56 protein-coding genes and 1 pseudogene (2 of these 57 only partly in view) are annotated in these 54,778 nt (G+C 71.6%); 38 read left to right on the forward strand and 19 right to left on the reverse strand.

The features are described from left to right. Positions 1–320, reverse strand: the 5' portion of a protein-coding gene (gene idi, locus M4D53_RS00850) for an isopentenyl-diphosphate Delta-isomerase (RefSeq protein ID WP_187662053.1). Its footprint begins 202 nt before the window's first position; 320 of the gene's 522 nt are visible here — the first part of the coding sequence; it begins with the start codon at positions 318–320; the stop codon falls past the left edge of the window. A gap of 75 nt (positions 321–395) precedes the next feature. Between idi and M4D53_RS00855 the strand changes: the two genes are divergently transcribed. Next, a complete protein-coding gene (locus M4D53_RS00855; RefSeq protein WP_187662052.1) occupies positions 396–1,028 on the forward strand; it encodes a MarR family winged helix-turn-helix transcriptional regulator in 633 nt (210 codons plus the stop codon). A 17-nt stretch (positions 1,029–1,045) separates the two neighbouring features. Here the strand turns inward: M4D53_RS00855 and M4D53_RS00860 are convergent, their stop codons facing one another. Both M4D53_RS00860 and M4D53_RS00865 read right to left on the reverse strand, forming a co-directional pair. Beyond that, positions 1,046–1,408: a histone-like nucleoid-structuring protein Lsr2 gene (locus M4D53_RS00860; protein WP_187662051.1), complete on the reverse strand. Its 363-nt coding sequence runs from the start codon at positions 1,406–1,408 to the stop codon at positions 1,046–1,048. An 89-nt stretch (positions 1,409–1,497) separates the two neighbouring features. Further along, positions 1,498–2,358, reverse strand: a complete 861-nt coding sequence (locus M4D53_RS00865) for a LuxR C-terminal-related transcriptional regulator (protein WP_187662050.1) — start codon at positions 2,356–2,358, stop codon at positions 1,498–1,500. 109 nt (positions 2,359–2,467) lie between these two features. Between M4D53_RS00865 and M4D53_RS00870 the strand changes: the two genes are divergently transcribed. Continuing rightward, complete coding sequence (locus tag M4D53_RS00870; protein WP_060921784.1) at positions 2,468–2,815, forward strand: DUF485 domain-containing protein; 348 nt, start codon at positions 2,468–2,470, stop codon at positions 2,813–2,815. Next, positions 2,812–4,449 carry a monocarboxylic acid transporter gene (locus M4D53_RS00875; protein WP_259951439.1) on the forward strand — a complete coding sequence of 546 codons (1,638 nt, stop codon included), beginning with the start codon at positions 2,812–2,814 and terminating at the stop codon, positions 4,447–4,449. Before M4D53_RS00870 ends, M4D53_RS00875 begins: the two co-directional genes overlap by 4 nt. 26 nt (positions 4,450–4,475) lie before the next feature. Here M4D53_RS00875 and M4D53_RS00880 read toward each other — a convergent pair whose 3' ends face one another. Further along, positions 4,476–4,988 (reverse strand): methylated-DNA--[protein]-cysteine S-methyltransferase, encoded by a 513-nt coding sequence (locus M4D53_RS00880; protein WP_187662048.1) that lies wholly within the window; start codon positions 4,986–4,988, stop codon positions 4,476–4,478. Between the two features lie 227 nt (positions 4,989–5,215). Between M4D53_RS00880 and M4D53_RS00885 the strand changes: the two genes are divergently transcribed. Continuing rightward, positions 5,216–8,896, forward strand: coding sequence for an AAA family ATPase (locus tag M4D53_RS00885; RefSeq protein WP_259951440.1), 3,681 nt, complete (start codon positions 5,216–5,218; stop codon positions 8,894–8,896). Then, a complete protein-coding gene (locus tag M4D53_RS00890; RefSeq protein ID WP_259951441.1) occupies positions 8,889–9,086 on the forward strand; it encodes a hypothetical protein in 198 nt (65 codons plus the stop codon). The genes M4D53_RS00885 and M4D53_RS00890 overlap by 8 nt, the downstream gene beginning before the upstream one ends. Before the next feature lie 71 nt (positions 9,087–9,157). Here M4D53_RS00890 and mscL read toward each other — a convergent pair whose 3' ends face one another. The 3 genes from mscL to M4D53_RS00905 are packed head-to-tail and all read right to left on the reverse strand — an operon-like array spanning position 9,158 to position 10,498. Next, positions 9,158–9,589 carry a large conductance mechanosensitive channel protein MscL gene (mscL, locus tag M4D53_RS00895; RefSeq protein WP_259951442.1) on the reverse strand — a complete coding sequence of 144 codons (432 nt, stop codon included), beginning with the start codon at positions 9,587–9,589 and terminating at the stop codon, positions 9,158–9,160. Between the two features lie 24 nt (positions 9,590–9,613). Then, positions 9,614–9,886, reverse strand: a complete 273-nt coding sequence (locus tag M4D53_RS00900; RefSeq protein ID WP_025105556.1) for an FmdB family zinc ribbon protein — start codon at positions 9,884–9,886, stop codon at positions 9,614–9,616. 15 nt (positions 9,887–9,901) lie between these two features. Beyond that, on the reverse strand, positions 9,902–10,498 hold the full coding sequence (locus M4D53_RS00905; protein WP_187662044.1) for a 5-formyltetrahydrofolate cyclo-ligase: 597 nt from the start codon (positions 10,496–10,498) through the stop codon (positions 9,902–9,904). A 40-nt stretch (positions 10,499–10,538) separates the two neighbouring features. On the opposite strand from M4D53_RS00905, the gene galU reads away from it, so the two are divergent. The 4 genes from galU (at position 10,539) to M4D53_RS00925 (ending at position 13,425) form a co-directional block, all read left to right on the forward strand. Then, positions 10,539–11,426 carry a UTP--glucose-1-phosphate uridylyltransferase GalU gene (gene galU, locus M4D53_RS00910; RefSeq protein WP_187662043.1) on the forward strand — a complete coding sequence of 296 codons (888 nt, stop codon included), beginning with the start codon at positions 10,539–10,541 and terminating at the stop codon, positions 11,424–11,426. Between the two features lie 45 nt (positions 11,427–11,471). After that, positions 11,472–12,083, forward strand: coding sequence for a GNAT family N-acetyltransferase (locus tag M4D53_RS00915; RefSeq protein ID WP_187664199.1), 612 nt, complete (start codon positions 11,472–11,474; stop codon positions 12,081–12,083). Positions 12,084–12,164: 81 nt separating this feature from the next. Continuing rightward, positions 12,165–13,019, forward strand: a complete 855-nt coding sequence (locus M4D53_RS00920; RefSeq protein ID WP_259951443.1) for a hypothetical protein — start codon at positions 12,165–12,167, stop codon at positions 13,017–13,019. A gap of 94 nt (positions 13,020–13,113) precedes the next feature. Continuing rightward, complete coding sequence (locus M4D53_RS00925; protein WP_259951444.1) at positions 13,114–13,425, forward strand: DUF7882 family protein; 312 nt, start codon at positions 13,114–13,116, stop codon at positions 13,423–13,425. Positions 13,426–13,434: 9 nt separating this feature from the next. Here M4D53_RS00925 and M4D53_RS00930 read toward each other — a convergent pair whose 3' ends face one another. Further along, positions 13,435–14,046, reverse strand: a complete 612-nt coding sequence (locus M4D53_RS00930; protein WP_259951445.1) for a flavodoxin family protein — start codon at positions 14,044–14,046, stop codon at positions 13,435–13,437. Between the two features lie 88 nt (positions 14,047–14,134). On the opposite strand from M4D53_RS00930, the gene M4D53_RS00935 reads away from it, so the two are divergent. Beyond that, positions 14,135–14,341: a hypothetical protein gene (locus M4D53_RS00935; protein WP_025105563.1), complete on the forward strand. Its 207-nt coding sequence runs from the start codon at positions 14,135–14,137 to the stop codon at positions 14,339–14,341. A 24-nt stretch (positions 14,342–14,365) separates the two neighbouring features. On the opposite strand, the gene M4D53_RS00940 is transcribed toward M4D53_RS00935, so the two are convergent. The 3 genes from M4D53_RS00940 to M4D53_RS00950 are packed head-to-tail and all read right to left on the reverse strand — an operon-like array spanning position 14,366 to position 15,795. Then, the gene (locus tag M4D53_RS00940; protein WP_259951446.1) at positions 14,366–14,968 is read right to left on the reverse strand and encodes a GNAT family N-acetyltransferase; all 603 of its coding nucleotides are present in this window, start codon (positions 14,966–14,968) and stop codon (positions 14,366–14,368) included. 38 nt (positions 14,969–15,006) lie between these two features. After that, the gene (locus M4D53_RS00945) at positions 15,007–15,399 is read right to left on the reverse strand and encodes an ImmA/IrrE family metallo-endopeptidase (RefSeq protein WP_259951447.1); all 393 of its coding nucleotides are present in this window, start codon (positions 15,397–15,399) and stop codon (positions 15,007–15,009) included. A gap of 24 nt (positions 15,400–15,423) precedes the next feature. Further along, complete coding sequence (locus tag M4D53_RS00950; RefSeq protein WP_232089061.1) at positions 15,424–15,795, reverse strand: helix-turn-helix domain-containing protein; 372 nt, start codon at positions 15,793–15,795, stop codon at positions 15,424–15,426. 94 nt (positions 15,796–15,889) lie between these two features. On the opposite strand from M4D53_RS00950, the gene M4D53_RS00955 reads away from it, so the two are divergent. The 6 genes from M4D53_RS00955 to M4D53_RS00980 are packed head-to-tail and all read left to right on the forward strand — an operon-like array spanning position 15,890 to position 19,865. Continuing rightward, the gene (locus M4D53_RS00955) at positions 15,890–16,108 is read left to right on the forward strand and encodes a helix-turn-helix domain-containing protein (protein ID WP_259951448.1); all 219 of its coding nucleotides are present in this window, start codon (positions 15,890–15,892) and stop codon (positions 16,106–16,108) included. Positions 16,109–16,161: 53 nt separating this feature from the next. Next, a complete protein-coding gene (locus M4D53_RS00960; RefSeq protein ID WP_259951449.1) occupies positions 16,162–17,091 on the forward strand; it encodes an aldo/keto reductase in 930 nt (309 codons plus the stop codon). Positions 17,092–17,130: 39 nt separating this feature from the next. Then, a complete protein-coding gene (locus M4D53_RS00965) occupies positions 17,131–17,517 on the forward strand; it encodes a PLDc N-terminal domain-containing protein (RefSeq protein ID WP_259951450.1) in 387 nt (128 codons plus the stop codon). 34 nt (positions 17,518–17,551) lie between these two features. Next, the gene (locus M4D53_RS00970) at positions 17,552–18,496 is read left to right on the forward strand and encodes a DUF1214 domain-containing protein (protein WP_259951451.1); all 945 of its coding nucleotides are present in this window, start codon (positions 17,552–17,554) and stop codon (positions 18,494–18,496) included. Positions 18,497–18,529: 33 nt separating this feature from the next. Then, positions 18,530–19,072, forward strand: a complete 543-nt coding sequence (locus M4D53_RS00975; protein WP_259951452.1) for a VOC family protein — start codon at positions 18,530–18,532, stop codon at positions 19,070–19,072. After that, positions 19,062–19,865, forward strand: coding sequence for a MerR family transcriptional regulator (locus M4D53_RS00980; RefSeq protein ID WP_259951453.1), 804 nt, complete (start codon positions 19,062–19,064; stop codon positions 19,863–19,865). Before M4D53_RS00975 ends, M4D53_RS00980 begins: the two co-directional genes overlap by 11 nt. 20 nt (positions 19,866–19,885) lie before the next feature. Here M4D53_RS00980 and M4D53_RS00985 read toward each other — a convergent pair whose 3' ends face one another. From M4D53_RS00985 to M4D53_RS00995, 3 genes are read right to left on the reverse strand one after another with little or no spacing between them, the layout of a single operon-like run. Continuing rightward, positions 19,886–20,872 carry an epimerase gene (locus M4D53_RS00985; protein WP_259951454.1) on the reverse strand — a complete coding sequence of 329 codons (987 nt, stop codon included), beginning with the start codon at positions 20,870–20,872 and terminating at the stop codon, positions 19,886–19,888. Next, the gene (locus M4D53_RS00990; RefSeq protein ID WP_259951455.1) at positions 20,869–21,501 is read right to left on the reverse strand and encodes a DUF4166 domain-containing protein; all 633 of its coding nucleotides are present in this window, start codon (positions 21,499–21,501) and stop codon (positions 20,869–20,871) included. Before M4D53_RS00990 ends, M4D53_RS00985 begins: the two co-directional genes overlap by 4 nt. 9 nt (positions 21,502–21,510) lie before the next feature. After that, positions 21,511–22,152 (reverse strand): TetR/AcrR family transcriptional regulator, encoded by a 642-nt coding sequence (locus M4D53_RS00995; RefSeq protein WP_259951456.1) that lies wholly within the window; start codon positions 22,150–22,152, stop codon positions 21,511–21,513. 104 nt (positions 22,153–22,256) lie between these two features. On the opposite strand from M4D53_RS00995, the gene M4D53_RS01000 reads away from it, so the two are divergent. Together M4D53_RS01000 and M4D53_RS01005 are read left to right on the forward strand one after the other, a co-directional pair. After that, positions 22,257–23,063 (forward strand): sugar phosphate isomerase/epimerase family protein, encoded by an 807-nt coding sequence (locus M4D53_RS01000; protein ID WP_259951457.1) that lies wholly within the window; start codon positions 22,257–22,259, stop codon positions 23,061–23,063. Then, positions 23,063–24,199, forward strand: a complete 1,137-nt coding sequence (locus tag M4D53_RS01005; RefSeq protein ID WP_187662027.1) for a Gfo/Idh/MocA family protein — start codon at positions 23,063–23,065, stop codon at positions 24,197–24,199. Before M4D53_RS01000 ends, M4D53_RS01005 begins: the two co-directional genes overlap by 1 nt. On the opposite strand, the gene M4D53_RS01010 is transcribed toward M4D53_RS01005, so the two are convergent. Then, the gene (locus M4D53_RS01010; RefSeq protein WP_259951460.1) at positions 24,151–25,368 is read right to left on the reverse strand and encodes an ROK family transcriptional regulator; all 1,218 of its coding nucleotides are present in this window, start codon (positions 25,366–25,368) and stop codon (positions 24,151–24,153) included. The two genes, M4D53_RS01005 and M4D53_RS01010, sit on opposite strands and share 49 nt — an antisense overlap. 115 nt (positions 25,369–25,483) lie before the next feature. Between M4D53_RS01010 and M4D53_RS01015 the strand changes: the two genes are divergently transcribed. The 7 genes from M4D53_RS01015 (at position 25,484) to M4D53_RS01045 (ending at position 33,478) form a co-directional block, all read left to right on the forward strand. Next, the gene (locus tag M4D53_RS01015; RefSeq protein ID WP_187662026.1) at positions 25,484–26,593 is read left to right on the forward strand and encodes a Gfo/Idh/MocA family protein; all 1,110 of its coding nucleotides are present in this window, start codon (positions 25,484–25,486) and stop codon (positions 26,591–26,593) included. After that, the gene (locus tag M4D53_RS01020) at positions 26,590–28,110 is read left to right on the forward strand and encodes a sugar ABC transporter ATP-binding protein (protein WP_259951462.1); all 1,521 of its coding nucleotides are present in this window, start codon (positions 26,590–26,592) and stop codon (positions 28,108–28,110) included. The genes M4D53_RS01015 and M4D53_RS01020 overlap by 4 nt, the downstream gene beginning before the upstream one ends. Next, positions 28,107–29,243, forward strand: a complete 1,137-nt coding sequence (locus tag M4D53_RS01025) for an ABC transporter permease (protein WP_259951463.1) — start codon at positions 28,107–28,109, stop codon at positions 29,241–29,243. The genes M4D53_RS01020 and M4D53_RS01025 overlap by 4 nt, the downstream gene beginning before the upstream one ends. Then, the gene (locus M4D53_RS01030) at positions 29,240–30,289 is read left to right on the forward strand and encodes an ABC transporter permease (RefSeq protein WP_232089058.1); all 1,050 of its coding nucleotides are present in this window, start codon (positions 29,240–29,242) and stop codon (positions 30,287–30,289) included. The genes M4D53_RS01025 and M4D53_RS01030 overlap by 4 nt, the downstream gene beginning before the upstream one ends. Before the next feature lie 14 nt (positions 30,290–30,303). Then, positions 30,304–31,500 carry a substrate-binding domain-containing protein gene (locus M4D53_RS01035; protein WP_370428426.1) on the forward strand — a complete coding sequence of 399 codons (1,197 nt, stop codon included), beginning with the start codon at positions 30,304–30,306 and terminating at the stop codon, positions 31,498–31,500. Positions 31,501–31,578: 78 nt separating this feature from the next. Next, a complete protein-coding gene (locus M4D53_RS01040) occupies positions 31,579–32,430 on the forward strand; it encodes a sugar phosphate isomerase/epimerase family protein (RefSeq protein WP_259951467.1) in 852 nt (283 codons plus the stop codon). 40 nt (positions 32,431–32,470) lie between these two features. Further along, complete coding sequence (locus tag M4D53_RS01045; protein ID WP_259951469.1) at positions 32,471–33,478, forward strand: sugar phosphate isomerase/epimerase family protein; 1,008 nt, start codon at positions 32,471–32,473, stop codon at positions 33,476–33,478. A gap of 25 nt (positions 33,479–33,503) precedes the next feature. Here the strand turns inward: M4D53_RS01045 and M4D53_RS01050 are convergent, their stop codons facing one another. Both M4D53_RS01050 and M4D53_RS01055 read right to left on the reverse strand, forming a co-directional pair. Further along, complete coding sequence (locus M4D53_RS01050) at positions 33,504–34,484, reverse strand: NYN domain-containing protein (RefSeq protein ID WP_259951470.1); 981 nt, start codon at positions 34,482–34,484, stop codon at positions 33,504–33,506. Then, the gene (locus tag M4D53_RS01055) at positions 34,477–35,472 is read right to left on the reverse strand and encodes a Gfo/Idh/MocA family protein (RefSeq protein WP_259951471.1); all 996 of its coding nucleotides are present in this window, start codon (positions 35,470–35,472) and stop codon (positions 34,477–34,479) included. The genes M4D53_RS01050 and M4D53_RS01055 overlap by 8 nt, the downstream gene beginning before the upstream one ends. Positions 35,473–35,575: 103 nt before the next feature. Here M4D53_RS01055 and M4D53_RS01060 point away from each other — a divergent pair, with 103 nt between their 5' ends. The 8 genes from M4D53_RS01060 (at position 35,576) to M4D53_RS01095 (ending at position 44,558) form a co-directional block, all read left to right on the forward strand. Then, a complete protein-coding gene (locus tag M4D53_RS01060) occupies positions 35,576–36,970 on the forward strand; it encodes an NtaA/DmoA family FMN-dependent monooxygenase (protein ID WP_259951472.1) in 1,395 nt (464 codons plus the stop codon). Between the two features lie 131 nt (positions 36,971–37,101). Continuing rightward, a complete protein-coding gene (locus tag M4D53_RS01065) occupies positions 37,102–38,736 on the forward strand; it encodes a TIGR04028 family ABC transporter substrate-binding protein (protein WP_259951473.1) in 1,635 nt (544 codons plus the stop codon). Between the two features lie 16 nt (positions 38,737–38,752). Continuing rightward, entirely contained in the window at positions 38,753–39,733 is a 981-nt protein-coding gene (locus M4D53_RS01070) for an ABC transporter permease (RefSeq protein ID WP_187662016.1), read from the forward strand. Then, positions 39,730–40,623 (forward strand): ABC transporter permease, encoded by an 894-nt coding sequence (locus tag M4D53_RS01075; protein WP_259951474.1) that lies wholly within the window; start codon positions 39,730–39,732, stop codon positions 40,621–40,623. The genes M4D53_RS01070 and M4D53_RS01075 overlap by 4 nt, the downstream gene beginning before the upstream one ends. Then, on the forward strand, positions 40,620–42,248 hold the full coding sequence (locus tag M4D53_RS01080; protein WP_259951475.1) for a dipeptide ABC transporter ATP-binding protein: 1,629 nt from the start codon (positions 40,620–40,622) through the stop codon (positions 42,246–42,248). Before M4D53_RS01075 ends, M4D53_RS01080 begins: the two co-directional genes overlap by 4 nt. Next, positions 42,245–43,315 (forward strand): putative FMN-dependent luciferase-like monooxygenase, encoded by a 1,071-nt coding sequence (locus tag M4D53_RS01085; protein ID WP_259951476.1) that lies wholly within the window; start codon positions 42,245–42,247, stop codon positions 43,313–43,315. Before M4D53_RS01080 ends, M4D53_RS01085 begins: the two co-directional genes overlap by 4 nt. After that, complete coding sequence (locus M4D53_RS01090; RefSeq protein WP_259951477.1) at positions 43,312–43,953, forward strand: CMD domain protein; 642 nt, start codon at positions 43,312–43,314, stop codon at positions 43,951–43,953. Before M4D53_RS01085 ends, M4D53_RS01090 begins: the two co-directional genes overlap by 4 nt. Next, positions 43,950–44,558, forward strand: coding sequence for an alkylhydroperoxidase domain protein (locus M4D53_RS01095; RefSeq protein WP_259951479.1), 609 nt, complete (start codon positions 43,950–43,952; stop codon positions 44,556–44,558). The genes M4D53_RS01090 and M4D53_RS01095 overlap by 4 nt, the downstream gene beginning before the upstream one ends. A 10-nt stretch (positions 44,559–44,568) precedes the next feature. Here M4D53_RS01095 and M4D53_RS01100 read toward each other — a convergent pair whose 3' ends face one another. Further along, a complete protein-coding gene (locus tag M4D53_RS01100) occupies positions 44,569–45,513 on the reverse strand; it encodes a quinone oxidoreductase family protein (protein WP_259951481.1) in 945 nt (314 codons plus the stop codon). Positions 45,514–45,536: 23 nt separating this feature from the next. Further along, positions 45,537–49,547 (reverse strand): ATP-dependent RNA helicase HrpA, encoded by a 4,011-nt coding sequence (hrpA, locus tag M4D53_RS01105; protein WP_259951482.1) that lies wholly within the window; start codon positions 49,545–49,547, stop codon positions 45,537–45,539. A 66-nt stretch (positions 49,548–49,613) separates the two neighbouring features. Between hrpA and M4D53_RS01110 the strand changes: the two genes are divergently transcribed. The 5 genes and pseudogenes from M4D53_RS01110 to hisC form a co-directional block, all read left to right on the forward strand. Then, entirely contained in the window at positions 49,614–50,858 is a 1,245-nt protein-coding gene (locus tag M4D53_RS01110) for a heparan-alpha-glucosaminide N-acetyltransferase domain-containing protein (RefSeq protein ID WP_259951483.1), read from the forward strand. Positions 50,859–50,913: 55 nt separating this feature from the next. Continuing rightward, on the forward strand, positions 50,914–51,750 hold the full coding sequence (locus M4D53_RS01115) for an aldo/keto reductase (RefSeq protein ID WP_259951484.1): 837 nt from the start codon (positions 50,914–50,916) through the stop codon (positions 51,748–51,750). Between the two features lie 165 nt (positions 51,751–51,915). Next, entirely contained in the window at positions 51,916–52,485 is a 570-nt protein-coding gene (msuE, locus tag M4D53_RS01120; RefSeq protein ID WP_259951485.1) for an FMN reductase, read from the forward strand. A gap of 73 nt (positions 52,486–52,558) precedes the next feature. Beyond that, positions 52,559–54,361: a thioredoxin domain-containing protein gene (locus M4D53_RS01125; RefSeq protein ID WP_259951486.1), complete on the forward strand. Its 1,803-nt coding sequence runs from the start codon at positions 52,559–52,561 to the stop codon at positions 54,359–54,361. A gap of 165 nt (positions 54,362–54,526) precedes the next feature. Then, a pseudogene (gene hisC / locus M4D53_RS01130) lies at positions 54,527–54,778 on the forward strand (histidinol-phosphate transaminase); it runs 815 nt beyond the window's last position.

The following is a 54,778-nucleotide window of genomic DNA, read 5'->3' on the forward strand; positions in this document are numbered from 1 at the left end:
GCGTCCACGGCGCGGTAGCGGTAGTCGGGGAGAGCGAGGCGGATCTCGGTCACCTGGATCCCCAGTTCGTCGGAGCCGCGCCGTCGCACCGCATCGGCCATGTCCTCGCCGGGCTGCGGGTGCCCGCAGAAGCTGTTGGTCCAGACCCCGGGCCAGGTGCGCTTGCCGAGCGCGCGACGCGTGACGAGGAGGCGTCCCTCTCGATCCTGCACATAGCAGGAGAAGGCGAGGTGGAGAGGAGTGTCGGTCGTGTGGACTTCGCTCTTGGGCAGGATGCCGACGGCAGTCCCGTCTTCGGCGAGGAGCGTGACGTTGTCCATGGCGTCCTCTCGTCGTTTAGCTAACCTGGCGAAATATCAACTTAGCATGAAGCTGTTCGTGTGTAACATGATCGCATGCCCTCCGAGCCCCGCACCACCCCGGTCGCCCACGCGACGGCGGCGGCGGAGCGGGACGAACTCGCTCAGGGGTCCATCTACGACGTCGACGCCAGCGACCCGCGCAGTACGCTCGTCGATCGTTCGGGCGTCGCCCCGGAGGATCTGCGTCAGATCGGACGCCTCATGGAGGCGCTCGGCGGGCTGCGCGAGGCTGAGCAGCGTCTCTCGCAGGCGTCCCGGCGCTACATGCAGCTGAACGAAACCGACATGCGCGCGCTGCACTACCTGATCGTGTGCGACAACCGAACGGTCGTGGCGACGCCCAGCGGGATCGCCCACCATCTCGGGGTCTCCACCGCCGCGACGACGAAGTTGCTCGACCGGCTGGAGAAGGGTGGGCACATCCGGCGCTCGCCGCATCCCACCGACCGACGAGCCCTCGCGATCACCATCACCCCCGAGACCAGGCACGCCGCGATGGAGACGGTCGGGCGGCAGCAGGCCAAGCGCTTCTACGCGGCGGCGCGTCTGTCGGCTGCGGAGCGAGAGGTCGTGATCCGCTTCCTCCTGGACATGACGGAGGAGATCACCCTCCGCGATGAGGCGTGGGCGCTCGAGGGTGCGAAAGAAGATCCCGCCCGACCGTGAGGTGGGGCGGGACCGGGTCAATGCGCGGCGCGGTAGGCCTCGAGGATGGGAGCCGGTACGCGACCCCGCTCCGAGAGCGTGTAGCCGTTCTCCTTCGCCCAGGCGCGGATCGCGGCGACCTCCGGGTTGCGTGAGGGCCGCTTCCGCGACGAGGACGAGGACGAGGACCGTCCTCCGCTTGACGCCGCTCCCGATCCGGCCCGACGCCCGGCCGTGATGTAGGGCTCGAGTGCCTGTCGCAATTCCTCTGCGTGCGCGGAATTCAGATCGATCTCGTAGGAGGTGCCGTTCAGCGAGAAATGCACGGTCTCGCCTTCCCCGACCTCCAGGACGGTGCCGTCGATGTCGTCGACCAGCTGGTGCACAATTCGTCTCGCCATGGGGCCGACTTTATCGCGGGTGCGGGAATGCGCACAACAAAGGCCGTTTCGTCATGGCGAACAATGACGCAGCCGCCGAGAATGTCGATTCAGGGGAGAAGGCCGGCGCGACGCGCTTTGGTCACGGCGGCATGCCGCGTCGACGCATCCAATTTCGACATCGCGGTGCCGAGATAGGCCTTGACCGTCCCTTCCCGCAGACCGAGGTGCGCGGCGATCTCCGCATTCGTCGATCCCAGGGCGGCGCAGGCCAGGACATCCGTCTCGCGCGGGGAGAGGTGGACGACGGGGAGCGGGCCGGTCGTGGTCGTCGGCAGGTCGTCTCCGGCGAGGGTCAGCAGTCGGCGCTCGACCTGCGCCAGCCGCGCGCGGATGCCGGCGTCGTCGACGGTCGCGGCGATGCTGCGGAGCTCGGCGAAGCTCTCCCGCAGCTCCTCGCGCTGTGCCGGCGCGACCGCTGCGGGTGTCGGCGATGCGGCGCGGAGGCGCCGCTGCACCTCGTCGCGGATGCGCAGCTCGTCCGCGACGGACTGGGCGACCTGCATGGCCGGGGCCGTGGTCACGCCGCCGATCCTCTCCTCCGCCCACGCGCCGGCATAGAGCACGCCGCGAGGGCGGCCCTGGACGACGATCGGCAGGGCGAGCAGGGTCCGCAGGCCTTCGCCGAGGACGAAGACGTCGTAGTCGTGGGTGATCTGGCGGGAGGAGCCGTAGTCGCTCGTCATCCGCGGACGCAGCTCCATCATGGCCCGCCCGCCGAGACCGCGCTCGGGGCGTACGCGGAGACCGTCGAGAGCGCGTGTGCGGGCTCCGACGATGCTCGTGACGCTCACGACGCCCTCTTCGATCAGCCCACCGAACGCCACCGGGAAGCGCGTGCGCCGCGCCAGCTCGCGCACCGCGTTGGCGACGAGCTCCGCCTCGGGTTCGACGGTGATCGGAGAGCTCACGAATACCTACTTTCGGGGGTGACGGCGGTGTTCCCCGTTTCGTAGCGTCGACCCTACCACTCGGGCGGCGACGGCCGCGCGTGCAGCGGACATGTGGCAAGGAGGCCCCATGAGCGAACAGGTTCCGACCCCTCAGAACGGTGCGATCGATTACGTCGCCGTCGAGCAATCCCCTCGATTCCTGCGGTTGAAACGGACGCAGCGGTCGTTCATCTTCCCCCTCGCCGCGTTCTTCCTGGTGTGGTATTTCGTCTACGTGCTGCTGGCCGCATTCGCCCGCGATTTCATGGCGCAGCGCGTATGGGGGGATATCACCGTCGGGCTGCTTTTCGGGCTCGGGCAGTTCGTGACGACGTTCGCCATCACGATGGCATATGTCGCGTTCGCCAACAGGAAACTCGATCCGTTGGCGTCGGAGATCCGTGAAGAACTCGAGAAGGCGCAGGCCGACGCATGAGCATCATCCGCACGGCCACCGAGGATGTCGCGCTCGACATCAACCCGGTGTTCAACATCTCGATCTTCCTGGCCTTCGTCGCGGTGACATTGTTCATCGTCATCCGCGCCAGCAGGAACAACAAGACCGCCGCCGATTATTACGCGGCGGGGAGGTCCTTCACCGGACCTCAGAACGGATTCGCGATCGCGGGCGACTATCTGTCCGCCGCATCCTTCCTGGGCATCTGCGGTGCCATCGCGATCAACGGCTACGACGGATTCCTGTACTCCATCGGCTTCCTCGTCGCCTGGCTGGTCGCCCTGCTGCTGGTGGCCGAACTCATGCGCAACACGGGCAAGTTCACCATGGCGGATGTGCTCTCGTTCCGGTTGCAGCAGCGGCCGGTGCGGATGGCGGCGGCGATCACCACGCTCGCGGTGTGCTTCTTCTACCTCCTCGCGCAGATGGCCGGGGCAGGCGGTCTCGTGTCGCTGCTCCTGGGGATCGACGGGAGGGTCGGGCAGTCGGTCGTCATCGCCGTCGTCGGCATCCTCATGATCGTCTACGTGCTGATCGGCGGTATGAAGGGCACCACCTGGGTGCAGATCGTCAAGGCGGTGCTGCTCATCGGCGGCGCCCTCGCGATGACCATCTGGGTCCTCGCGATCAACGGCTTCAGCCTGAACACCCTGCTGGAGGCCGCCGTGGCGAACTCCGACAAGGGGGAGGCGGTGCTGGCGCCCGGCCTGCAGTACGGCGCGAACCCGTGGGACTTCCTCTCGCTGGGGATGGCCCTGGTGCTCGGCACCGCGGGCCTGCCGCACGTGCTGATGCGCTTCTACACCGTGCCGACGGCCAAGGAGGCGCGGCGTTCGGTGGTGTGGGCGATCTGGCTGATCGGCGGCTTCTACCTGCTGACGCTCGTGCTCGGCTACGGCGCCGGCGCGCTCGTCGGCGCCGACGTGATCGCGGCGGCACCCGGGGGCGTGAACTCCGCGGCTCCGCTGCTGGCGCTCAAGCTCGGCGGTCCGGTGCTCCTCGGGTTCATCTCCGCGGTAGCGTTCGCCACGATCCTCGCCGTCGTCGCGGGACTCACGATCACCGCGGCGGCGTCGTTCGCCCACGACATCTACGCGAACGTCATCCAGAAGGGACGCAAGGACGCGGAGGGGAAGCCCGTCGAGCCCGATCCCAACGGCGAGGTGCGGGTCGCCCGTCGGACGGTGATCGTCATCGGCATCCTCGCGATCGTCGGCGGCATCGGGGCGCAGGGGCAGAACATCGCGTTCCTCGTGGCCCTCGCGTTCGCCGTGGCGGCGTCCGCCAACCTGCCGACGATCCTCTACTCGCTGTTCTGGCGCCGATTCACGACGCGCGGTGCGGTGTGGAGCATGTACGGCGGGCTCGGCTCGGCGATCATCCTCATCATCCTGTCGCCCGTGTTCTCCGGCACGCCCACCTCGATGATCCCCGGCATCGACATCGCGATCTGGCCGCTGAACAACCCGGGCATCGTCTCGATCCCGCTCGGGTTCGCGCTCGGCTGGCTCGGGACGATCACCAGCACCCGGCGGGAGTCGCCTCAGCTGGCGGCAGAGATGGAGGTGCGCTCTCTCACCGGCTTCGGGGCGGAGAAGGCCGTCGATCACTGACGCGTCACCCCTCGGGTGCGGGGGACTCACCGGGACTCGAGGTCCAGCAGGAACCTCTTCCGTTCCGGGTGGCCGCCGTAGTGCCCTGCGGAGCCGTCGGACCGCACCACCCGGTGCACGGGCACGATGAGGGAGAACGGTGTGAGCCGACAGGCGGTGCCGACGGCCCTGGCCGCTCCGGGGTGGCCGGCGAGGACCGCGACCTCCCCGTAGCTCAGTGTCTGTCCCCACGGGATCTCGCAGACGGTGCGCAGCGCCGCCCGGTGGAAGCCGTCCACGAGGCGCCAGTCGAGAGCGACATGCTCGTCGAAGCGCACGGGCTCTCCGTCGAAGTACGCCTCCAGGAGCGGGACGAGCTCGTCGGCAGCTCCGGGCACGGGCTCCGGGACGGCGCCGAGCTGCCGAGACACGCCCTCCAGCAGCCAGGGCACCTGCGGATCCGCGGACTCGGACAGATCGAAGCGCACGATGCCGTCGTCGGAGAAGACCGCGAGGGCGTCGCCGAAGGGCGTCGGAGCGAAGTCGTAGCGGAAGGTCATGTCCCCATCCTGACCGTCCGGGTCGACAGCGGAGAACCGGTCGCCGGGTCCGTCGCGCGTTCCGTGGACAACGAGAGCGCACGACCATGCGGGCAGGAGTAGTCCGAGCGAGTGCCGCACCGGCGGTTTTTCACCGGAAACCCGCCGGGGATACCGATCTCCGGCGGTGTCGCGCCTAGGGTGTCAGTGTGTGGCGACGGGAAAGCAGGTCTGCGAACAACACGGCGGTGGACAACGCTGTGTCCCTCGGCGACCTGCGCGACTCGTCCACCGGCGTCGGCATCGCGCACGCCGCGGAGGCGGAGCGCACGCGGCTGCGGGCGGAGGCGGCTGATCTGGGTGGACCCTCGCCGTTGAGCAGCTTCCGCGACGGCCCGGAGTCGGGCATCGACATCTCCAAGGCGCACCCCGGCAGCCTCCCGCAGTTCATCACCGGCAAGTCCACGCTCCTGTCCAATCTCTTCCGCGATGAGGTGGGTCTGCGCACCGCGCGGCTCGCCGCCGAGCGCATCACGGCCAAGAACACCGAGCTGCGCACCGTCCGCGGCATCGAAGCGGTCCACCTCGCCGTCGGCGTCGCACGGTGGCGCATCGGCGGGGCGACCTTCGCCGCCCCCGTCCTGCTGCGGCCGCTCGCGATCCGCCGCCATCACACCGATTTCGAGCTCAAGCTGCAGGGGGCGTTCGAGGTGAACCCGGAGCTCGTGCGGGTCGCCCGCGAGCACTTCGGGCTGACCCTCGATGCGTCAGCGCTCGCCGCACTCGCGTACGACGGCGGCATCTTCAAGCCCCAGCCCGTGATCGACAGCCTGCGCGCGCTGACCCGATCCATCGAGACGTTCTCCGTCGAACCGCGACTCGTCGTCTCCACCTTCGCCGACGTCGCCGGCGCCATGGCCCAGGACGGCGGCAGCCTCGATCATCCCGTCCTCAACGCGCTCGGCGGCCACGTCGGCGATCGTGAGCAGGTCACGGCACCCCGCGCCGTCCCGCACCACGTCGGGCCCGACGACCGTGCGCCCGCCTCGGACAACCTGCTGCTCGATGCGGATGCGGAGCAGGAGGCCGTGCTGGCCCGCATCGCCGCCGGGCACTCCCTCACCGTGGCGACCCTTCCGGGCACCGGAGGGACGCAGACCGTCATCAACGCGCTCGGGGAGCTGGTCCGCGCCGGGAAGAAGGTCCTCGTCGTCTCGGCCCGGCGGTCCACGCTCGACGGTGTTCGTCATCGCCTCGCCGGTATCGGGCTGGACAGCCTCGCGGTGTCGCCGGGGAGCCTGCGCCGCGATCTCGTCCGCGCGATCGGACGCAACGAGAAGGCGACGGCTCCGAAGGTCAGCGAGGTCGACGACGCGCTGGTGCGGCTGCGCACGGTGCTGCGCGACTACCGCGACGCGCTGACCGTCCCCGTCCCCGGTCTCGACGCCTCCGTGCTGGATGCGACCCGACACCTCACCCGGCTCGCCTCGCTTCCCGTCCCCCCGTCGACGACAGCGCGGTTGAGCGTGGATGCGCTGCGCAGGCTGGCAAGGGACCGCACGGACGCGGCCGCGGCGCTGGCGCAGGCCGCGCGCCTCGGAGAGTTCCGCGTCGGGCCGAACGACTCGCCCTGGTACGGCGTCACCTTCGGCAGCACCGAGGCGGCCCGCGCCGCGCACGAGCTCGCCGGACGCCTGCACGCCGACAGCGTGCCCGCCCTGCTCGAGCGCGGGTACGAGCTCATCGCGCAGACGCACATGCGGCCCTTCTCGACGATCGACGAACTCGGCGAGTACCTCGGGCTGCTGGAGGGCATCCGCGACACGCTCGACCGCTTCAGTCCCACCGTGTTCGAGCGGCCGCTCGGGGAGCTCATCCAGGCCCACGGTTCGCGACGGGACGCGCCAGGGATGTCGGGGGCCAATCGTCGTCGGCTTCGTCGCCTGGCCAAGGAATACGTCCGCCCGGGCGTGCACGTGACGGAGATGCACGAGGCGCTGCTGCGCATCCAGACCCAGCGCACCCAGTGGCAGCGGTACGTGGAGGCGGGCGTCGCTCCGGAGATCCCGCTCGGTCTGGCCGATGTGTCCGCCGCATGGCAGCGGGTCGAAGCGGAGTTGGCGGAGCTCGATGCCGCCCTCGGCCGCCGCGAGCCTCTCTCGTCCCTGCCGGTCGCACGGCTCGTGCGCATGCTCGCCGGCCTCGCCGCGAAGTCGGACGTCTTCGAGAACCTCGTCGAGCGGGCCCAGCTGCGCGACAAGCTCGCCCTCCTCGGCCTGGAGCCGCTGCTGACCGAGCTCTCGGTGCGGCACGTCTCCGAGGCGCGGGTGGGGGAGGAGCTCGAGTACGCCTGGTGGCAGTCCCTCCTGGAGCGCGCACTGCAGGACAACCGGGCGCTGCTCGGCGCGAACACCGCCGTGGTCGACCGCCTCGAGCGCGATTTCCGGCTGGTGGACGAGGCCCATGCGGCCATGGCAGGGCCGCTGCTCGCGTGGCAGCTCGCGAACCAGTGGCGCATCGCCATCGTCGACGAGCCCGAGCAGTCGCAGAACCTCCGCCGCGCCCTGACCCAGTCCGCGACGACGGCCGCGGAGGTCGTCAGCGCCGCGCCGACCCTCGTCGACGTGCTGGCTCCGGTCTGGATCTCGTCGCCCTATCTGGTCCCGGAGATCCCGGATGCGGTGGAGTTCGACACCGTGCTCCTCGTCGACGCCGCGGCCATCAACCTCGCCGAGGCGGCGCCGGCCATCCGCCGCGCCCGTCAGGTCGTGGCGTTCGGCGATCCGGTCACGCAGCGTCCCTCTCCCTTCCGCATCGCGGTCGACCCCGCCGAGGAGTGGGAGGAGGAGGTCCCGTTCGATGACGTCTCGGTCTTCGAGCGCCTGTCCGAGCTGTTCCCGGTGATGACCCTGACTCGCAGCTACCGGGCCGGCGGCGAGGATCTCGCGGAGCTCATCAACGACGCGTTCTACGGCGGCGAGATCGTCTCCCTCCCGTGGGCCGGTTCGTACCTGGGGCGCGGCAGCCTCACCGTCGACTACGTCGAAGGCGGTACCGGCGCGCCCGACCCCGTCTCGGGGGCCGTCGAGAGCCCGGACGCCGAGGTCGCCCGCGTCGTCACCCTCGTCGTCGAGCATGCGGTGCACCGCCCGACCGAATCGCTCATGGTCGTCACCGCCAGCACCCGCCATGCCGAGCGCGTGCGCGCCGCCGTGACCGCCGCCTTCGCGGGACGCTCCGACGTCGCCGACTTCGTCGCCCGCGACACCGCGGAGCCGTTCGCGGTACTCACCCTCGAGGAGTCCGTCGCGGAGAGCCGCGACCGTGTCATCTTCTCCCTCGGCTTCGGGCTCACGAAGCACGGCCGTGTCCTCAGCGACTTCGGCGATCTGTCGACGCCCGACGGCGAGCGGCTCCTGACCGTCGGGATGACCCGCGCACGGCGCTCGATGGTCATCGTCTCGTCCATCCGCCCCTCGGCGTTCGACGACGGGCGCCTCGAGCACGGCGCGGCCACGCTCATGTCGATCCTCGGCGGTCTCGCGGCCCGTGCCCGCGACGCGCGACTGGAGGACCTGGCCGACCCGCTCACCCTCGCACTGGCCAGGGAGCTCCGGCGTCTCGGGGCTTCCGTCGACGTCGACTATCGGGGACTCCTGCCGCTCGTGGCGCAGCACAACGGCAAGGCGGTCGTGATCGAGTCCGATCCGGAGTCCCGGGGAGAATCCCTGCGCGAGACGCTGCGGCTGCGCCCTCATGTGCTCCGTCGCCTCGGCTGGCACTACGTCCGCGTGCACGCGTTCGACCTCTACAGCGACCCGCGCACCGTGGCGTCCCGGATCGCGACGGTGCTCGGCATCTCGGAGACGGCCCCGCGCGCGGAGAACGACACGCAGCCCCTCGATCTCGGCGATCACCGGAATGACTGAGGGCCGGGACGAGCCGCGGCAGCGGGTCGTCCGGGTGCCGGGCTCCCGGCGGGCGCGGCTGACGCCGGTCGATGGCAGCGATCCGGCACCGGAGGTCGCGGAGGGCGGCGCGCCGCAGCGGTCGGCGCCCGGCGACCGGAAGGGTCCCAACGACGACCAGCTCCTCCGCGACGTGCCCCCGCATTACTGACGCGTCCGCCCCCGGAAAAAGGAAGACCCACGGCCCTCCGAGGAGAGCCGTGGGTCGTGAGGGCGGTGCGGTCAGACGCCGCGCGGGCCCTGCTGGGTCTTGAGCAGATCGCGGATCTCGACGAGCAGCTCCGCCTCGGTCGCGGCGGCCGGCTCCTCCTCCGGCTCCTCGGCCGGCGTGCCCTTGCGCGCCTCGACGTGGGCCTTGAACGTGTTCATCGGCAGGACGAAGACGAAGTAGACCACCGCGGCGACGGCGAGGAAGCTGATGAGCGCCGAGATGAGGTCGCCGATCGGGAAGACGACCTCTTCGCCGTAGATGTTGGTGACAGGGATGCCGAACTTGCCGGCGGCATCGGCCTTGAGGAAGAGCGCGATGAGCGGGTTGATGATGCTGTTCACCACGGCCGTCACGACGGCCGTGAAGGCGGTGCCGATGACGACCGCGACGGCCAGATCGATGACGTTCCCGCGGAGCAGGAAGTCCTTGAAACCTTTGAGCATGGAAACCCCCAAGTCGACTGGGCCTCAGTTCGAGGCGGGAGTCGACGCAGCAGCCGGTTTGGCGCTCGTCGTCGAATCCGACTTCGATGATGCCGAAGCATCCTTCGAACCCCCGGATTTGGCGCGCGAGTCCGTGCGATAGAAGCCGGAGCCGTTGAAGGTCACGCCGATCGAGCCGTACTGCTTGCGCAGGGCGCCGCCGCACTCGGGGCAGACCGTGAGCGCGTCGTCGGAGAAGCTCTGGACGGCGTCGAACTGGTGCCCGCACGCGGTGCAGGCATAGGCGTAGGTGGGCATGGCGGTCCTTGCGGGTCAGCGTCGCCGGGGCGACAGATGCAGCGTCTGCGACGGGGTCACGATGCCGTCGACCGGCTGGTCGTGCACCTCACGCGGCAGTTCGTCGAGTACCTCGGAATCATAGATCACCGCGTACACCGGAGGGCATTTCTCCATGGAGCCGATGGTCTTGTCGAAGTAGCCGCGGCCCCAGCCCATCCGCATCCCCGAGCGGTCGACGGCGGCGGCGGGGACGATCATCAGGTCGACGTCGTTCACCGCGATCGGACCGAGCACCTCGCCCGTGGGCTCCGGCAGCCCGTACAGGCCCTCCGCGATCTCCTCGGTGTCGTCGGCGACGGCCCAGTCCAGCAGTCCGTCGGAGCGGGTGACCGGGAGGAGGACCCGGATCCCGCGGCGGACCGCGCGAGTCACGAACTCCCTGGTGCCCGGCTCCGTGGTGGTGGAGAGGAAGCAGGAGACGGAGCGGGCCCCGAGCTCGTCGACGAGGGCGTCGAGGCGTTCGCCGATCGCCTCGGCGGCGGCCTCGCGCTGCGGATCGGACAGCAGCTGACGCCGCTCGCGCAGCTCGGCGCGGAGGGCTCGCTTGGCGTGCTCGACGTCGTTAGCCATGGTCCGAGTCTAGGGCGGCCCCCACCGGTAGGCTGTGGGAATGGCTCACGAGAAGATCAAGGCTGTCATTCCCGCTGCCGGGCTGGGGACACGATTCCTGCCCGCGACGAAGGCGATGCCGAAGGAGATGCTCCCCGTCGTCGACAAGCCGGCGATCCAGTACGTCGTCGAGGAGGCGGCGAACGCCGGGATCGAGGACATCCTCGTGATCATCGGGCGCAACAAGAACGCCATCTCCAACCACTTCGACTCCGTGCCGGAGCTCGAGGTGAAGCTCATGGAGAAGGGCGACACCGGTCGCCTGGAGCGCGTGATGAAGTCGAGCGACCTCGCCGACATCCACTTCGTCCGCCAGGGCGAGCCCAAGGGTCTCGGCCACGCCGTGCTCCGCGCTCGGACGCACGTCGGCGACAGCTCGTTCGCGGTGCTGCTCGGTGACGACCTCATCGACGAGCGCGACCCGCTGCTCACGGAGATGATCGCGGAGCACGAGCGCACGGGTGCCGCCGTCATCGCCCTCATGGAGGTCGACCCGGACAACATCCACATGTACGGCGCCGCCGCCGTCGAGGCGATCGAGGGCTCGGACGCCGTTCGTGTCACGGGCCTCGTCGAGAAGCCCGCCAAGGAGGACGCCCCCTCCAACCTCGCGATCATCGGTCGCTACGTGCTCCCGGCGTCGGTCTTCGAGATCCTCGAGCGCACCGAACCCGGAAAGGGCGGCGAGATCCAGCTCACCGACGCGCTCCAGGAGCTGGCGACGGCGGACGGCGGACCCGGCGTGGTCGGCGTCGTCTTCGGAGGCCGCCGCTACGACACCGGTGACCGCGTGGACTACATCAAGGCGATCGTGCAGCTCGCGGCCGACCGTGACGACCTGGGCTCCGAGCTCCGCCCCTGGCTCAAGGACTTCGCGGAGCGCCTCTAGGCGCCTCGTGGTCGTCGGAGGTGCGGCGTGGAGCTGTCGACGGGGATGCGGCACGGACCGGTCGAGCTACGTCTCATCCGGACGAAGGACGCGCGGCCTCTGCAGCAGGAGCTGCTCGCCAATCGCGCGTGGCTGCAGCCGTGGGAGGCGACCATCCCGCACGGAGCGGTCTCCTTCGACATGCGGGTCAGCATCCGTCGCCTGCTCCAGCAGTATCGGGACGGCGGCGGCTACCCGTTCGTGATGGAGTACGACGGCGAGGTCGCCGGACAGCTGAACGTCTGGGGCGTCGCCCGGGGCTCGCTGTGCTCGGCGACGATCGGCTACTGGGTGAGTGAGCGGTTCGCGGGTCGGGGGATCACCCCGACCGCGGTCGCGCTCGCCACGGACGCCTGTTTCACGGAGTACGGGCTGCATCGGATGGAGATCTGCATCCGCCCCGAGAACGCCGCGAGTCTGCGGGTCGTGCAGAAGCTCGGCTTCCGATACGAGGGGCTGCGCCGCCGGTACATCCACATCGACGGGGACTGGCGTGATCACTACGCCTTCGCCCTCACGCAGGAGGAGGTTCCGCAGGGTGTCCTCGCCCGGTGGATCCACGGACAGGTGCCGCCGCAGGCGGCGACGATCCCGCCGGCGGACCGTCTCACCCTCTGACGCCCCCATCGCGGGAGGACTCGCCGCGACACGCGCCCCGACTGCACGGCGCGGCCGGTCCGCCGCCGTTACCGTTGACCTATGGACGGGCCGGTGCTGAGTGGGGGAGTGATCGTGCTCGTCGCCGTGCTCCTGTGGATGCTGTATCTCCTGCCCTCCTGGCGGGGCCGCTTCCAGTACAACGCCGCTGAGCGCAACGCCGTGCGGCTGAATCAGGCGCTGCGGATCCTCGCCGAGACGAGTGAGACTCCCGGCGAGGTGCACATGGAACTCAACGCCCGCACCGTCGTCGCGCAGCAGAAGCTCGCGAAGCGGTTGCAGGCCGAGCGGGAGGCCGCAGAGCTCGAAGCGCTCCGCCAGGAGCTCGCTGCGACCCGCGCCGATCCCGTGATCCGTCAGGCCCGCGCCCGCCGCCGCGTGCGTCTGGCGGCGACCGGCGCGCTCGTGCTCGGACTCGTCGCCGTCGGTCTCGGCATCTGGCAGCTCCTCGCCACCGGGGGCGCCGTGCTCCTCTGGAGCGGTGGAGCCACGGCGCTCGTGGCGACCATGGTCCTGCAGCGGATGGCGTCGGTCGCGCTGCGCGCCGCCCGTCGTCCGCAGGCCGCGGCGGTCGAGACCGTCGAGAGGAGAGAGGCCCCGGTCCTGCACGACCAGGGCCCCGCCACCTGGACTCCGCGTCCGCTTCCGGAGCCGATGGTGTCGGTCACAGGATCCCGCGCACAGGCGGCTCGCGCCGAGATCGATGCGCAGGAGGAGCGCCGCAAGGCCGCCCGAGTGGCCGCGCTCCGTGCCCGTGCCGAGGAGATGGCGCCGCCGGCGCCGGTCACCCTCCTGGCGGCATCGACGGAATCGCCGTACGCACGTATGGGATTCGTCGACGACGCCGAGATCGAGGAGCACGTGCGCCGGCTTCTGCAGCGCCGGGCCGCCGGTTGACGGCTGCGGTGAGCGCGGGTCTCCACCGCTGATACCGGATGCGGGAGAGTGTCGCTCCTCGCGTCAGCGCCGCTCGGGGCCGTAAAGTCGTGGGATGGGAACCATGCAGTACGGCTCCGGCAGCGAGATCCAGATCGAGGACCGCGCCCTGGCCCATCTGAAGGTCGCGATCGCGACCAAACTCCGTCGGAACGAGAGCTTCACGCTGTCCTGGAAGCACCCCGACGGGGATGTGCCGGGGCGCTCGACGATCTGGCTGCATCCGTCGATCCCGCTGCGCTTCACCTTCGGCGAGCCGGAGACGCCGGAGCTGAACGTGAAGTGGGTCCAAGCCCTCATGCTCGAGGCGAGCTCGTCGGGGGGCATCAGCCTCGTGGACGAGGTCATCGACGGCCCGGCCGACTGAGCGCCTCCGCTACTCGGCGGGGTACGCCTGTGTGGCGAGCTGCTGCGCGAGGTGCGCCGCGTTCCGGGCTGCCGTCGTGATCGCGGAGCTCACGGCCTCCGGAGTCTCGTCGAGGTCCTTGTAGTCCACGGTCTGCATGGCCTCGCCGTTCCAGTAGACCGAGGTCTGCGCGGGGATCGTGTACCCGATGTCGTTCAGCGCCTGGAAGAGGATCGCGGAGATGTGGTGAGCGCCGTCCTCGTTCCCGAGCACGCCGGCGATGGCGACCTTGTCGAACAGGATCGGGCGGCCCTGCTCGTCCGTCTCGCTGAGCTCGGCGTCGAGGCGCTCCAGCACGCGCTGGGCGACGCTCGAGTGCTGTCCCATCCACGTGGGCGTGACGAACACGAGGATGTCGGCGTCGAGGACGCGCTGTCGCAGGGTCGGCCACTGGTCGCCGTCACCCATGTCCTTCTCGACGCCGGGTCGGATGTCGACATCGACCGCTCGGACGAGGTCGCCCGTCACGCCGTGCTCGGCGAGGGCATCGAGGAGCTGACGCGCGAGCAGATCCGAGCTCGACGACGCGGGGGAGGGCTTGAGCGTGCAGGAGATCGCGACGGCGGTGAGTGGAGTGTTCATGCTCCGACCCCACCAGAGATCCGGGCGGCGGCACAGGGCCTTTCCGGGTCCGGGCTATCCTGGTAGAGCACCGACGACAGGAGATCCCGTGATCCTCAGCTTCCTCTTCTTCATGATCATGTTCCTCGGAGGCTTCTGGCTGCTGGGGATCGCGCACGAGATGCCGGACACGCTCGCCGCCCTCACCTTCGTCGGCGGCATCCTGCTCGTCTCGCTGGCCCTCGGGTTCGCGATGCGTCAGCGCGGTTCCGCCACGCGTCGCTCCAAGAACTGGACCGGCAGCCCGACCGAGTGATCGCCGCGGGGCTGTGCCCCGCGCTCACCGTCGCCGGGCGAGCCTCGCTTCGAGGTTCGCCCGCACCGCCGGCCACTCCGGCTCGATGATGGAGTACTCCACGCTGTCCCGGAGCGCGCCGTTGCGGTAGCGGCTGATGGCCCGCATCACACCGTCCTGCTTCGCGCCCAGTCGCTCGATCGCGGCGCGCGACTGGAAGTTCACCCACTGGGTCGTCAGCCCGACCCGGAAGACCCCGAGCGTCTCGAAGGCGTGGCGGAGGAGCAGCAGCTTCGATTCCGCATTGGTACCCGTGCCGTGGGCGGACGGGCGGTTCCAGGTGTATCCGATGTGCAGCCGGGGGACGTCGGCGACGATGTCGTAGTACGAGGTGAGCCCCAGCACGCGACCGGCGGCGTCGAAGGCCGTGAACGGCACCATCTCGCCGGTGGCGACGAGGCCCAGGCGCCGGTCGACCTCGGCGGCGACTCCATCGGGTGCCGGAACAGAGGTGTACCAGGCCGTCTTCCACAGGTCGCCCTCGGTGACCGCTTCGACGAGCCCGTCGACGTGCGACCGGTCGAGAGGGCGGAGCTCGACGAGCTCACCGGTGAGAGTGACGGGGGCGGGGGCGACGTGGAAGGCCATGAGGTCATTCAACCAGCGTCGGGCGCTGCGCCCGGCCCTCAGGCGGGGACGGCCAGGTGCTCCCGGCTCAGCACGCGCTGGAACGCGAGGACGATCTCGATCGTCACGTCCAGCTCGAAGGCGAGGCTGGCCAGATGTGTGCCGCGCAGCTGCTCCGCCGCCGCGTAGGCCGCCGGCGTGATCAGGCGTCGCGCGGCCCACTCGTCGGCCTGCCGCTCCTGCCGAGCGCGAAAGGCGGGGTGCCGTGTGGGCACGTGGCCGAGGTGGGCGTGACCGAGTTCGTGGGCGAGCACGCTGCGGGCGGTGCGCCTGCTCATCCCCGGAGCGAGCCGGATCGTCCGGGTGGCGGGTTGGAAGCCGCCGGGTGTGGGCCCGGGGCGCTCGACCACGCGGAGCCCGAGGTCGTCGGCCAGACGGAGGAGCTGCTGCATGGGCCTCCGTCCGGTCGGTGTCGTCTACTCGTAGAGGTCGTCGGTGTCCGTCTCGCCGGTGGATCCGGATTCGAAGGCGACCTCGCGGGCATTATCGCGTGGGGTGGCGACATCGGTGCGGCGCCGGAGGGGGGTGACGATCGCCGACGTGCCGTCGGCGGCCAGACGCTCCTCGGCCCGGGCGACGAGGATGTGCGGCTCGACTCCCAGCGTGGCGCACACCGCGTAGACGACGGGCACCGGGATCGCGCGCTTGCCGGTCACGTAGTTGTCCAGCGCGCTCCGGGCGATGCCCACGTCGCGTGCCATGGCGGCGATGCTGCTTCGTGCCGCCGCGATCTCCGCCCGCATCTGACGGCCGACCGCCTCGTTGAACTCCTCGGCTGGTGTCTTCATCCGGCTCACCTTAGCAGCGGGTCGAGAGCAGGATGCCGTCATATTGGTCCCTCGTGACCCGACGAGTGTCCGTGCGTGGCGGTACCGTAGGCGCATGGGGACAGAACTGCGTCATCTGGTGGCATCGGCGGTGGAGGCTGCGCGCCTGCACGCCGGAGTGTCGTTCATCGAGCTCTCGGAGCGGGCCAGAATCGCGCCGGCCGCGCTGACCGACCTTCTCGAAGAGCGCGCGGACTTCACGATGGAGGATCTGGCGGGGATCGCGACGGTCCTCGGCGTCCCCGTCACGCGGCTGCTTCCCTGCGCGCCGTAGACGATGTCCGCTCGCGCCTCGGACCGGGCGATGCGATGAAGTAGCGTGGGCGCATGAAGACCGTTTCCTTCGGATCGACGACCGCTCCGGCCCTGATCGCCGGGATGATGCGCATCGACAGCCTCGACGACGAGCAGATCCGCGACCTGTACGCGACCGCCCGCGACGCGGGCATCGACTTCTTCGACCACGCAGACATCTACGGCGGGCAGATGCACCGCTGCGAAGCGCGATTCGCCGATGCCCTCCAGCTCAGCGCCACGGAGCGGGACGAGGTCGTGCTGCAGACCAAGTGCGGCATCGTGCCGGCGCAGGGCATGTTCGACTTCTCCTACGACCACATCATCGCGCAGGTCGAAGGCTCGCTCGCGGCCCTCCGCACGGACCGCATCGACGTGCTCCTGCTGCACCGGCCGGACGCCCTGGTCGAGCCGGACGAGGTGGCGCGCGCCTTCGATCATCTCGAGTCCTCGGGCAAGGTGCGGGCGTTCGGGGTGTCCAACCACACGCCCTCGCAGATCGAGCTGCTGAAGACCGCGGTGGGGCAGCCCCTGGTCGCGAACCAACTGCAGCTGTCCCTCACGCACGCGCCGATCATCGCGCAGCCCGTGGCCGCGAACATGGCGGGCCACGACCAGAGCATCGGACGGGACGGCGGCGGCATCGTCGACTACTGCCGGATCCACGGCATCACCGTGCAGGCGTGGTCGCCGTACCAGAGCGGCTTCGGCGGCGGGGTCTTCCTCGGGCACCCCGACTACCCCGAGCTCAACGCCGTGATCGAGCGCCTGGCGGGGATCCACGGAGTGACGCCGACGGCGATCGCCACCGCTTGGATCACCCGTCACCCCGCCGGGATGCAGGTGGTCCTCGGGACGACGACACCGCACCGCGTCCAGGAGGCCGCGGCCGGGGCGGATGTCGTGCTCACCCGGGCCGAGTGGTACGAGCTCTTCCGCGCCGCGGGACACTTGCTGCCGTGATCCCTCCGCTCCTGCCCGCGCGTCGTCTACCCTGATCCCATGCCGTTCCTGTTCTCGCTCCTGGTCATCGCGCTGATGATCGGTGCACTGATCGACATCATCACGCGCGACGACTCGCAGGTGAAGTACCTGCCGAAGATGGTCTGGATCATCATCGTGATCCTCCTGCCGTTGATCGGCAGCGCGCTGTGGTTCGCGATCGGCCGGGAGTACGGGGAGGCCGGCGTCCCCCTCCCGCGGATGCGGCGAGCCGAGCGTCCGTCCGCCCCGACGGCCACCGTCGCACGGCCTGCGCCGTCGGTGGACACCCGTTCGACCGAGCAGCAGATCGCGGACCTCGACCGCGAGATCGAGGAGTGGCGGCTGCGCGAGGAGATCGAGAAGCGCCGTCGCGAACGCGGAGACGACGCCCTCCCGCAGTCCTAGCGATCGACCGCTCCGGGGCTGTCAGGATGCCGTCATGAGCATCCTCGTGAACGTCGACAACTTCGCCCTCGCCGAGACCCACCGCATGATGCGCGACCTCCAGAAGGAGGCCGGGGGTGTGGATCGGTTCCTGCACAACAGGGCTCCGGCCGCGATCGACCGGCAGACCGTGATCCGGCTGAACCGGGACACGCTCTACAGCTTCGCCGTCCTGGACATCAGCGAGGGAGCCGCCTTCACGATCCCGGAGCACGGCGACCGCTACCTCTCGGCGATGGTCGTCAACGAGCATCACTACGTGGATGCGATCTTCCACGAGGCGGGCGAGCACACCCTCACGACGGCGCAGTTCGGGACGCCGTACGTCGTGCTCGCCGTGCGCATCCTCGTCGACCCCACCGACCCGACCGATGTGGCGGCGGTGACCGCCCTCCAGGACCGCATCGCCCTGCGCAGCGGGGCGGCCACGCCGTTCGCCATGCCGGACTACGACACCGTCAGCCTCGACGAGACCCGCCGGGCGCTGCTCGCGTTGGCCCGGAACCTCCGGGGCTTCGACCGCATGTTCGGCAGCGCGGACGAGGTCGACCCGGTGCGGCACCTCATCGGCACGGCGGCGGGCTGGGGAGGGCTTCCTTCGTCCGAGGCGAGCTACATCGGCGTCGACCCGCGTCTGCCGGTGGGCCGGTACGAGCTCACGGTCGGCGAGGTCCCCGTCGACGGCTTCTGGTCGATCTCGGTGTACAACGCGGACGGCTTCTTCGAGCCGAACGATCGCGACGCCTACACGATCAACGACATCACCGGCGTCCGCAACGACGACGGCACGCTCACCGTCCGCTTCGGCGACCACCCGGAAGGCCTGCCGAACGTCCTGCCGATCACGGAGGGCTGGAACTACCTGGTCCGGCTCTATCGCCCCCGTCCCGAGGTGCTCGACGGCAGCTGGACGTTCCCGACGCTCCAGGAATCGGCTTGACCCTGACGCGGCGTGAGGCGCGACCGTGGAGTCATGACTGATCACTACAACGCCTTCGAGATGAGCCCGGTGCCGACGCCCGGGCCCGACACGGTCGCACCGGAGCTGTTCCGGGGCATCTACGGGATGCCCGCTTTCATCACCGTCCCCACGACGGATCTCGCCGCCTCGGTCGAGTTCTGGACGCGGGGCCTGGGGTTCTTCGAGCTCTTCGGGGTGCCGGGGCGGATCGTCCACCTCCGGCGGTGGGCCTTCCAGGACGTGCTGCTCGTGCCGGCGGAGACAGAACAGGAGGCCGTGCCGGACTTGCGGGTGAGTTTCGCGTGCGTGCTCGGCCAGATCGACCCGCTCGTCGAGGCCTGCCGGGCGTGGGATCCCGGCGCCGTCGGGGAGCCGATCGACACGCCCTGGAACACGCGGGATGTGGAGATCGTGACCCCTGAGAAGGTGCGCGTCGTCTTCACGGCGGCGAAGCCCTACGAGCCGGGGAGCGTCGAGGCGGCCACCCTCGCGCAGATGGGTATCCGTCCGCCCGCGGACCCGGCGGACAGCGGAGGAGGAGCGGATGCCGGATGACAGCGGCACCGCGGACCTGACCGTCGGTCGGGCCGCGGCGCTCGCCGGAGTGACGGTGCGGACGCTGCATCACTGGGACGACATCGGCCTGGCTCGCCCGTCCGCGCGTTCGTCGGCGGGATACAGGGTGTACACGGACGTCGATCAGGAGCGCCTGCGGCGGATCGTCGTCTATCGAGAGCTCGGTCTCGGTCTCGACGCGATCCGTCGGCTGCTGGACGATCCGGCCACGGACATCCTCACCGCGCTGCGCACGCAGCAGGGGGAACTCGCGGCCCGGATCGCACGTCTGACCGCTCTGCAGGCCGATCTGGAGCGGATGGTGTCCGCCCACGAGCGCGGTCTGATGCTGAGCGAGGGCGAACAACGCGCAGTCTTCGGGCCGGACTGGAACCCGGCCTGGCCTCTCGATGCGCGCCGTCGCTGGGGCGACACGGTGCAGTGGCAGCAGTACGCGGAGCGATCCGCCGCGCGCGATGCGGGGGAATGGCAGGCCGTCGCGGACGCGATGCGGGAGGTGGAGTCGGCCCTCGCGACGGCGATGGATGCCGGTGCGGCTCCGGGGACGGCGGACGCCGACGCGCTCGTCGAGCGGCACCGCGCGGTCTTCTCGGCCTACTTCCCGCTGACCAGGGAGATGCAGGTCATCCTCGGCCGGCTGTTCACCACGGACCCCGGCTACGCGGCGCACTACGACGGCATCCGCCCGGGGCTGGCGGAGTGGTTCCGGCGCAGCATCGAGGCCGAGGCCCGGCGTCACGGCGTCGACCCGGAGTCCGCGACCTGGCGGTGACCCCGCTCCGCCCGTCGGGATCAGGCCGCGCGCGGTCCGGAGCTCACGTCGGCGACGGCGAACGAGGCGCGGACGGCCTCTTCCAGGTCGGGGTAGCGGAAGGTGAAGCCGGCGGCGGTGAGCTTCTCGGGCAGGACCCAGCGGCTCTTCAACACGAGCTCGGTCTCGGTGCGGATGCCGATCGCGCCGAGCTCGAGCATCCAGCGCGGCATCGGCGGGCCGACCTTCGCCCCCAGCACCCGGCGCACGGTGGCCATGAAGGCGGCGTTGTCGACGGGGTGCGGCGAGGCGGCGTTGACCGGGCCCTCCAGCGCCGGGGTCTCCTCGAGGAACTCGATGATGCGCGCCACATCCTCGATGTGGATCCAGCTGAAGCGCTGCCGACCGCGACGGGCGCCGGGGAGGTGTGCGGTCCCGGCGGCCCGGCGTGCGGGGCCGACCGGCCAGAACCCGTCGTACTGCGGGCCGCCGAGGCCCAGTCGGGCGAGCGTGCGGAGGGGTTCCAGCACGCCGCCGTCGCCGAGGACGATGGCGCTGCGGAGAGCCACGCGACGGGTGCCGGGCAGCGCGTCGGCGAAGAGCGCGCGCTCCCACGCCTTGGCGACCTCGACCGAGAAGCCGGTGCCGATCTCGCCGGATGACTCCGTCATCGGCCGGTCCTCGGCATGTCGGTAGATGGTGGCCGTGGAGGAGTTGACCCACAGCGGCGGCGGAGTGGCGGCGCGGGAGATCGCGCGGCTCAGGGCTGCGGTCGTGTCCAGTCGGGAGCGGAAGATCTCGGCCCGGTTGCGCGGCGTGTACCGGCAGTTCACGCTCTTGCCCGCGAGGCCGATCACGAGGGACGACCCATCGACGGCGGCATCGATGCCGCCCTGGTCGCCCCAGGACAGGTCGCTGCCGGAGCGGGAGATCGTGACGACCTCGCGCCCGGCATCCCGCAGGCGTGCAGCGAGATACCGTCCCATGAAGCCCGTCGCTCCGCCGATGACCACCCGGTCCGTGCTCATGCGTCGTCGTCCTTCCGATCCGGTTCCAGGATGTAGCTGAAGTCGCCGCGGTATTCGTAGAGGCGCCCGAGGAGCGGCGCATCCACGGTCAGCCGCACGCGCTGCCGCTCGGCCTCCTCGTCCCAGCGCTCGACGAGCCGGACGACAGGGGCCACGACCCGCGGGATGCGGAGCCGGAAGCGCCCGACGCGGATGCCCACCGCGCGACTCGTCAGGTGCAGGGCGCCGGCACGGGGCTCCACGTCGAAGCAGGCCACGACCAGGCCGGGCTCGCCGAGCTCGTCGACGATGCGGCCGTGCCTGGTCGGGGCCACGGCATCGCGCATCACCCACGGCCCGCCCGCGAATCGGAAGGTGCGCTCGGCGATCGCCCGGGAGGCGATGGTGCGGTTCTCGATGCGGAACGGCACGTCGCGCTCCCAGCGGGCGGCGATCACCCCGCGCCGTTCGAGGCGGCGGAGCAGGGGCCAGAGGGCCCGGCGGGGCGTGCCGACGCGCTGGAACGTCCCTTCGCCGACGCCGACCATCCCGTCGGGGACCGCCTGGAAGTAGGCCCGCAGCCGGGGGTGCAGCTCGGTGAGACGCGCGCCGAGAGCCCTCGCGTACGGGGACTGCGGCACGGGCGTCACGCTTCGAGCCTAGCCCGCGGAGGACCCCTCCCGGCCCGCGTCGTCGGTCGGGCGGAGCAAGCGGTCGAGGAGGGCGAGGGCCTCATGCTGCGGAGCGGTGTCGTCCAGGAGCCACTGCGTCTGCAGGCCGTCCGAAGCGGCGACGACGAGGGCGGCGACCGCGAGCGGATCGACGTCCGTACGGATGCTTCCGTCCTTCTGCTGCTCCCGGACCGTCTCGGCGATGTCGGCCCGCAGGCGGGCGAAGCGCTCGGTCGCGAACCTGCGGGCGGCGGGGTGGCCCTCCTCGAGAGCGCTGGCGACGAGCGTGGAGTAGAGCTGCACCAGACCGGGCACCTCGCGGTTGGCCCTGGCCGACCGGATCATGCCCTCGACGGGGTTCGCGGGTTCCGGGTCGGTCTTCCGTTCCGGCGCGTTGCTCTCGACGTAGACCGCGACGAGCAGCTCCTCCAGCGACCCGAAGTAGTGGGTGAGGGCGGCATGCGTCACCCCCACCGCCTTCGCGATCGCCCGCAGGCTCGTGCGGTCGGCGCCCCGGGCCGCGAACACCTCGATCGCGCGGTCCAGGATCTCCTGGCGCCGCGCGACGCCCTTGGCGTAGGCGCCGCGCGGGCGCGGGCGTTCGGAGTCCTCGGAGGGTGCGGGGGGCATGGCCCGAGTCTAGCGACAGAAAACTTCCATGTGGAGGTATTCGGTGCTAGCGTGCCTCCGGGGCGCGATGCCCGCCTGTCACCGACGACCGAGGAGCACGACCGATGACGATCCAGACCTCTCTCCAGCTGTTCACGATCCGCGAGCAGCTGGAGGCCGACCTCGAGGGCACGCTCGCCGCCGTCGCGGCGCGCGGATTCAGCGCGGTCGAGCCCTACGACTTCGTCCGCCGGGCGGAGGCGATGGCTGCCGCGGTGTCGGCCGCTGGACTGACGGCCCCCTCCGGGCATGCCTTCCTCGCCACGCCGACCTTCGTGCGCCCGGACGGTTCCGGCACGACGGCCCCCGTCCCTTCGCCGGCGGAGGTCTTCGCGGCCGCGAAGACGCTCGGCATGGACACGGTGATCGATCCGTACACCGAGCCTGCGCGCTGGGAACAGGTCGATCAGATCGTCGAGACCGCCCGGCTGCTCAACGAGGCGGCGGAGATCGGCGCCGAGGCCGGCGTCCGGGTCGGCTACCACAACCACGCGCATGAGCTGGAGGCGGTGTTCGACGGGGTGACCGGGCTGGAGGTCCTCGCGGAGCACCTCGATGAGCGCGTCGTGCTGGAGGTCGACCTGTACTGGGTGGCCCGCGGCGGTGTCGACCCGGTGACCCTCGTGGAGCGTCTCGGCGAGCGCGTGATCGCCGTGCACGCGAAGGACGGCACCCTCGACCCCGCGCTGCTGGACGCCTACCCGCCCGCGGATCAGGTGCCCGCGGGCGACGGGGCGGTGCCGCTCCGGGAGGCCATCGCCGCCGCGCCGGCGCTCGAACTCGCCATCGTCGAGTTCGACCACTACGACGGCGATCTGTTCGACGCCATCGAGCGCAGCCGGGTCTTCCTCGACGCCGAGGCGGCGCGCTGATGGTGCGCGGCGGCGACGTCGTCGGCGTCGGCCTCATCGGCGCGGGCAACATCAGCGACCAGTATCTGCAGAACCTCACGCGCTTCCCGGACGTAGAGGTGCGGGCGATCGGCGACCTCGTCGAGGAGCGTGCACGCGCGCAGGCCGCGGCGTACGGGGTGCCGCGAGCCGGGGGCGTCGAGGTGGTGCTCGATGATCCCGACATCGACATCGTCGTGAACCTCACGATCCCCGCCGCGCACGTCGCCGTCTCGGAGGCGATCGTCGCCGCGGGGAAGCACGTGTGGACGGAGAAGCCGCTCGGCGTGGACCGCGAGGAGGCGCGAGGCCTGCTGGAGGCGGCCGCGGCGGCCGGACTCCGCGTCGGCGTCGCGCCGGACACCGTCCTCGGTCCCGGCGTGCAGACCGCGAAGCGTGCCATCGCCCGCGGCGACATCGGCCGCCCGCTGTTCGGCCAGACGACCTTCCAGTGGCAGGGGCCGGAGATCTTCCACCCGAACCCCGCGTTCCTCTACGCGAAGGGGGCGGGGCCGCTCCTCGACATGGGGCCGTACTACGTCTCGACCCTCGTGCACGTCTTCGGGCCGGTCGCCGCGGTCGCCGCCCTCGGGCTGCAGGGATCGCCGACCCGCCGGGTACAGGTCGGCGATCGCGCCGGGGAGGAGTTCCCGGTCGAGATCCCGTCCACGCTCAGCGTCCTGATGGACTTCGAGGGTGGCGGACAGGCGCAGAGCCTCTACAGCACGGACTCGCCGCTGGTGCGGCAGGGGATCGTGGAGATCACGGGGACCGAGGGCACCCTGGTCATCCCCGACCCGAACACGTTCGGCGGGCCGATCACGATCACCCGGCCGCTGTCCCGACACTTCGTGCCGCCGGAGCCGGTGGTGCAGGAGGTCATCGACGTCGTGCCGGAAGGCGTGCTCGCGGGGCGCGGGCTCGGGCTGCTCGACATGGCGCGCGCGATCGCCGAGGGCCGACCGCACGTCGCCACCGGCGAGTTCGGGTACCACGTGCTCGACACCCTGCTCTCGATCGAGGAGGCTGCGGCGCGGCGCACCTTCGTGGAGGTCGCGAGCACGCTGGATCAGGTGGGCGCGCTGCCCGCCGACTTCGATCCCTTCGCGGCGACGTAGCGGTCGACGTTCGCGGGGGAGAGCACCTCGCGGGCGACCATGATCGCCGCCCCCAGCACCGCCGCGCGGTCACCTGCCTGCGACTGCACGATCGCAAGGTGCTGGGTGGCGAGCGGGATCGAGCGGCGGTAGACGACCTCGCGGACCCCGGCGAGCAGATGCTCGCCGGCGCGGGCGATGCTGCCGCCGAGCACGATGATCGACGGGTTCAGCAGGTTCACGACCGTCGCGAGCACCTCGCCGACGTCGCGGCCGGCCTGACGGGTGGCCTCGATGGCTGCCGCATTGCCGGCGCGGACGAGGCCGACGACGTCGGAGGCAGTGTGCACGTCATGCCCCTCGGCGCGCAGCGCGACGGCGAGGGCCGACCCGCTCGCGAGGGCTTCGAGATCCCGTTCATCGCCCGGCTGCCGCGCCGAGCCCGCGCTCATCGGCACCTGGACGTGGCCCATGTCGCCCGCCGACCCCTGGGCACCGCGCTGGAGCTGCCCGCCGGCGATGATCCCTGCGCCGATTCCCGTCGACACCTTCACGAACACGAGGTCGTCCACCCGGGGCCAGCTCGTGGCCTGCTCGCCGAGGGCGAGGATGTTCACGTCGTTGTCGACGAGGACCGGCACGTCGAACGTGCGCTGCACGTAGCCCGGGACGTCGAACCGGTCCCAGCCCGGCATGATCGGCGGGTTCGTCGGGCGCCCCGTGGAGTGCTCGACGGGGCCGGGGACGCCGATGCCCACGCCCACGAGGGGGAGGCCGCCGGCGGTCGCCTCGAGCAGGGCGCTGCCCTCCGCGAGGATCGCGTCCAGCAGGGCCTCCGGCCCATCGCCGATGTCGATCGCGCGCGTGCGTGCGTCCAGGATCACGCCGGCGAGGTCGGCCACGGCGACGGTCGCGTGGGTGGCTCCGAGGTCGACGGCCAGGACGAGCCCGGCGCGCGGGTTGAACGCCACGCGGGCGGGAGGACGACCTCCGGTCGACACCGCTTCACCGGCGGGGCGCAGGAGGTCGGCGGCCAGCAGAGCATCGACCCGGGAGGCGACGGTGGAGCGGGCCAGTCCGGTGAGGGCGGCGAGCTCCGCCTTGGTGCGGGCGTGCCCGTCGCGGAGGATCTGGAAGATCTCGCCGGTCCCGGGGGAGGGCGTCGCAATCGGTCTCAGCACGTCAACCATGGCGTCAGTAAAGCACAGCACTTCCTCCGCTCCGTGGTGCGACTTCGAATTCGTTACACACAACTTTTGACGAAGGACTAGCAAAAGTCCTCATCGCTGTGTCAGACTCACCGGCATGACAACGGATGTCACTGACACCGGTCTCGGGACGATCCGGACCGGGATCCTCGGCGGAGGCTTCATGGCCCGCGTGCACCGCACGGCCGCCCGAGACGCAGGCGGGGCACTGCGCGCCGTCGCCACCCGGTCCGCCCAAGGCGCCAGGGATGCCGCGCACCTGCTCGGCGCCGCCCGCGCCGAGCAGGACGCGGAGGCCCTGCTCGACGCCGACGACATCGACGTCGTCCACATCTGCACCCCCAACGCCACGCACGCCGACCTCGCCCTGCGCGCGCTGCGAGCGGGCAAGCACGTCGTGTGCGAGAAGCCGCTCGCCACGAGCGCCGCCGACGCCGCCACCCTCGCCGAGGTCGCCGCCGAGACCGGACTCGTCGCCGCCGTCCCCTTCGTGTACCGCTACCACCCCATGGTGCGCGAGGCCAGGGCGCGCATCGCCCGCGGGGAGGCCGGCGAGCTGCTCACGCTGGACTGCTCGTACCTGCAGGACTGGATGCTGCGGCCCACCGACGACGACTGGCGGGTGCGCTCCTCGTCCGGCGGCGCCTCCCGCGCCTTCGCCGACATCGGCTCGCATCTGTGCGACCTCCTCGAGTTCGTCACGGGCGATCGGATCCGGACCCTCAGCGCCCGCACCCGCCGGGTGTTCGCCGAGCGGGCGGGGCAAGCCGTCGACACGGAGGACATCGTCGCCGTGCTCGTCGAGACCTCGGCGGGGGCACTCGGCACGCTGCTCATCTCGCAGATGGCGGCGGGCCGCAAGAACGCCCTCACCCTGGAGCTGCACGGGACGCGGCAGAGTCTGCGGTTCGAGCAGGAACGGCCGGAGGAGCTCTGGGTCGGCATGCGGGAGGAGTCGCGGCTGCTGCTGCGCGACCCTGCCACGGCCGACCCGGAGTCCGCCCGGCTGCAGCGCGTCCCCGCCGGGCACGCCATGGGATACCAGGACGCCTTCAACGGCTTCGTCGCGGACGTCTATGCCGCGATCGCGGGCGACGTGCCCGACGGTCTGCCGACGTTCGCCGACGGCCACCGTGCGGCGGTGCTGACCGAGGCCGTGCTCGATTCCGCCGCCCACGAGGGCCGCTGGACGGAGGTGCCGGCATGACCGCGACGACGACGCAGCCGGTGCTGCAGGTGGCCGGGATCCGCAAGGCGTTCTTCGGCGTGGAGGTGCTGAAGGGCATCGACTTCGACGTGCGGCCGGGGGAGGTGCACGGCCTCGTCGGCGAGAACGGTGCAGGCAAGTCCACGCTCATGAAGATCATCGCGGGCGTGCAGCCGGCCGACGGGGGGACGATCGCCTACCGCGGCGCGGAGGTGCACCACGCGCACCCCCGGCAGGCGATGGGCGCCGGCATCGTCACGGTGTTCCAGGAGTTCACCCTGCTCCCGGAGCGCACGGTCGCGCAGAACGTCTACCTCGGCCGGGAGCCACGGCGCGCGGGACTCATCGACGTGCGGGCGATGAACGAGCGCACCGCGGAGCTGCTCAGCGACCTCGGAGTCTCCTTCATCGACCCGCAGGCCCGGGTGGGCTCGCTGACGGTGGCCGAGCAGCAGATCGTCGAGATCGTGAAGGCGCTGTCGTTCGATGCGCAGGTGATCTCGATGGACGAACCGACCGCGGCGCTCAGCGACCGCGAGGTGGAGCTGCTGTACGCGATCATCCGCCGGCTCACCTCCCGTGGTGTCGCCGTCATCTACGTCTCCCACCGGTTGAAGGAGATCTTCGACCTCTGCGACAGGATCACGATCCTCAAGGACGGCGCCCTCGTCTCCACGGACGAGACCGCGGCCCTGACCACCGACGAGCTCGTGCGCCGGATGGTGGGCCGGTCGATCCAGTCCTACTTCCCCGACCCGGTCGCCGGCACCGCGGTCGGCGCGCCCCGGCTCGAACTGGACGGCTGCGGGAACGCCTATGTGGACTCGGTGTCGCTGACGCTCCGTGCCGGGGAGATCGTCGGGGCGGCCGGGCTCCAGGGCTCCGGACGCACGGAGCTCGTGGAGGGGGTGTTCGGCATCCAGGCCTTCACCCGCGGCGCCGTGCGGATCGACGGCGAGCCGGTGCGGATCACCGGGCCGCGTGCGGCCGTGCGCGCCGGACTCGCCCTGGTCTCGGAGGACCGCAAGGCCCAGGGGCTCGCGCTGGGGCAGTCGATCCTCGACAACGCCCTGCTCGTGGTGCGGAACGTGTTCGCCGGACGCACCGCGGCGTCGCGCCGGGAGGTGCCGGGAGTGCTCCGCACGCTGGAGGTGTCCTCGCGCGGTCTCGACCAGGAGGTGCGCTTCCTGTCCGGCGGCAACCAGCAGAAGGTGGTGCTGGCCAAGTGGCTGCTCACCCAGCCGCAGATCGTGCTCTTCGACGAGCCGACACGGGGCATCGACGTGGGGGCCAAGTACGCCGTCTACCAGCTCATGCGCGAGCTGGCGGCGCAGGGGAAGGCCGTGCTCATGGTCTCGAGCGAGCTGCCGGAGGTCATCGGCATGAGCGACCGCATCCTCGTCATGCACGACGGCGAGCTCGTCGCCGAGCTGCCGGCCGGTGCGGCCGAGCACGAGATCCTCGCGGCGGCCACCGGCGCCGACCGCGGTCCTTCGACGAACGGGGGCGCGCGATGAGCCGCCGCACCGGAGCCCGTCTCCGCATCGATTCGACCGTCATCGTGCTGGGCATCCTGCTGCTGGCCCTCGTCGTCGGCGCGATCCTCGTCGCCACGGTCGGTCGCAACTTCCTCAGCCCGGGGAACATCCGCGACATCCTGACCGGGATGAGCGTGCTCGGCCTCGTGGCCATCGGGCAGACGCTCGTGGTGCTCGGCGCCTCGCTCGACCTGTCGGTCACCTACGTCATCAGCCTGTCGAGCCTGCTCGCGGCGACGATGATGGCCGGGAACGCCGGCAACATCCCGCTCGCGGTGATCGCGACGCTCCTCGTGTGCGCGGGGATCGGGCTCGTGAACGGGCTCATCGTGACGGTGCTCAAGGTCAACGGCTTCATCGCGACGCTCGGCGTCGGGCTGATCCTCCAGGGCATCCTCAACACGAACTTCGAAGGCTCGGCGGGCGAGGTCCCGTGGGCGTTCCAGCTCATCGGCGCGACCGGCGTCGGACCGATCCCGGTGTCCACGCTCATCATGATCGCGCTCGCCGTGCTGGTCTGGGTGCTGCTGAACCGCACCCGCACCGGCGCCCATCTCTACGCCGTCGGCGGGGACCCCGAGATCGCGCGGCTCAGCGGCGTGCGCACCCGCCTGCCGCTGATCTGGGCGCACGTGCTGTGCTCCGTGTTCGCGGGGCTCGCCGGACTCCTGCTCGCCAGCCGTCTCGGCGTGGGCAGCCCGACGGTCGGTCAGCAGGGCGGCTACGCACTGCTCTCCATCGCCGCGGTCGTGCTGGGCGGCACGCTGCTCCTCGGCGGGCGCGGCTCGATCTGGGGCACCATCGGCGGCGTCGCCATCCTCGCCGTCGTCGACAACGTGATGAGCGTGCTGCAGGTGAACCCCTTCCTCAAGGATGTGGTGCGCGGCATCGTCATCGTCGCCGCCGTCGCCGTCTACAGTCGGCGGGCCGTCGTGCGCCGCCGGCCGCGCTTCGGGGCCGGCGGCACGCGCACCGGGGGAGACGACGCCGCGAAGGCGGCCGAAGGGGACATGGCGGTGGCGGCCGCCGAACTCGCCGATCCGACCATCGAGGTCGCCGCCGTCGACAGCGCAGGGGATACCGCCTCCGTGCGGGAAGGAGGACGCTCATGAACGCGCTGCGCACGCTCGTCAGCCCCCGCGGGGCGGTCTTCCTGCTGCTCGTGATCCTGCTCGTCGCGGTCGCCGTGCTCAACCCGAGCTTCGCCGAGCCCGGCCAGTTCATGCGATACCTGCAGCGCGTCGCGCCCATCGCGATCGTCGCGATCGGGCAGTACTTCGTGATCATCGCCGGGGAGTTCGATCTCTCCCAGGGGTCGCTCATCACGGCGCAGGTCATCATCGCCGGCAACCTCGTCGGCCAGGACGACGCGCGCACCCTCCCGGTGCTGCTGCTCATGGTGGTGTTCGGTATCGTCGTCGGGCTCGTCAACGGCGTCCTCACGACGCTGCTCAAGGTGCCGTCGTTCATCGTGACGCTGGGCATGATGCTCGCCCTGCTCGGCGGCGTGATGTGGTGGACGGGCGGCGCGGCCACGGGCAACCCGGCCGACAGCTTCCGCGAGATCGGCCGCGGAGGGATCCGCGACCTCCCCGTGCTGGAGTTCCTGCCCTGGGCCGTGCTGCTGCTCGCCGCCTGGCTCGCCCTCGGCATCGTCATCACCAAGCGCCCGCTGGGCAAGACCCTCATCGCGATCGGCGACAACGCCCGCGCCGTGGACTACGCCGGTGCCCGCCGGGCCTGGGTCACCACCCGCGCGTTCGTGCTGTCCTCCCTCTCGGCCACCCTCTCCGCCGTCCTGCTGGTCGGGTACGCGGGAGTGCACCCGTCCGTCGGCCGGGGCTACGAGTTCACCGCGATCACCGCGGTGGTGCTCGGCGGCGTCGTGCTCGGCGGAGGTCGAGGCTGGATCGTCGGCGCCGTGGCCGGAGCGTTCGCGCTGGAGGCGCTGTTCCTGCTCCTGAACATCGCGGGCGTCCCCTCCACCCTCCGTGACGCCGTGCAGGGCGTCATCATCATCGCGGCCGTCGCCTATGCGGGTGTCGCCTTCCGAGCCCGCCGCCGGCGCGGTCCCCAGCCGACGGACGTCCATACCGCGGGGACCGAGAACGCCGAGAACCGCAGCACCGCATCAAGCCCTACAACCAGAGGAGATTAGCAATGCGACGATCGATGAAGATCGCCACCGCAGGGGTGGCCCTCTTCGGCCTCATCGCGCTCGCCGGGTGCACGACCGACCCGTCCGTGGCGCCGGCGGAGTCGGAGAACCCCGAGGAGTCGGCCGAGACCACCGAGTGGTTCGACCAGGAGCTCTTCGACAAGCAGGACGAGGAGCGCGGCGTCGACCCCCAGGGCCCCGCCGACCAGCCCTACCTGCAGCACATCAACGCCGAGATGGTCGACACGTCGGAGTTCGCCAGCACCGGCGCCAAGAAGGCCTGCTTCGCGAACGCCTCGATCTCGAACCCGTGGCGGCAGACGGGCTGGATCACGATGAACGAGCAGCTGAAGGTGCTGCAGGAGTCGGGCGCGATCAGCGAGATGGAGACCCGCGACGCGCAGGACTCCGACGACACCCAGATCGCCGACATCGACTACTTCATCTCCGAAGGCGAGTGCGACGTCTTCCTCATCTCCCCGAACAGCACGGCGGCGATGACCCCCGCGGTCGAGCGGGCGTGCGAGACGGGCAAGCCGGTGGTCGTGTTCGACCGCGGCGTGAACACCGACTGCCCTGTCACGTTCATCCACCCGATCGGCGGCTTCGCCTGGGGCATCGACACCGCGGAGTTCCTCATCGACAACCTCGAAGAGGGCGACAAGGTCGTGGCTCTCCGGATCCTCCCCGGTGTCGACGTGCTGGAGCACCGCTGGGCCGGAGCCGAGAAGCTGTTCGAGGAGGCCGGGATCGAGGCCGTGGACCACTTCACCGGAGCGGACCCCGCCGAGATCAAGAGCATCATCAGCGACGAGCTCGCCAAGGGCGACGTGCAGGGCATCTGGATGGACGCCGGTGACGGCGCCGTCGCCGCCATCGAGGCCTTCGAGGATGCCGGGGCCGACTACCCGGTGATGACCGGCGAGGACGAGATGAGCTTCCTGCGCAAGTGGAAGGACACGGGCCTCACCGGCCTCGCCCCGGTGTACTCGAACTTCCAGTGGCGCACCCCTCTGCTCGCGGCGCAGATGATCTTCGCGGGCGAAGAGGTGCCGAAGGAGTGGGTGCTCCCGCAGAAGCCGATCACCGAGGCCGAGCTGGACGACTACCTCACGGCGAACGACGGCATGCCCGACGGCCACTACGCCAAGTTCGGCGGAGAGGACCTTCCCGGCTACCCGACGGTCTGGCAGGAGCGCCAGATCCCGTGACCCCGTGTGCTCCCGCCCTTCCGCTCCGCCTGAGGCGAGTGGGAGGGTGGGAGCACCCGCACGATCAGAAGGACAACGATGCCCCGCACGATCGCCGTCAACACCTGGGTCTGGACGTCTCCGCTGACGGACGACACCCTGGAGCCGCTCGCCCGCACGGCCGCCCGGATGGGCTACGACGCCCTGGAGCTGCCGCTGGAGAGCTTCGGTGACTGGGACCCGCTCCGGGCCCGGGCCGTGCTGGACGGCCTCGGCATGGGCGCGGTCGTGGTCGGGGCGATGGGACCCGGGCGCTCGCTGCTCGCGCGCGCCGGAGACGTCGCCGCCACGCAGGACTACCTCCGCGCCTGCCTGGACGCCGCGGCCGTCCTCGGGGCCGCGGTCGTCGCCGGGCCGTTCTACGCCCCGACCGGCGTCACCTGGCGCATGGACGAGACGGAGCGGGCGGAGGTCGTCGGCGAGCTCCGGGACAACCTCGCCCCCCTCGCTCGCGAGGCCGCCGCTATCGGCGTGACGCTGGCCGTCGAGCCGCTCAACCGCTACGAGACCAGCGTGCTGAACACCGTGGCGCAGAGCCTTGATGCGCTGGCGCCGCTGCTCGGTGCCGGGGTGGGGCTGGCCCTCGACACCTACCACCTCAACATCGAGGAGAAGCGTCCCGCCGACGCGGTCCGGGCGGCGGGCGCCGCCATCGCGCACGTGCAGGTGTGCGGCAGCGACCGCGGTGCCGTGGGCGACGACCACACCGACTGGCCGGAGATGCTCCGCGCGCTCGACGACGCCGGCTACCGCGGCGTGCTGGGGCTGGAGAGCTTCACGGGCGAGAACGCGACGATCGCGGTCGCGGCCTCGGTGTGGCGACCGCTCGCGGCCAGCCAGGACGATCTCGCCGCCCGCAGCATCGCCCACCTGCGCGCCCTCGGCGCCTGAACCCCCGCGATACGAGCACCCGCGATACGAAGGAGTATCCATGAGCAGTCACCCGGTCACCCTGTTCACCGGCCAGTGGGCCGACCTGCCGTTCGAGGAGGTGGCCCGCCTCGCCGCGCAGTGGGGCTACGACGGGCTGGAGATCGCCGCGTCCGGCGACCACCTCGACCTCCGCCGGGCCGATGAGGACGATGCCTACGTCGCCTCCCGCCGCGAGATCCTCGACCGGCACGGACTGCGGGTGTTCGCGATCTCCAACCACCTCGCCGGGCAGGCGGTGTGCGACGACCCGATCGACTTCCGGCACCAGGGCATCCTGCGCCCGTACGTCTGGGGCGACGGCGAGGCCGAGGGTGTGCGGCAGCGGGCGGCGGAGGACATGACGCGTGCGGCCAGGGTGGCCAGGAAGCTCGGCGTCGACACCGTCGTCGGTTTCACCGGGTCGTCGATCTGGCCTTATGTCGCGATGTTCCCGCCGGTGCCGGAGACGGTGATCGCCCAGGGGTTCCAGGACTTCGTCGACCGATGGAATCCGATCCTCGACGTGTTCGACGGCGAGGGCGTGCGCTTCGCGCACGAGGTGCATCCCGGGGAGATCGCGTACGACTACTGGTCGAGCGTCCGCGCCCTCGACGCGATCGACCACCGCGACGCTTTCGGCTTCAACTGGGACCCCTCGCACATGATGTGGCAGAACATCGATCCCGTCGGCTTCATCGTCGACTTCGCCGACCGGATCTACCACGTCGACTGCAAGGACACCCGCCTGCGACCGAGGAACGGCCGTGCCGGGGTGCTCGGCTCGCACCTGCCGTGGGGCGACCCTCGGCGCGGCTGGGACTTCGTCTCCACCGGCCACGGCGACGTGCCCTGGGAGGACGCGTTCCGCGCGCTCGATGCGATCGGGTACGACGGCCCGATCTCGATCGAGTGGGAGGACGCCGGCATGGACCGCCTGCACGGCGCCCCCGAGGCGCTCGGTTTCGTGCGCTCCCTGCTGTGGCCGCAGCCCGCGGCCGCCTTCGACGCCGCGTTCCGCCACCAGTGACGGGACGGCAGGCGACCGGCCGTGCTCAGGGCTCCCGCAGGCGGACCAGGCGCTCGTGCCCGGTCTCCTCGAGCTCGGCGATGTCGTCGCGCGACTTGAGGAAGTCGGAGAAGGACCGGTAGCCGAGGGCCTTCTCGCTGAAGGACGGGTCCATGCGGCGCATGTGCGTCTTGACCGCGGAACTGTGCAACCACTCGTCGGCATCCGCCTTGTCGTGGCCGAGGCGCAGGGCGCGCTCCAGGAGCCGTGTGGCCTCGCCCTGGTCGTCGATCTTCTCCTCGACCTTGGGCTCCTCGGCAGTGGCCTTGGCCTTGGCCTTCGACCGGGACTTCGACGCGGTCTTGGGCTTCGGGGTACCCGCGTCCGCGGCGGCCGGGGCGGACGGCTCCGCCGGGGCCTCGACCACCGGAGCGACCGCGGGCTGCGCCGCCTTCGCCGGACGCGCCACGCCCGGAAGCGAGTCGTACGACTCGAACTCGTCGCAGGCCGCGGCGAGCGACTTCGCCGTCGACCCGGCCACGCCCACCCCGATCACGTACCGGCCGAGGCGCTTGCAGCGCTGGGCGAGCGGCACGTAGTCGCTGTCGCCGGCCACGATGACCACATGGGTCAGGTCCGGAAGACGGAACATGTCCTCGACCGCATCGACCGCCAACCGGATGTCCGCGCCGTTCTTGGCGTACGCCGCGGCGGGGAAGAGCTGGACGAGATCCACCGCGCGCGCCACGAGCTGCGACCGGTACTCGGCGTTGACCGGCGACGACCAGTCCGCGTACGCCCTGGTCAGCACGAGGGTGCCGAAGGACGCCGCGTAGTCGATGATGGCGCCGACCTCGATCATCGCCCGGCTCAGCCGCTCGGCGACCTCGGGGTCGTTCGGGTGCTCCGTGATGCGCTGGCGGTCCTTGCCGTAGGAGTTCCGGCCGTGGACCCGGTCGTACCAGGAGATGACGATGTTGTCGAAGTCCAGGTACACCGCCACGCGGGCGTCGGTCGTCTCAGCCACGGTCGTCCTCCTCGCCGGGGTAGCGCACGCCGATCTGCGCGCGGATCTCGTCCAGGGCGCCCATGATGGCGACGCTCTCCGCGATGGGGAGGACGTCGCCCTCGAGGAGACCGTCGCGGACGAGGCGCTCGGCCGCGAACGCCTGGTACTGCATGCCGCGACCCTCGACGGACGAGACGTACTCCTCCTGCACCGTGCCGTCCGGCAGCACGAGACGGAACGAGGTGGGGGCGTACCAGACCCGGTCGATGTCGATGCGGGCCTCGGTGCCGACGATGCTCGCGGCGTTGGGGCCGGCGCCGCGCGAGGAGGAGAGCGTCGTGGAGATCGCCCCGCTCTCGTGGATCATGACGGTGGCGACCTCGGAATCGGCTCCGGTCTCGACCAGACGCCCTACCGCGCGGACGGTGGTCGGTGCCCCGAGGACATCCCAGACGAAGGAGATCGGGTAGATCCCCAGGTCGAGCAGCGCCCCGCCGCCCAGTTCGAGGGCGTTGAGACGGTGGGCGGGGTCGGTGGGCAGCTGCTGCGTGTGGTCGGCGCTCACGGTGCGGATCTCACCCAGGGCGCCGTCGGCGAGGAGCTCGCGGATGCGGACCATGTGCGGCAGGTACCGGGTCCACATCGCCTCCATGACGAGCAGCCCGCGCTCGGCGGCGAGCCGCTGGAGGTCCGCGGCCTGGGCGTGGTCGAGCGTGAACGCCTTCTCGACGAGGACGTGCTTCCCGTGCTCCAGGGCGAGCCGGGCGTTCTCGTGGTGCATCGGGTGCGGGGTGGAGACGTAGATGATGTCGACGTCGGGATCGGAGACCAGCGCCTCGTATGACGGATGCGCGTGCGCGATGTCGAAGCGCGCCGCGAAGGCATCGGCCGACTCCTGCGAGCGTGAGCCCACGGCGACGAGGTCGAGGCCGGCCGTGCGCAGATCGGATGCGAAGGCGCCGGCGATGCCGCCGGTCGCGAGGATTCCCCAACGAAGTCCAGTCATCCTCTCAGCGTAGAGGGTGGCGCGTGTGACCGTCTGTGACATCCGGTGACCTCCGGCTTCCTCCCCGTGGCCGGCGTGGAGGCGGCGCTCCTACCGTGTCGGCATGACGGAACCCCTCGTGATCGGCGCCATGGTGCGCACCCTCGGCGCCTACCCCTCCGGCTGGCGGTATCCCGGAGCCCACCGCGACCCCGCGGAGGACGCGGACATCCTGCGCCGCATCGCGCGGGAGGGGGAGGACGCGGGTCTGGACTACCTCTTCTTCGGCGACTGGCTGGCGACCGGACCCGACCTGGAGTTCCGCGACCCCTACCTGCTCGCCCGCATCGACCCGCTGAGCGCGGTGCTGTTCCTCGCCGGGGTGACCTCGCGGATCGGTCTCATCGCGACGGTCAACACCACCTATGCCGATCCGTACGCCACGGCGCGGGCGCTGGCCTCCCTCGACGTCCTCACCCACGGCCGGGCGGGGATCAACCTCGTCACCGGCGCCGAGCCGCGTGCCGCGGGCAACCACGGCCGTGACGCCCACGCCGACACCGAGACCCGCTACGACCGGGCCGAGGAGTTCGTCGTCGCTCTGCGCCGGCTCTGGGACTCGTGGGACGAGGACGCCTGGATCGCGGACGCCGAGCGCGGCGTGCTCATCGACCCCGAGGGGCTGCGCGCGGCCGAGGTCACGGGCGCACATGTGCGGGTCGCCGGTCCGCTCAACGTCGCGCGTCCGCCGCAGGGGCGCATCCCGATCGTGCACGCGGGGACCTCGCCGCGGTCGCGGGCGCTCGCCGCGACCGCCGCCGATCTCGCGCTCATCGCCGCGCCCACACTCGCCGATGCCGTGACCACGCGGCGGCTGCTGAAGGACATCGCCGCGGACGCGGGGCGCCCGGCGGAGGAGCTGAAGGTCATCGCCCCGGTGCTGCCCGTCGTCGCGGACTCGGACGCCGGGGCGCACCGGATCGTCCGGCGGCTGCTGGAGCTCGTGCCGCTCGCTGAGGGGGTGCAGCCCGATCGCGTCGCGTTCCCGCCGAACCGCACGGTGGATTCCCTCGCCGACGCACTGGAGGTGGCCGCCGACGACCCGCTGCGTGCCGCCGCCTTCGACGCCCCGGTGACGGCCGCCGAGGCGCTCCGGTTGGGGGAGCGGGGTGCCGCGCTCGTCGAGCGACTCGCGCGGATCGCCGGGCTCGCGGTCGAGGCGGAGGCGGCAGTGACCTGGCGGCATCTCGTCGCCGCGCACGCCGTCCCCGCGGCCTTCGTGGTCGGCGATGCCGGCACGATCGCCGACCACTTCGAGAGCTGGCGCGACGCGGGGGCCGCCGACGGCTTCAACGTCCTCTCGGCATTCCAACCCGCGCAGTTCGAGGCCTTCACCCGCCTCGCGGCCCCCGAGCTCCGCCGCCGTGGCCTGCTCCGCGCGGCGGAGGAGGCCGGCCAGGACGGCCGGCGTGAGACGCTGCGCGACCGCCTCCGTGTGACGTCGCGTGTCGGCGCGTGACCACGGGTGTCGTCTCGCGACACCCTGAGTCCGCCGCCTCGCCCCCGTGCCCTGCCGCTTCCTACCGTGGACACCACCTGCACCCCCTCCGCACCCGAGACCCCGTCTTCCGAATCCGAGGAGTCCCCCGCATGAACCGCCGCCTCATCCGCACCGCCGCCGTCGCGGTCCCGCTCGTCCTGGCCGGCAGCCTCGCCGCCTGCGCCACCTCGCCCGCCCCGGGGAACACTCCGGCCGACGCGGGGGACCCGGTCTCCGGCGGCACCCTGACCTACCTCGAGCACCAGGCCTACACGAACCTGTACCCGCCGCAGGCCGGCTTCTACCCGAACGGCGGCATCGTCAACAACATCGCCGCCCGGCTCACCTGGCAGAATCCGGAGACGCTCGAGATCGAGCCGTGGATCGCCGCGGAGTGGACCGTGAACGACGACGCCACGGAGTACACCTTCGACCTCAACCCGGACGTGACGTTCTCGGACGGCACGCCCGTGGACGCCGCCGCCGTCGCGAAGAACTTCGACACCTACGGGCTGGGGGACGCCGAACGCGGCCTCACCGTCTCCGAGGCCATCAACAACTACGCCGGCAGCGAGGTGGTGGACGAGGACACCGTGACGTTCCGCTTCAGCGCGCCGTCGCCCGGCTTCCTGCAGGCGACGTCGACCATCAACTCGGGGCTGCTGTCCCCGGAGACGCTGGACGGCACGATCGAGGATTTCGGCGCCGGCAACGCGGAGGAGATCATCGGCTCCGGTCCCTTCACCGTCACCGACGAGAAGCTCGGCACCGAGTACACCCTCACCGCCCGCGACGACTACGACTGGGGCCCGGACAGCGCCGAGAACGACGGTCGTCCCTACCTCGACGCCGTGCACGTGCTGGTGACCCCCGAGGACTCCGTCCGCATCGGGTCGCTGCTCGCGGGCCAAGCCGACTACGTCCGCTACGTCCAGGCGTTCGACGAGGACCGCGTGGAGGGGGCCGGCTTCACGCTGTACGCGCCGCAGACCCGCGGCGTGAACAACTCGATCGCCCTCCGCCCGGAGAACCCGCTGCTGTCCGACATCCGCGTGCGTCAGGCGATCATCGCCGCGGTCGACGCGCAGGAGGTCGTCGACACCCTGTTCACCGAGAACTACCCGGTGGCCACGTCGGTGCTGTCCTCCCAGGCGGCGGGATACAAGGACGAGTCCGCGCACTACGCCCACGACCCGGAGAAGGCGGAGGCGCTGCTCGACGAGGCGGGCTGGAAGCCCGGCGCCGACGGCATTCGCGAGAAGGACGGCGAGCGGTTGTCCATCACGGTCTACGAGGCCAAGCCGCAGCCGCTGTCGAAGCAGACCCTGGAGCTCGTGGCGCAGCAGCTCGCGGCGGTCGGCGTCGAGCTCACCGTCAAGCCCGGCGACGCGGGCAGCTACGCGGAGGACACGCGTGACCCCCTGAAGACGGGGTTCTACCACTCGATGGTCGGCCGTGCGGATCTCGACGTGATCAAGAGCCAGTACTTCACGAAGAACCGCGACGTGCTGATCTCGCAGGACGCGACGCTCGACGAGCTGCTCCTCGCCGTCGCCTCCGAGCCGGATGCCGAGAAGCGGGTGGCCGCCTCCCAGGCCGTGCAGGACTACATCGCGGAGCAGGCGTACGTGATCCCGCTCTTCGAGGAGCCGCAGGTCTACGGTGCGGCGACGTACGTGCACGGCGTCGCGTTCGAGTCGGTCGGCCGCCCCACGTTCTCCGGCGTGTGGCTCGCGGAGCACTGAGGACCACGGTGACCCCATGACCTTCGTCCTCCGACGGGCCGGGCAGGCCGCGATCGTGCTGATCGCGGCCTTCACGGCCACGTTCTTCCTGCTGCAGCTGCTGCCGGGAGACGCCATCCTCATCAAGTTCTCCGACCCGAGCCTGGGGCTCTCGCCGGAGCAGCTCGACGACATCCGCGCGACCTACGGCGCCGACGTGCCGTGGGGGGAGCAGTACCTGCACGCGGGGCTCGGCTTCCTCGCCGGCGACTTCGGCTACTCGACCCAGTACGGCACCCCGGTCCGGACGATGCTCGCCGAGGCGCTGCCGGCCACTCTGCTGCTCGCGGCGCTCGGACTGGTGGTCGCCGTCCTCATCGCGGTCCTCATCGCCGCGCTCTCCTCGCTCGCGCCCTTCGCCTGGCTGCGGGACGGTCTGCGGCAGGTGCCGGGACTGTTCGTGGCGGTCCCTGTGTTCTGGCTCGGGATCCTGCTCATCCAGGTGTTCTCGTTCGGGCTCGGATGGGTGCCGATCGTGGGGGCCGATCCGATCAGCGGCCTGATCCTTCCCGTCCTCACGCTCGCCGTGCCGATCTCGGCGCCGCTCGCCCAGGTGCTGGTCCGGTCCATCGACCGCGTGCAGGCGCAGCCGTTCGTGACCGTGGTGCGGGCGAAGGGCGCGCCGCCGGCATGGGTGCTCACGCGGTCGGTCGCGCGCAACGCCGCCGTCCCGACCCTCACCATCGCGGGGGTGCTGTTCGGAGAGCTCGTCGGAGGAGCGGTGGTCACCGAGACCGTCTTCGGCCGCACCGGCATCGGACGCCTCACGGAGCAGGCCGTCGCGAACCAGGACATCCCGGTGCTGCAGGGAGTGGTGCTGCTGTCTGCCCTGGGGTTCGTGGTGATCAGCTTCGCCGTCGACCTCGCCACGCCCCTGATCGACCCGCGGCAGCGGCGGGCGGCCCGCGCCGCCCGGTCGCGCCCCGTCCGTCCCGCCGCCCAGGAGGTGCCCGCATGACCGCTCCCGTCATTGTCGAGACGTCGGTCGAGACGTCGGGTGCCCCGCCCGCGCCGTCCGCCCCGGCGCCCGTCTCCGCATCCCGTCCGCGACGGCGGTCGCGCGCCTGGGGGCTGTACCTCGCGTTCGCTGTCGTCGCCGTGGCGGTGCTGTGGGCGGTGATCCCGGGGGTCTTCGCGCCGGGCGATCCGCTGACCGGCGTGCCCGCCGACAAGCTCCTGCCGCCGAGCGCCGCGCACTGGTTCGGGACCGACGCCCTCGGCCGCGACCTCTTCGGCCGGGTCGTGCACGGCGCGGTGCACTCCCTGTCGGGCGCGCTCATCGCCGTGACGGTCGGCCTCGCGCTCGGCACGCTCCTCGGAGCCGTCGCCGGCGCGACCGGCGGTGTCGTGGACGACGTGCTGATGCGGATCGTCGACGTGCTGCTGGCCATCCCCGGGCTGCTGCTGTCGCTCTCCGTCATCATCCTGCTCGGCTTCGGAACGGTGAACGCGGCGATCGCCGTGGGACTCGGCAGCGTCGCCGCCTTCGCCCGGCTCATGCGCGCCGAGGTGGCGCGGGTGCGCCGCACCGAGTACGTCGAGGCGGCGTACGGCAGCGGCGGCACCTTCGTCGCCGTGCTGCGCCGGCATGTGCTCCCGAACGCCCTCACCCCGATCATCGCGCTCGCCGCGCTGCAGTTCGGCACGGCCATCCTCGCCATCTCCACCCTCGGCTTCCTCGGCTACGGCGCGCCGCCGCCCACCCCCGAGTGGGGCCTGCTGATCGCCGAGGGGCGCAACTACATCGCGACCGCCTGGTGGCTCACGGCGCTCCCCGGCCTCGTGGTGGTCGCCGTCGTGCTCAGCGCCAATCGCATCAGCCACCGGCTCGGAAGGAGCGCCCGATGACCGCGCCCACCCCCGTCCTCACCGCGACGGACCTGCGGGTCTCGTACGCCGCCCGCGAGGTCGTGCACGGCCTCTCCTTCGCCATCGCGGAGGGGGAGACCCTCGCCCTCGTCGGCGAGTCGGGCTCCGGCAAGTCCACCACGGCGCACGCCCTCCTCGGCCTGCTGCCGGAGGGCGGACGGGTCGAGGGCGGGCGCGTCCGGCTCGGCGACCTCGACATCTCCGGATGGGCGGATCGGGCGTTCCGCGGCATCCGCGGGTCGGAGATCGGGCTGGTGCCGCAGGATCCGACGACCTCGCTCGACCCGGTGCGCCCCGTCGGCGTGCAGGTCGCCGAGGTGCTGCGTCTGCACGGGCATCGCGACCGTCGTTCCCGGAACGCCCGCGTGCTCGAGCTGCTCGACCGCGTCGGGCTGGACGACCCCGATCTGCGCGCGCGACAGTATCCGCACGAGCTGTCCGGCGGGATGCGGCAGCGGGTCCTCATCGCGGCCGCGATCGCCCTCCGCCCTCGGCTGCTCATCGCGGACGAGCCCACCAGCGCGCTCGACGCCACGGTGCAGCGCCGGGTGCTGGATCTGCTGGACGAGCTGCAGCGCGAGGACGGCACGAGCATCCTCCTCGTGACGCACGACCTCGGCGTCGCCGCGGACCGGGCGGCGCGGATCGCGGTGCTGAAGGACGGCCGGATCGTGGAGCAGGGGCCGAGTGCGCAGGTGCTCGCGGAGCCGGAAGACCCGTACACGAGGCAGCTGCTCGCCGACGCGCCCGCCTTCACGACCGGCTTCCGGCGTCCGGACGCGCCGCCGTTCCTCCGGGACGCCGCGGCAGTGGCCGCCGAGAAGCCCTACGAGATCGTGGCTGCCGGCCTCGTGAAGGAGTTCCGGGTGGCGGGTCGTGAGCGCTTCCGCGCGGTCGACGACGTCTCCTTCCGGGTGCGCCGCGGCACGACCCATGCGCTGGTCGGCGAGTCCGGATCGGGCAAGTCCACGACCGCGCGACTGGTCACGCGCTTCCTCCGTCCGGACGCCGGGACCGTGGAGCTCGCGGGGGAGGACGCGACGGCCGTCGAGGGGGCGCGACTGCGTGCGCTGCGCCGACGGATCCAGCTCGTGTACCAGAACCCCTTCGCCTCCCTGGATCCACGGCAGCAGATCGCCGACATCGTGGCCGAGCCGCTGCACAACTTCCGCATCGGCGGCCGGTCCGAGCGTCGGGAACGTGCGGTCGCGCTGCTCGAGCGTGTGGCGCTGCCGGCGGATGCGGCCCGTCGCACGCCGAGCGAGCTCTCCGGCGGGCAGCGGCAGCGGGTCGCGATCGCTCGGGCGCTCGCCGTCGACCCGGAGATCCTCGTGCTCGACGAGGCGGTGTCGGCGCTCGATGTGACGGTGCAGGCGCGCATCCTCGAACTGCTCTCCGCGCTCCAGGCCGAGCTCGGACTCACCTACCTCTTCATCTCGCACGACCTCGCGGTGGTGCGTCGCATCAGCCACACCGTCTCCGTCATGCACCGCGGGCGCGTGGTGGAGGACGGACCGACCGAAGAGCTGTTCCACGACCCGCAGCACGAGAACACCCGGGAGCTGCTGGCCGCGGTTCCCGGTCGAACGGAGATCATCGCATGAGCGCCACCGCCCCTCGCCCCACCGTCGCGTTCTTCACCCGGCTCCTCGACGACGCATCCCCGGACGACCGCTACCGCCTCGCCCTGGCGCAGATCCAGCACGCCGAACGGCACGGCGTGGGGAGGGCGTGGGTGGCGCAGCACCACTTCCGGGCGGCGGAAGGCGGGCTGCCCTCGCCGCTCGTCTTCCTCGCGCACGCGGCGGCACGCACTTCGGGGATCCGGCTCGGCACCGGGATCATCACGCTGCCCCTCGAAGACCCGGTCCGGGTGGCCGAGGACGCCGTGGTGGCCGACCTGCTCGCGGACGGGCGGATTGACCTCGGGCTCGGCAGCGGCGGCACCCCGTCGTCCTTCACGCCCTTCGGGGAGGACGTGCGCGACAAGGGGCCCACCTACGACCGCAAGCTGGGCGTGCTGCTCGACGCTCTCCAGGGCCGCGACGTCGGTGCGGGGAACACGCTGTATCCGGACGCGGGGTCGCTGGCCTCGCGGATCTGGCAGGCGACGTTCTCGGCACCCGGCGGTCATCGAGCAGGCATCCACGGTCACGGACTGCTGCTGTCCCGCACGCAGCCCCGCTCCGGCGACCGTGTGCACGCCCCGCTGTCCGCCCTGCAGGACCCGATCATCGACGCCTACCTCGACGCGCTCCCCGCCGGCGCGACTCCGCGGATCACCGCCTCCCGCACCGTGTTCGTGGCGGACGACCGCGCCGAGGCGCTCCGGTTCGCCGAGGTCGGTCTACGGCGGGCGGCCGAGGGCTTCCGTCGGCAGGGCCAGACGATCCCCGGCGACGGCATAGACGACCTCATCGCCGCTCTCGACACGCATCTCGGCACCCCCGAGGAGGTCGCCGCCTCGCTCGCCGCCGACACCACGTTGCACCGCGCGACCGAGGTGGCGTTCCAGGTGCACTCGGTCGACGCGCCGCACGCCCACGTCCTGCGCTCGATCGAGCTGTTCGCGACGGAGGTCGCCCCGGCCCTCGGCTACGCGCTGACCCCGCCGGATCCCGAGACCACCCACACGCCCGAGAACACCCCCACCGTGAAGGAGAACGCATGACCGCCGACATCGTCGATCAGCTGACGGGGGTGACGCCGGAGCTGGATGCGCTGCGGCGCCGCCGCCCCGTGACCAGTGAGCAGCTCCAGGCGAGCTTCGACGCGCTCTTCCACCCGGTCTCCGCGCAGCATGTGTCTCTCGCAGAGCGCGCGCTCATCGCGGCGTTCGCGACCGCGCTCGCCGGTGCCGACGACCCCACGGCGGTGTTCTACGCCGGGCGGGCCCGCGAGATCGACGCGGAGCGCGCCGCGATCGTCGCCCGAGAGGCTGAGGCCGCCGCGACCACGGGACCATTCGGCGCCTACACCGAGCGCGGGCTGGAGGCCGAGAGCACCGACGGCACGCGCTACCTCCCGGACGAAGCGGCATCGGCGGCCTTGGGGGAGCGTCTCGCGACCGCTCTCGCGCACACGCACCTGCTGGTGTTCCGTTCCCGCGAGGCATCCGGCGCCGACCTCGGCCGCCTGCACGACGCCGGCTGGTCGACGGACGGCATCGTGACGCTCTCGCAGCTCGTGTCGTTCCTCGCCTTCCAGCAGCGGGTCGTCACCGGCCTGCGCGTGCTCCAGGACGCCAGACTCACCGCCGCCGACACAGCGACCGACACCGCCACCGACACCGACGAGGAGGCCGCATGACCGCCGCCGACACCGTGCTCCGCCACGACGCCGCCCCCTATCCGCACGCCTTCACGCGCGCCGAGGTCGGCTGGACGCCGCACCTCGCGCCGCTGGCGGAGGAGGATCTCACCCCGCGGCACCTCGACGGCCTCGTCGACGCCGCCCGCGCGAAGAACGAGTACTTCCGGCTGCTCGCCCGCGACCCCGAGGTGCTGCGCGCGCGCACCCTCGTCGACAAGGACGTCTTCTACAACGCCGCGGAGGGCCTCCCACGGGCGGAACGGGAGCTGGCGGCCACCGCCGCCTCGCGCCGCAACGGCTGCGTGTTCTGCGCCTCCGTGCACTCCCGGTTCGCGGCGCACCACAGCAAGCGGCCGGAGGACGTCGATACGCTCCTCGCCGAGGGCGTGGACGCGGATCTCGGGGAGCGCTGGAACGCGATCATCGCCGCCGCGGTCGCGCTGACCGACACGCCTCGCGCGTTCGGTCCCGCGCACATCGCGCGCCTCCGTGCGGCCGGACTGGACGACCTGGAGATCGCGGACGTCGTGCACGGCGCGGCCTTCTTCAATTGGGCGAACCGGCTGATGCTCTCGCTCGGCCGCCCCGTCGCTCCATTCTGACCTCGCGAGTTCAGGGGACGAGGATGATCTTCCCCGAGGCGGCGCCGGTCTCCATGAGTTCATGGGCCCGTGCCGCCTCGGCGAGGGGCAGCTCCGGCCCGAGCTCGATGGTGAAGTCGCCCGCGGCCAGGAGGTCCACGGTCTTCTGCAGCGCCTCGGCGCGCCACTCCAGCTCCTGCGGCGTGAGCGGCTCGGGGGACCCGCCGGAGAACGCCCGGATGCCGAAGTCGGCGGCGTCGGGACCGCGGACGATGGTCGCGATGCGGTCGCGGTCCGCGACCAGGGCGAGGGAGGTCTCGATGGCCTCATCGGTGCCCGCACAGTCCAGGACGACGGTCACGGGGGAGGGGGCCGCCGCGCGGACGCGGTCGAGCAGGCCGTCGCCGTATGCCACGGGGATCGCGCCGAGCTCGCGGAGCTGGTGGTGCCGGGCGGGGCTCGCGGTGGCGATCACCGTCGCGCCCCAGGCGACCGCGAACTGCACGGCGGCCTGGCCGACCGAACCCGAGCCCGCGTGCACGAGGAGCACGTCGTCGGCCGTCACGGCGAGCGAGCGGAGGGACTGGTAGGCGGTGCCGGCCGGGATGCCGATCGCCGCACCCTCGGCCGCGGCGACGGCGTCCGGGAGCTTCACGAGCTTGTCGGCCTCGACCGCGAGGGCGGAGGCGTACGTGCCGAGCGTGTCGCGGATCGCCACGCGGTCGCCGACCTCGAACCCGTCGACGCCCTCGCCCAGCACCTCGATCACCCCGGCACCGTCGAATCCGACCGGACGCGGTTCGGTGATCGGCGCAGACGGGCGCTTGCCGCCACGGAGCTTCGCGTCGATGGGGTTGGCACCGGCCGCCTCGATGCGCACCAGCGCCTCGCCGCGGACGGGCACGGGGTCAGGCACCTCCATCAGGTGGAGGACAGCGGGGGATCCGAACTCGGTGTAGACGATCGCGCGGGCCATGCCCTCAGGCTACCCGGCGGGGGTCACTTCCCCGCGAGCGCCTTGGTGATCCGCTGCGGCGACACCGGCTGCGCGGTGCCGAGACGCTGAGCGAAGACGCTGACCCGGTACTCCTCCAGCAGCCAGCGCACCTCGACGATCGCGGGGGGAGCGTCGGGCGCGAGGGGGATCGTGCCGCCGGCGTCCGCGAACAGCACCGCCATCCGCTCGAACTCCGTCATCCGTGCGCGGTCCTTGCCCGGCTCGTTCGCCAGGGTCTTCAACCGGTCGATCATGCCGTCGAGGTAGCGGGGGAAGTGGGCGAGTCGGTCGACACCCGCGGCCGCGACGAAGCCGGGGTGCAGCAGTCCGGAGAGCTGGGTGCGGATGTCGTTCAGCGGGCCGAGCAGCGCCAGCGAGTTCTGGGACTTGATGCCGCGCTCCACCTCCCGCGCCTTCGTGAGGATGCGGGCGACGAGGGAGACGCAGGCGAAGAGCTCGTCGACGAGCACGGCGGACACGGCGTCGCGGACCCGGGCGAACTCGGCCTCGGTGCGCACGACGCCACGGTCCTGGCCGTCGGCGCCGGTCGACGCGTCGATCACGCGATGGGCGACGGCGGCTCGGCAGTCCTCGATGAGCGCGGCCGCCGACGGATAGGGCGAGGCGGCGAGGGCGAGCTTCTCCTGGCTGGTGAGGTGCTGCTGCACGTACGAGGACGGCGAGGGCACCGCGAGCAGGACGAGACGGAGCACGCCGTCGCGCGTGGCGGCGGCCGCGGCGTCCGGAGTCGCCTCGACCCGCACCGACACGCTCTTGCCGGCATCGACGATCGCCGGATACCCGCGGACGACGCCGCCCGCGACCTTGGTGTCGATGACCGCCGGGAGGTCGCCGAACGTCCACGCCGTCAGCCCGGTCTGCTCGACCGGAGCCGCGGCCACGCGCTCCGCCCCGCCCGGCCCCGGTGCCTCCGCACGCCCGGGGCGGGCGATGGAGCGGGCGACGCTGCTGCGCGCGCGGTCGGAGAGCTCGGCCTGCAGCGCCCGGAGATCACGCCCTGACCCGACCACCCGTCCCCGCTCGTCCACGGCGCGGAAGTTCATGCGCAGGTGCGCCGGCACCCGCTCGTCATCGAAGTCCGCGGCCGTCACCACCTGGTTCGCGAGCGGCTGCACGAGCCGCGCGAGCGCTTCCTTGAGGGTGCGCGGGGGGAGGCCACCGTGCGCCTCCGGACCCTCGTCGGCCAGCGCCGCCCCGAACTTCTCCGCCCAGTCGGCGGCGGGGACGACGTGGCGCCGGATGGCCTTGGGCAGCGCGCGCAGCAGTCCGGTGACGAGCTCGGCGCGGAGCCCCGGCACCTGCCAGTCGAAGCCGCGATCCTCGATCTGGGCGAGCAGCGGCAGCGGCAGCACGACGCTCACGCCGTCATCGGGGGCACCCGGCTCGAACCGGTACGCGAGGCCGAGCACCTGGTCGCCCTGCGTCCACCGGGTCGGGAACTCGCGCTGGTCGGCGCGGTCCTCGTCGTCGATGAGGTCGCTCTCGCGCATCACGAGCAGCTTCGGCGTCGTCGTCAGCGCCTCGCGCCACCACTTCTCGAACGACCGCACGTCGAACACCTCGGCGGGGATGCGCTCGTCGTAGAACCGGAAGACGGCCTCGTCGCCGGCCAGGATGTCGCGGCGCCGCTCACGCTCCTCGAGCTTCTCGAGGCGGCGCCGGAGCTCGGCGTTGCTGCGCCAGAACGCGCTGACCCGCTTGTCGATCCGGGACGGGTCCCACTCGCCCTCGACGAGAGCATGACGGACGAAGAGCTCGCGCGAGGCGGCCCGGTCGATGCGGGCGAACTGCACGCGCCGGCGCGGGATGATTTCGACCCCGAACAGCGTGACCTTCTCGAACGCCACCGCGGCTCCGGCGTCCTTGGACCAGTGCGGCTCGGTGACCTGACGCTTCGCGAGGTCGCCGGCGAGGGGCTCGGCCCAGGCGGGGTCGATGGCGGCGACGGTGCGGGCGAAGGTGCGGGAGGTCTCCACGATCTCGGCCGCCATGACCGCCCGGGGACTCTTCTTGCGCAGCCCCGACCCCGGGAAGATCGAGAACCGGATACCCCGCGCGCCCCGGTACTCGGTGATCCGGCGGCGGGCGTCCTTCGCGGGAGAGTGGGCCTTCCCCGCGGGGGCGGTGCGCTCGTCGAGGACGCCGATCTGCGACAGCAGGCCGGACAGCAGCGCGCGGTGGATGGCATCCGGATCGGCCGCGCCGCCCGGCTCCGCCCCGCGGTCGGGGCTCTTGACGAGCGTCCGGAGCTGCCGATGCACGTCGAACCACTCGCGGACGCGCACGTAGTTGAGGTGCTCCCTGCGGCACAGGCGCCGGAACGCGCTGGAGCCGAGTTCCCGCTGCTGTTCGCGCAGGTGGTTCCAGAGGTTCAGGAGGGTGAGGAAGTCGCTCGTCGGGTCCACGAAGCGCGCGTGCAGCCGGTCGGCCTCCTCGCGCCGCTCCTCCGGTCGCTCCCGCACGTCCTGGATGGACAGCCCCGCGACGATCGCGAGCACGTCCCGCAGCACCGCCCCCTGGGTCCCTGAGCCCGTCGAAGGGCCTGCACCCCGCTGGGTCCCTGAGCCTGTCGAAGGGCCTGACCCCCGCTGGGTCCCTGAGCCCGTCGAAGGGCCGGCCTCGATGAGCATCCGCGCGAACCGGGGGTCCATCGGCATCCGGGCGATGTCCCGCCCGATGCGGGTGAGCCGGGGGCCGTCGTCCGGTCCCTGAGCCTGTCGAAGGGCGCCGAGCTCGGTGAGCAGGTCGAACGCCGCCTTCACGCCCCGGGAGTCGGGCGGGGTGAGGAAGGGGAACGCGGTGATGTCGCCGAAGCCGAGCGCGAGCATCTGCAGGATGACGGAGGCGAGCGAGGTGCGCAGGATCTCGGGCTCGGTGAACTCGGGACGCCGCGCGTAGTCCTCCTCGGAGTACAGGCGGATGGCGATGCCGTCACTCGTGCGGCCGGCGCGACCGGAGCGCTGGTTCGCCGAGGCCTGCGAGATGGCCTCGATGGGGAGCCGCTGCACCTTCGAGCGGTTGCTGTACCGGGAGATGCGGGCCGTCCCGGTGTCGATGACGTACTTGATGCCGGGCACCGTGAGGCTCGTCTCGGCCACGTTCGTCGCGAGCACCACGCGGCGACGGACGCCGGCCACGGTGCTGCGCTCGAACACCCGGTGCTGCTCCGCGGCGGAGAGCCGGCCGAACAGGGGGAGGACCTCGGTGGGAGAACGGTCCTTGGCGTAGGCGGCGCGCACCGCGTCAGCCGCGTCCCGGATCTCCGCTTCGCCGGGCAGGAACACGAGCACGTCGCCCGGGGCCTCCCGGTCGAGCTCGCGGAGCGCCGTGACGATCGCGCTCACCTCGTCCTCCGGCTCGCCGGCGGCGTCCTGCTCCGCGTCCTCGTCGACGAGCGGGCGATAGCGGATCTCGACGGGATAGGTGCGCCCCGACACCTCGATGACCGGAGCGGGGGTGCCGTCGGCGGCGGCGAAGTGCCGGGCGAAGCTCGCCGGGTCGATCGTGGCGGAGGTGATGATCACCTTCAGGTCCGGGCGCTCCGGGAGGATGCGGGCGAGGTAGCCGAGCAGGAAGTCGACGTTGAGGGACCGTTCGTGCGCCTCGTCGATGATGATCGTGTCGTAGCGCGTCAGCAGGCGGTCGCGGTGGATCTCGTTGAGGAGGATCCCGTCGGTCATCAGGGCGATGCGCGTCTCGTCGGAGACCTTGTCGGTGAAGCGCACCTTGTAGCCGACGAGCGTGCCGAGCTCGACCCGCAGCTCCTCGGCCACGCGCTCCGCGATAGTGCGGGCGGCCAGCCGCCGGGGCTGGGTGTGGGCGATGCGCTCGCGGCCCAGTTCCAGCGCGATCTTCGGCAGCTGCGTGGTCTTCCCCGATCCGGTCGCGCCGGCGACGATGACGACCTGGTGGTCCCGGATGGCGTCGGCGATCTCGTCCCTGGCGGCGCTGACGGGCAGCTCCGGGGGGTAGGAGATCACGGGGGAGGACATAGCCCTCCATCGTATGCCGGGATGCACACCGGAGCCGCCGCGATCGCCGCATACGATCATCGGGTGATGACTGCTCTGCGCCCCGTGCGCTGGTTCCGCGAGTTCGGTCGGCCGCCGCGCATCCTCGGCCTCGACGTCGCACGGGGTCTGGCGATCCTGGGAATGGCCGGCGCCCACGTCGGCATGACCGACGCTTTCGACTGGGGCGACCCCACCACGTGGACGGACCTCGTGCACGGTCGTTCCTCGATCCTCTTCGCGCTGCTCGCCGGCGTCTCCATCGCGCTCATGACGGGGCGCGACGTGCTGCCGGAGCGGGAGCGTCTCCCCGGCATCCGCCTGAATCTCGTCGGCCGCGGCGCCGTGATCTTCGTGATCGGCCTGGCCCTGGAGCTCCTCAACACCCCGATCGCCGTGATCCTGACGCTCTACGGGCTGCTCTACGTCGCGGTCATCCCCGTGCTGCGGTGGCGGCCCCGGCAGCTGCTCCTCGGCGTCGCCGTCCTCGCGCTCGCCGGTCCGGCGCTGCTCGCCCTGATCAGCGCGGTGGCGCTGCAGCCGTTCGGCGCGGGCATCGGGTTCGTGCTCTACGGCACCTATCCGATCACCGTGTGGCTGGCTCTCGTGCTGGGCGGCATGGCCCTGGGCCGGCTCCGCGTGCAGGAGGTGCGCACGGCCGTCGTCGCCCTCGTCATCGGGGTGGTCCTCGCCGCGATCGGCTACGGCCTGGGCGCCCTCGGCGCGGGCGCGGGGCTGGGCGGGACGGAATCGATCGTCTCCTCGACGAGCGAGGACTCCGGCAGCGGGAGCCTGGACAGCCTTCCCAGCGAGAGCCTGGACAGCCTTCCCGCCGAGAGTCTGTCGTCGTTCATCCCGGACGACGTGATGCCGCCGTCCGGTTGGGAGAGCTACCCCGAGGCTCTCGCCGCGACCGATCCGTTCGGTTCCGTGGTCCGCGCCGTCTTCGCCGTCGACCCGCACAGCGGCGGCACCGCCGAGATCCTGGGCTCCGGCGGGTTCGCCCTCGCGGTGATCGCGCTGTGCCTGCTCCTGAGCCGCCCGCTGCGCTGGCTGCTGCTGCCGCTCGGCGCTCTGGGGTCCATGCCGCTCACGGCATACAGCCTGCACGTCGTCTCCGTCGTCCTCGTCGCGGGCCCTGGCGGCTTCATCGCGGACAACTCGTTCTGGGGGCTCACAGCCGTGGCACTCCTGGTGGTGACGACGCTGTGGGCGATGTTCGTCGGACGCGGTCCCCTGGAGCGCCTCGTCGGTAAGGGGGCCGCCGCGATGGCCGCGGTCCCTCGGCGCTGACGCTTTTCGTCATCCGCACGGGCACGCCTGTCATCACAGGTCCTAGGCTGGGGGGATGACCATTCCTGCACTCGAACTGAACGACGGCAACTCCATCCCCCAGCTGGGCTACGGCGTCTTCAAGGTGCCGCCGGCAGAGACCGAGAAGGCGGTGAGCGAGGCCCTCGAGATCGGGTACCGCCACATCGACACCGCCGCGATCTACGGCAACGAGGAGGGCGTGGGCGCCGCCATCGCGTCCTCCGGCATCCCGCGCGAGGAGCTCTTCGTCACCACGAAGCTGTGGAACGACCGTCATCACGACGACGAGCCCCGCGCCGCCATCGGCGAGAGCCTCGAGAAGCTCGGCCTGGAGCAGGTCGACCTGTACCTCGTGCACTGGCCCACTCCGGCGAAGGACGACTACGTCCACGCGTTCGCGAAGCTCATCGAACTGCGCGACGCGGGCCTGACCCGCAGCATCGGCGTCTCGAACTTCCTCGTCCCGCACCTGGAGCGCACGGTGAAGGAGACCGGCGTCGTCCCGGCCGTGAACCAGATCGAGCTGCACCCGGCGTACCAGCGCCGCGAGGAGGTCGCCTGGGCCGAGGCCAACGGCGTGCGCATCGAGGCGTGGGGTCCGCTCGGCCAGGGCAAGTACGACCTCTTCGGCACTCCGGCGGTCGCGGATGCGGCCGCCGCCCACGGCGTGACGCCCGCGCAGGCCGTCCTCCGCTGGCACCTGCAGAAGGGCATCATCGTGTTCCCGAAGTCGGTGCGCCCGGAGCGCCTGCGGGAGAACCTCGACGTGTTCGGCTTCGAGCTGACCGACGCCGAGATCGCCGCGATCGACGCCCTCGACCCGCTCGACGGCTCCGGCCGCGTCGGCTCGCACCCGGACGAGGTCAACTGATCCCGCCCTCATACCGGCCGCGGGCTCGGCACTGACGCCGTCACCGAGCCCGCACTGACCGGAGCCCTGCTCCCGAGCCCGCGGACCGCGGCTCGTCTCCGTTCCACATGACGCCCCGTGTCGCTTCGCGCGACACGGGGCGTCCGCGTGGGTACCGTCGAGCGCATGACAGCTCCGCTCCGCGTCGTCGCCGTCTCGGGCTCCCTGCACGAGCCGAGCAAGACCACCGCCCTCCTCCGAGCGATCACCGCCGCGGTCGCCGAGCGTGCCCCCGTCGAGGCGCAGCTGATCGAGCTCACGCAGATCGGGCCGTCGCTCGCGGGTGCTCTCACCCGTGACCAGCTCCCGCCGGAGGTGGAGGTGCACCTGCAGGCGATCGAGACCGCCGACCTCCTCATCGTGGGGAGCCCGGTGTACCGCGCTTCGTTCACCGGGCTGTTCAAGCACCTGTTCGACTTCGTGGACCAGTACGCGCTCGTCGGCACACCGGTGCTCCTCGCCGCGACCGGCGGCGGCGAGCGGCACGCCCTCATGATCGAGCACCAGCTCCGGCCGCTCTTCGCCTTCTTCCAGGCGCTCACGCTGCCCCTCGGCGTGTACGCGAGCACCACGGACTTCGACGGCTACGAGGTGGCCACCGACGTGCTGCGCGCGCGCATCGCCTTGGCCGCCGAGCGAGCCCTCCCGCTCGTCGGCTACACCGCGGGCCGCCCCGCGGAGCTGCTCGTCGGCTGACCCGGAGCTGCCGGTCCCCGCGAGCTGATCGACGGCCGACCCGCAGCCTGTCTCCCCGGCGTAGCGTGGGGACATGACGAACCGTCTCGCCGACACCCTCAGCCCGTACCTTCGGGCGCACGCCGACAACCCCGTCGACTGGTACCCGTGGGGCGAAGAGGCGTTCGCCGAGGCCCGCCGCCGGGACGTGCCGATGCTGATCTCGATCGGCTACTCCACCTGTCACTGGTGTCATGTGATGGCACGCGAGTCGTTCGCCGACACCGAGACCGCCGCCCGCATCAACGAGGGGTTCGTCGCGGTGAAGGTCGATCGCGAGGAGCATCCGCACGTCGACGGGGCCTACATGGCCGCCGCGTCCGCGTTCACGCAGAACCTCGGCTGGCCGCTCACGGTGTTCACCACCCCCGCCGGTCGCGCGTTCTACGCGGGGACGTACTGGCCGCCCGAGGCGCGACCGCCGATGCCGGCGTTCCGCGATGTGCTGGCCGCCGTCCGCGAGGCCTGGACGACGCGCCGCGCGCAGGCCGAGGAGTCCGCGGACGCGGTGACCGCAGCCCTCGCGGAGGCTGCGCAGGCCACGCGCTCGACCCTCCCGGACACCGCCGCGCTCGCCGAGGCCGCCCGCGGTCTCGCCGCAAGGGAGGACAACGAGTTCGGCGGCTTCGGCGGAGCTCCGAAGTTCCCGGTGGCCACGACCCTGCGGTTCCTGCAGCAGCCCCTCGTCCGCGAGGCCGCGCCGGAGGCCGCGGCAGCAGCCGAGCGCGCGCTCACGGCGATGGCGGGCTCTGCTCTGCGGGATGCCGACGGCGGGTTCTTCCGCTATGCGACCCGGCGCGACTGGACGGTGCCGCACTACGAGCGCATGCTGACCGACAACGCCCAGCTTCTCGAGGTCGCGCTCGACACGGGCGACGAGGAGACCGCCCGCGGAATCGCCCGCTTCCTGCTCGGCACGCTGCGGCGGGAGGGCGGCGGTTTCGGCGCCGCTCAGGACTCCGAGTCGTGGATCGACGGGGCCCGCAGCGAGGGCGGCTACTACCTCCGCCCGGTCCCGGAGCGCGCCACGCTGGAGCCGCCGGCGGTGGACGACAAGGTCATCACGGGATGGAACGGCCTCGCGGTCGCGGCACTCGCCAGGGCGGGTGCGACGCTCGGCGAGGACGCGTGGGTCGCCGCCGCCGCGGACGCCGCCGACGCCGTGCTCCGCACCAATCGCGGTGCCGACGGCGCTCTCGTGCGGGCGTCCTTGGACGGCCGGGCCTCCGCCGCGGTGGCCACTGCGGCCGACCTCGCCCTCCTCGCCGACGGCCTGTTCGCCCTGGCGGCGGCGACCGGCGACGTCGCTCCCGCGGTCACGGGACGGGACCTCCTCGACGAGGTGCTGGACGGAGCCGGGGGAGACGACCCGCTGCTCCGCGCGCAGGGCATCGCCGCCTCGCCCGATCACACCGACGGAGACCTCCCCTCGGACACGGCGGCGGTCGCGCAGGCCGCGCTCACCGCCTGGCGGCTCGGAGCGGGCGACCGGTACCGCGCGGCGGCGGCCGAGCGGGTGGAGGCGCTCGCCTCCCGGGCGCTCGCCCAGCCCTTCGCGCACGGCAGCCTGCTCCGGGTCGCCGCCGGACTCGCCGCAGCCCCGCGGCAGCTCGTCGTGGTCACGGAGGACCCCGGGGGAGCGCTCGCCGCCGCGGCACGCGGAGCCGATGCCGATGTCATCGTCGTCGTCAGCCCGGCGCAGGCCACGGCGTTCGCCACCGCGGGTTTCGAACTGTTCGACGGCAAGGAGGCGACAGCCGAGCGCGCCTACGACTGCCGCGCCTTCGTGTGCCGCCTGCCGGTGAGCGATCCGGCCGCGGTGTCGCACGCACGGTGAGCGCCCTTCCCCGGAGCAGGGGTGTGCAATCTGCCTAGCGTGCGGCACCCAGGTGGCGTTCGATTGCGCGCGATGCGCAGCTTCGAGTGCACGGTTTGCCCAGCGCCTGCCATCCGTTCTAGGGTGACGCGACCCCTCTCGGATCACAGCAAGGATGCTCTGACGATGACCCTCTCCGCCCGCGCCGGCCTCGACGCCGTGCCCGCCTACCGACAGGGGCGCTCCGCCCCGGCCGGTGCCTCCAAACTCTCCTCGAACGAGTCGCCGCACCCGCCGCTGCCCTCCGTCGTGCAGGCCGTGCAGGACCGGGTCGCCGGCATCCACCGCTACCCGGACATGAGCGCCTCCGCGGTCCGGGAGGCGCTCGCCGCCCGGTACGCCGTGGACCCGGCCCAGGTGACCGTCGGCGCCGGGTCG

The organism is Microbacterium meiriae (assembly GCF_025143875.1).
Taxonomy (GTDB): domain Bacteria; phylum Actinomycetota; class Actinomycetes; order Actinomycetales; family Microbacteriaceae; genus Microbacterium; species Microbacterium meiriae.

Coding starts and splice junctions, on each gene's coding strand:
- M4D53_RS01020 (WP_259951462.1), top strand. CDS start 26,590: ATGACCGCGACGACGACGCAGCCGGTGCTGCAGGTGGCCGGGATCCGC.
- M4D53_RS01100 (WP_259951481.1), bottom strand. CDS start 45,513: ATGGCCCGCGCGATCGTCTACACCGAGTTCGGATCCCCCGCTGTCCTC.
- mscL (WP_259951442.1), bottom strand. CDS start 9,589: ATGCTCAAAGGTTTCAAGGACTTCCTGCTCCGCGGGAACGTCATCGAT.
- M4D53_RS01010 (WP_259951460.1), bottom strand. CDS start 25,368: ATGGTTGACGTGCTGAGACCGATTGCGACGCCCTCCCCCGGGACCGGC.
- M4D53_RS00980 (WP_259951453.1), top strand. CDS start 19,062: ATGCCGGATGACAGCGGCACCGCGGACCTGACCGTCGGTCGGGCCGCG.
- M4D53_RS00970 (WP_259951451.1), top strand. CDS start 17,552: ATGAGCATCCTCGTGAACGTCGACAACTTCGCCCTCGCCGAGACCCAC.
- M4D53_RS01085 (WP_259951476.1), top strand. CDS start 42,245: ATGAGCGCCACCGCCCCTCGCCCCACCGTCGCGTTCTTCACCCGGCTC.
- M4D53_RS00920 (WP_259951443.1), top strand. CDS start 12,165: ATGGACGGGCCGGTGCTGAGTGGGGGAGTGATCGTGCTCGTCGCCGTG.
- M4D53_RS01115 (WP_259951484.1), top strand. CDS start 50,914: ATGACCATTCCTGCACTCGAACTGAACGACGGCAACTCCATCCCCCAG.
- M4D53_RS01075 (WP_259951474.1), top strand. CDS start 39,730: ATGACCGCTCCCGTCATTGTCGAGACGTCGGTCGAGACGTCGGGTGCC.
- M4D53_RS00950 (WP_232089061.1), bottom strand. CDS start 15,795: ATGAAGACACCAGCCGAGGAGTTCAACGAGGCGGTCGGCCGTCAGATG.
- M4D53_RS01095 (WP_259951479.1), top strand. CDS start 43,950: ATGACCGCCGCCGACACCGTGCTCCGCCACGACGCCGCCCCCTATCCG.
- M4D53_RS01065 (WP_259951473.1), top strand. CDS start 37,102: ATGAACCGCCGCCTCATCCGCACCGCCGCCGTCGCGGTCCCGCTCGTC.
- M4D53_RS01035 (WP_370428426.1), top strand. CDS start 30,304: ATGAAGATCGCCACCGCAGGGGTGGCCCTCTTCGGCCTCATCGCGCTC.
- M4D53_RS01015 (WP_187662026.1), top strand. CDS start 25,484: ATGACAACGGATGTCACTGACACCGGTCTCGGGACGATCCGGACCGGG.
- M4D53_RS00905 (WP_187662044.1), bottom strand. CDS start 10,498: ATGGCTAACGACGTCGAGCACGCCAAGCGAGCCCTCCGCGCCGAGCTG.
- M4D53_RS00900 (WP_025105556.1), bottom strand. CDS start 9,886: ATGCCCACCTACGCCTATGCCTGCACCGCGTGCGGGCACCAGTTCGAC.
- M4D53_RS00855 (WP_187662052.1), top strand. CDS start 396: ATGCCCTCCGAGCCCCGCACCACCCCGGTCGCCCACGCGACGGCGGCG.
- M4D53_RS01055 (WP_259951471.1), bottom strand. CDS start 35,472: ATGACTGGACTTCGTTGGGGAATCCTCGCGACCGGCGGCATCGCCGGC.
- M4D53_RS00955 (WP_259951448.1), top strand. CDS start 15,890: ATGGGGACAGAACTGCGTCATCTGGTGGCATCGGCGGTGGAGGCTGCG.
- M4D53_RS01125 (WP_259951486.1), top strand. CDS start 52,559: ATGACGAACCGTCTCGCCGACACCCTCAGCCCGTACCTTCGGGCGCAC.
- M4D53_RS00880 (WP_187662048.1), bottom strand. CDS start 4,988: ATGACCTTCCGCTACGACTTCGCTCCGACGCCCTTCGGCGACGCCCTC.
- M4D53_RS00925 (WP_259951444.1), top strand. CDS start 13,114: ATGGGAACCATGCAGTACGGCTCCGGCAGCGAGATCCAGATCGAGGAC.
- M4D53_RS00975 (WP_259951452.1), top strand. CDS start 18,530: ATGACTGATCACTACAACGCCTTCGAGATGAGCCCGGTGCCGACGCCC.
- M4D53_RS01070 (WP_187662016.1), top strand. CDS start 38,753: ATGACCTTCGTCCTCCGACGGGCCGGGCAGGCCGCGATCGTGCTGATC.
- M4D53_RS01080 (WP_259951475.1), top strand. CDS start 40,620: ATGACCGCGCCCACCCCCGTCCTCACCGCGACGGACCTGCGGGTCTCG.
- M4D53_RS01090 (WP_259951477.1), top strand. CDS start 43,312: ATGACCGCCGACATCGTCGATCAGCTGACGGGGGTGACGCCGGAGCTG.
- M4D53_RS00965 (WP_259951450.1), top strand. CDS start 17,131: ATGCCGTTCCTGTTCTCGCTCCTGGTCATCGCGCTGATGATCGGTGCA.
- M4D53_RS00875 (WP_259951439.1), top strand. CDS start 2,812: ATGAGCATCATCCGCACGGCCACCGAGGATGTCGCGCTCGACATCAAC.
- galU (WP_187662043.1), top strand. CDS start 10,539: ATGGCTCACGAGAAGATCAAGGCTGTCATTCCCGCTGCCGGGCTGGGG.
- M4D53_RS00960 (WP_259951449.1), top strand. CDS start 16,162: ATGAAGACCGTTTCCTTCGGATCGACGACCGCTCCGGCCCTGATCGCC.
- M4D53_RS00940 (WP_259951446.1), bottom strand. CDS start 14,968: ATGGCCTTCCACGTCGCCCCCGCCCCCGTCACTCTCACCGGTGAGCTC.
- M4D53_RS00930 (WP_259951445.1), bottom strand. CDS start 14,046: ATGAACACTCCACTCACCGCCGTCGCGATCTCCTGCACGCTCAAGCCC.
- M4D53_RS01060 (WP_259951472.1), top strand. CDS start 35,576: ATGACGGAACCCCTCGTGATCGGCGCCATGGTGCGCACCCTCGGCGCC.
- M4D53_RS00995 (WP_259951456.1), bottom strand. CDS start 22,152: ATGCCCCCCGCACCCTCCGAGGACTCCGAACGCCCGCGCCCGCGCGGC.
- M4D53_RS00890 (WP_259951441.1), top strand. CDS start 8,889: ATGACTGAGGGCCGGGACGAGCCGCGGCAGCGGGTCGTCCGGGTGCCG.
- M4D53_RS01005 (WP_187662027.1), top strand. CDS start 23,063: ATGGTGCGCGGCGGCGACGTCGTCGGCGTCGGCCTCATCGGCGCGGGC.
- M4D53_RS01030 (WP_232089058.1), top strand. CDS start 29,240: ATGAACGCGCTGCGCACGCTCGTCAGCCCCCGCGGGGCGGTCTTCCTG.
- M4D53_RS00915 (WP_187664199.1), top strand. CDS start 11,472: ATGCGGCACGGACCGGTCGAGCTACGTCTCATCCGGACGAAGGACGCG.
- M4D53_RS00870 (WP_060921784.1), top strand. CDS start 2,468: ATGAGCGAACAGGTTCCGACCCCTCAGAACGGTGCGATCGATTACGTC.
- M4D53_RS00945 (WP_259951447.1), bottom strand. CDS start 15,399: ATGCAGCAGCTCCTCCGTCTGGCCGACGACCTCGGGCTCCGCGTGGTC.
- M4D53_RS01045 (WP_259951469.1), top strand. CDS start 32,471: ATGAGCAGTCACCCGGTCACCCTGTTCACCGGCCAGTGGGCCGACCTG.
- hrpA (WP_259951482.1), bottom strand. CDS start 49,547: ATGTCCTCCCCCGTGATCTCCTACCCCCCGGAGCTGCCCGTCAGCGCC.
- M4D53_RS01000 (WP_259951457.1), top strand. CDS start 22,257: ATGACGATCCAGACCTCTCTCCAGCTGTTCACGATCCGCGAGCAGCTG.
- M4D53_RS00860 (WP_187662051.1), bottom strand. CDS start 1,408: ATGGCGAGACGAATTGTGCACCAGCTGGTCGACGACATCGACGGCACC.
- M4D53_RS01025 (WP_259951463.1), top strand. CDS start 28,107: ATGAGCCGCCGCACCGGAGCCCGTCTCCGCATCGATTCGACCGTCATC.
- M4D53_RS01110 (WP_259951483.1), top strand. CDS start 49,614: ATGACTGCTCTGCGCCCCGTGCGCTGGTTCCGCGAGTTCGGTCGGCCG.
- msuE (WP_259951485.1), top strand. CDS start 51,916: ATGACAGCTCCGCTCCGCGTCGTCGCCGTCTCGGGCTCCCTGCACGAG.
- M4D53_RS01040 (WP_259951467.1), top strand. CDS start 31,579: ATGCCCCGCACGATCGCCGTCAACACCTGGGTCTGGACGTCTCCGCTG.
- M4D53_RS00985 (WP_259951454.1), bottom strand. CDS start 20,872: ATGAGCACGGACCGGGTGGTCATCGGCGGAGCGACGGGCTTCATGGGA.